Raw genomic sequence first — 50,431 nt, forward strand, 5'->3', positions numbered from 1 at the left:
GGTGTGAAGCTGCTGGTGGAAGGCGGTTCGGCGATCGGCGAGCCGTCGACTTCGATCCAAGCGTGGAACTGGACCGGCGCAGGCGACAACGCCACTGCTGGAGCAGTGCGCGAAGGGAACCGTCGTCGTCCTGATGGGACGGACGACGGCGGTGCTGATCTGAGCCTTCCCGGAGGCTGGCCCTGGAAGATCGTCACGGCTTGACCGTGGGGATCGCGGGCAATCAGACCTTGCGGGCCGACGGGATCGTGCGTGACCTGGACCTGCCGTGCGATGTGCTCGGGACCTCCGATTCCTGGCAGGCGGAGAAGCCCGACGTCGCGTTCTTCGAGCGCTGGTCCTGGAGGCCGACGTCCCGGCGGAGGAGATCCTGTACGTGGGCGACTGGCTCGACAACGACATCCGGCCCGCGCAGACGCTCGGGATCAGGACCGCGGTGCTACGGCGTGGCCCGTGGGGGCACATCCTGCGTGGCGAGACTGCTTTCCGGATCCTCGGCGAGGACCATGAGGCCCGTTGCCTGTTCCGCCCGGACTCGCGGGCCGAACTGCCGAGCCGTGTCAAGGAGGACAACGCGGCCGGGGTCCACGTCTGAGCGGATTACCGTGGGGTGCCGACAGGACAGCCGCGCTCAGCGATCTGGGCGCTGGAGGAAGCGGGGCCAGTGCGTCGACGACGTCACGATGGCGGTCGAACGCCGTCGCGTAGGGTGCCGACTCCATCACTGACATTGCTTCGCATGCGTGCCCGCTCCAAGTACTGGCCGTCCTGGTCACACCGACAGGAGTCGTGCCCATGCGGCGCGGTGGGAGTCGGTGCGGGTGAGGTGGCGAGCACGTAGGAGGTGGTCGGCGGCGGTGGCCTGGCGGTCGATGTCGAATGCCTGGTCGGGGAAGTGCTTGGTAAACCAGTCCGCCACGGCCGTCCAGGAGTACAGATCCCAGGTGCCAGATGAGACCGGACGGGGGAACCCGCCCGAACCGCTGCCGCCTTCAGCCAGCAGCCGCACCGACTCCGCGGGCCTTCCTGTACGGATGGCGATCTCCTCGATCGCGACGGTGTCGTTCGTCTCCAGCCCGAGGACCAGATAGCCGGCCGCCTCGATCTGCCACACCACGGTGGCCACGGCGTCGGGGAAGTTGTCGGCCTCGATGATGATGTTCGCCAGAGTCGGTGTCCCCGGTCCGCCCTCGAGCGTCGCTAGGTAGGGCACCGCCTCGGCCAGGTGCCCACCAGCCTCAGGGTCTGGGTCGCGATCGAGTACCAGGGAGAACTCGAACTTCGTGGTGGTCACACGTGCTCCTTGTGCTTGTCGATCCATGCCTTGATCAGGCGGGCGCCGCCCTCAGGATTCTTCCCGGTGGAGAACACCTGCGTGTGCTTGCCGCAAGAGCACACGATCCAGCCCCAGGTGTGGCCGTCGAGGCGCTTGATGGTGAACCCGAGTTTCTCGGCTTCCTTGACGACCTTACGGATTTCCTTGTGCATGCCGATCATCTCCCAGGAGTGTCGAATGAGGACCCTTGTCGGTCTCGAGGTGCTGTCGGCCCGGCGGTGGCCGGGTTGTGGCCGCGTGCGGGTTCAGGCGCGGTCGGCCAGTTCGGTGACGGCGCGGCCGCCGAGTTCGGTGACGGGCTTGCCTGCGGCGATGGCCTCCAGCACTGAGGCGGCGCCGTGCTGCTGGAGGGTGCCGGTGGTGATGTCGGCGGCTGCACGCACGACCGCGGGCGCGTCCCCCATGGCGACTCCGATCGCGGCCCACTTGAAGGCCGGGATGTCGTTGATCGAGTCGCCGATCGCGACAGTGCGATCCGGGTGCACGCCCAGGCGTCGTCGGACCCGGTAGAGCGCAGTGCCCTTCGAGAACAGGGACGGGCTGATGTCGATCCACGACTCGCCCGCGGGAGTCGCGGTCACGTCCAGAGCGCGCAGATGAGGCAGCAGGGTGTCGGTGATGCCGGGGGCGTGCAGGACCAGGCGGGGCGTGGCCTCGGGCAGGAGGTCGTGGGCGACGACGGTCTGGCGGCCGTTGAGGAGACCCGGCTCGAACTGCCGGGTGACGTGGTAGCCGACGCCGATCTCTTCGACGGCGATCGCGGTCTCGGCCGTGAACTGGCGCACCAGGTCGACCACGGGTGCCACCTGGAGGGTGGCCTTGTTGGTGATCTCGTACCCGCCGGGCGCTCGTGGGGTCAGGCGGGCAGTGACCGCGCCGTTGGAGGCCACGAGCCAGCCGGTCACTAGGCCCAGCCTCGCAGCCACGGGAAGCAGCCCGACCAGGGACCTGCCGGAGGCAAGCACGATGTGATGTCCTACGGCCAGGACGTCTTGGACCGCGTCGGCCGTCACGGGCGGCACGTCGATGGTGCCGTCGGCCACGATCGTGCCGTCCACGTCGAGCGATATCTGCATCGGCTCCTCGGCAGGCTTCGCGCTGACGCTACTGGCGTTGTCGCTGGCAGCGGTAGTGGCGGTGGAGCTGGTTGTCGTGTCGTTCATGGGTGTCCCTACGAGGGTTGTCCGGTGCTAGCTGCGTGACGGGGTGTGTGCGGGCGGACGTGGCGTCCCAGCGCGTCGGTCAGACGCGATGTGGCGGTCGCGGGTTCGGCCGCGGCTGTGGCGGGCGCATGCGTCGGGTCTGGTCCGTCTCGCGCGGCGGGAGCGTCGTCGATGACCACGCAGACCGCGCCGCAGGGCTCAAGCTCGTGGGCTAGGTGCGCGTGGGCGGTCGCGAGAGTGGCGCCGGCCGGCACGATCACGAGCCGGGCCTTATGCAGGCGTGCCGTCTCGACGACCTGGCTGATGGTGTAGCCGTCGAGCCGGTCGGCGAGGATGTGTGCCAGCGCGTATCCCTCGGCCCGGGCGTGGTCGGTTACGGCGTCGCGTTGGGCGTCGAGAGCAGCAGGGTCGGGCGAGGAGACGTAGCCGATCGCGACCGGGCGAGGGGTGGGGTTGGTCAGCGGGTCCACAGGACCACAGCCCGCCACACCAAGACGACGCATATGGCCGTGTATACGACCGTCCAGACCGTCAGCTCTCTCACGACGTCGTCCATTGGTTTCCTCTCTGCGTTTCCCAAAAATGGACTGATGAACATTCATCAAGTGATGTCTGTAAATCACGGCTACGTTGTGATGTAATAACTGCGCTACGGGGGATGCCGTCGGACGCTCGGACACTCGACTGTGTTCCCGGAGCAGGGCTGAGCGCTCAAGGGTGCTGGAACCCGGTTGAGGCTTTTTCGCATGTGACCAGCGAACTGTGGTTCACGTGGGCGATCTATGACGCCGCGATGCAGTTCCGATGCAGTGCAGGTGCAATCCGACCCAGGGGATGATTGCAGTGACCGTGATCGACGCGTGGACCGGCGAACGAGCGACTCGCCTGCAGGCCGCGCTGCGCATGTCCAACGACGACTTCGCCGCCCATCTCGGGATCGCGCCGCGCACAGTAGCGGGGTGGCATCAGAACCCGACGACCCGCCCCCGGCCCGACGTGCAACGGATCCTGGACACCGCGTTGGAACGTGCCGGCGACGGAGCCCGCGAGCGGTTCAGCATGGCGATGCGTGCCATCGAGCCCGACCGGGACGGCGAGGGCCCGCGACAACTCACCGTCGCCATCGCGATCGTCCAGCAGGACGAAAGCGTGCTGCTCGTGCAGCGGCGTGACGACGGGACGCTTCGCTGGCAGTTCCCGGCAGGGATCGTCAAGCCCGGGGCGGCCCCAGCTGACACCGCGGTGCGCGAGACCTTCGCCGAGACGAACGTTCACTGCTCGGTCAAAGCTCGGATCGGCGCACGGGTACACCCGCACACAGGTGTCTACTGCGAGTATTTCCACTGTGAGTACCTGGCCGGAGAGGCGCACAATCGCGACGTGGTGGAGAACGCCAGCGTCACCTGGGCACCCATCGTGAACCTGACCAAGTTCGTCCCCGAGAGCAGCATCTACGCACCGATCCTCGACGTGCTGGGAGGCACCCATGTCTGAGCCCGCGACCGCCGACAAGCCCGCCATCGCCGCGGCGATCATCGTCCAGGACGGCAGGCTCCTACTGGTCCAGCGCCGAGTGTCCGAGGGCGACCTGTCCTGGCAGTTCCCCGCTGGCGCGGTCGAACCGGGTGAGACCTTCGAAGACGCCGCGGTCCGCGAGACAGCCGAGGAGACCGGCCTCACCGTCGAAGCGGTCAAGCTCCTGGGCGAACGCATCCACCCCAAGACCGGACGACTCATGGGCTACGTCGCCTGCGACGTCACCAACGGCACCGCCCACGTGGCCGACACCGAGGAACTCGCCGACCTCGCCTGGGCCACACCCGACCAGTTCGAAGACTACGTGCCCTACGGCTTCGCCCCGATGGTCCAGGAATACCTCAAGGAACAACTCGACTGATCGAGTCGCACAGGAGGGCACATCATGAGCAGCTATACGCGTTGGCAGGACATCCGGGCCGATCTGGTTGCCAGGGCCGGGGGTGAGGACGCCGTCGAGCGCGGCAAGCAGAGGCTTCTCGCCGAGGCGGTCGGCTACCGCCTGGCCCGCCTACGGAAGCGCCGCGGCATGACCCAGCAGCAGGTCGCCGACCATATGGGCGTCACCAAGGGCCGTGTGTCCGAGATCGAGCACGGCAAGATCTCCGGCCAGGACGTCCTCGCCCGCTACGCCGTCGCCCTCGGCGGGCGCCTCCAGCAGGCGATCACCTTTGAGGACGGAGACGTGGCCGCGCTCGGCTGAGCGAAACACAGGATCAACAGCTGTCCCCGCCGTCTTCCGTCCGCTGGTCCGTTGGAAGAGTTGAAACGTGCCCATCGGACGAGTAGGGGCTCGTCCAGAGGGCCGAACGACACCACCTCACCGCCCGTCCCGCGCCCCGAACGCCCCTAGCGCCTGCACGTCGCTCGCGGGTTCACGCAGGTTCTCCTCGACCCACTCCGCGACCCCCGGCAGCCCGGACCCCGCAACGACCTCCCGCACGAGCTCGTCCGGGTCGACGACGGTACGCCCCATCGAGACGACCCCTCCGGACAGCACCGCCCAGTGCGCCCCGGCGCGGCCGTACGGCAGCCCGACGCTGCCGGGGTTCACGACGAGCCGGCCGTCGACCAGGCGGAGGAACGGCATGTGGGTGTGCCCGCACACGACGGTGCGCACCTCGTCGGGCAGCCCGGCGAACACCTCGTCCCATCGTTCGAGCCGGCTGTCGACCAGGACGACCTCCTCGTCGTCGCGCGGCGTCGCGTGGCAGAAGCGGACCGGTCCGAACCCGTCGATCTCGATCGTGGCCTGCTCGGGCATGGCGTCGAGCAGCCGCTGGTGATCGTCACGCAGTTGTTCGGCGCCCCAGACCGACAGCGGGTCGTCGGCCAGCCCGACGTCGAGGCCGCGCGACATCTGCAGGAGCTCCCGGTCGGCATTGCCGCGCAGCAGGAGCGCCCGGTCGCCGAGCGCCGCGAGCCGGTCGAGGACCTCCGCCGGCTGTGGGCCCCAGGTGTGGTCGCCGGTGACGACGATCAGCTCGGCGTCGGCGACCCGAGGCCCGAGTAGCACCCTCTCCAGAGCGGGCAGCACTCCGTGGACGTCGGAGAGCAACGCGACCGTGGCGACCATGACGCCACGATGCCATGGACCGGTGCTCGCGCAGCGGGCGGCACGGCCGCGTACGCCGTCGGCGACATCGCGCCCGGCGCCGCGACCGCGCTGCTAGCATCAGCGACCGTGACTCCGACTCGCTCCATCCTGCCGCCTCCGGTCCGCTGACCGGAGCGGCACCATGACCGGCCCCGCACGGGGCCGGCGGTCGGGTGTGCTCCACGACGTTTCCCCGTCCCCTCGGACCAGGCCGGATCCCGGCCAGGAGCACACATGTCATCCTCTCGAATCGGGCTGCTCTGCGTCTGCCTCGCCGGAGTTCTCTGGGGCACCGGCGGCCTCGCCCTCGAAGTCGTCCGCGACCACTCGCCGATGTCCGTCCTCACGGTCAGCGCGTACCGCATGCTGATCGCCGCCCTCGCGCTGGTCGCGGTGGCGCTCCTGCTGCGCCGCGGGCCGCAGCTCGCCGCCCTGGTGCGCGCTCACCCCGTGCGGTCCGTCGTCGTCGGGCTGGGGACGGGCGCCTACCAGGCGCTCTACTTCGGCTCGGTGGCGACGGCGGGCGTGACCGTCGCCACCGTGGTCAGCCTGGGCCTCGCGCCCGTCCTCCTCGCCGCCGTCGACCTCGTCCGTGCCCGACGGCGGACGACCGCCCGGCCCCGGAACACCGTCCGCCTCGTGCTGGTGGTGGCCGCCGCGCTGTCCGGCCTGGTGCTGGTCAGCGCGGCGCCGGGCGCGGAGGCCGGAGGTCAGCGGCCGGTGCTCGGCCTGCTGCTGGCCGTCGGGGCCGGCGTCGTCTACGCGGCGACCACGGCACTGGGCGCCACCCTGATCGGCACGGCAGGAGCGGACCCGCTCGCCCTGACCACCGTGGCGACGACGGCGGGTGCCGTCGGGCTCGTGCCGGCGGCCCTGGCGGGTGGCGGGCCGTTCGTCACCGGCGACGCCGTGACGGTCGGGACGCTGGTCTATCTGGGCCTGTTCACGATGGCCCTCGCGTACGGGCTGTTCTATGCGGGCCTGCGGACCACACGGAGCGGCGCGGCCGTGATCGCGACCCTGCTGGAACCGGTGACGGCAGCGGTCGCCGCGGCCGTCGTGCTGGGGGAGCGACTCGGACCGGCGGGCGTCGTCGGCTCCGTCCTCATCCTGGCCGCGGTCGCGGGCGTGGACGAGAGGTAGCGGGTCTCAGACCAGCTGCGCCGCCACCGCCCGTCCCGTCGTCCTCCCCGTGAACAGGCACCCGCCCAGGAACGTCCCCTCCAGGGCGCGGTGCCCGTGCACGCCGCCGCCGCCGAAGCCCGCCGCCTCGCCGACCGCCCACAGCCCCTCGACCACGTCGCCCGACGGGTCCAGCACGCGCCCGGCCGGATCGCACCACAGCCCGCCCAGCGTCTTGCGGGTCAGCACGCTCAGCCGCACGGCGAGCATCGGCCCGTCGGCGGGGTCGGTGAGCGCCCGCGGCGGCGCGACGCGGATGCGCCGGTCCACCCAGAACGACCGCGCCGCCCGCGTCGCCACGACCTGCGGGTCCTTGCCCAGCCCGGACAGCACCTGCGCGTCGCGGGCGGCGACGATCCGCGCGAGCGCGTCGGCGTCGATGCGCCCCTTCGACCCCGGCGTGCCTTCGACCAGGGCGTTCATCCCCGCGGCGAGCTCGGCCGGCGTCGCCCCCCACACGAACTCGGGAGACTTCTCCGCGAACGTCCGCACGGGCACCGCCTTGCCGCGCACGCGCTCGATGAGCTGCGGCACCGACTTCCCCGTCAGGTCCGGGTTCTGCTCGGAGCCCGACAGGGCGAACTCCTTCTCCATGATCGTCTTGTTCAGCACGAACCAGGAGTGGTCGTCGCCGCGGCTCGTGAGGTGCCGCAGCGCGCCCAGCGCGTCGAAGCCCGGGTAGAGCGGGGCGGGGAGGCGCCCGCCGTCGGCGTCGAGCCAGAGCGACGACGGGCCGGGCAGGATGCGGATGCCGTGGTCGGTCCAGACGGGGGAGTGGTTCGCGATGCCCTCCGGGTAGTGCCACATACGGTCCTCGTGGACCAGCGCCGCCCCGGCCTCGCGCGCGACGCCCAGCATGAGCCCGTCCGTCGAGTCGGGCACCCCGGACAGCATGCGCGCGGGCAGGCTGCCCGCCTCCCGGGGCCAGCGGGCGCGCGCCAGCTCGTGGTTCGCGCCGATGCCGCCCGACGCGATCACGACGGCCTGCGCGTGCAGCTCCACCTCGCCCGTGACCTCGCGGGACGACGGCGTGCCGCGTCCCGAGAACGGCGCTCCGGCCGGGGCGTCGTCGTCGGCCAGGACCTCCGCGCGCACGCCCGTCACGGCGCCCCCGGAACGCAGCACCTCGACGACGCGGTGGCGGAACCGCAGATCGAGCAGGCCGCCGCGGACCGCCTCGCGAGCCGCGCGGACGAACGGCTCCAGGAGGCCGGGGCCCGTGCCCCAGGTGACGTGGAAGCGGGGCACCGAGTTGCCGTGCTCGACGTTCCCGGCGCCCCCGCCGGCCCCGCCCGTCACGGGATAGCCGCCGCGCTCGGCCCACTGCACCAGCGGGAACCAGCGCACGCCCTTGCCGTGCAGCCAGGGGCGCATCTCACCCGCCGCGAACTCGACGAAACCCTTCGCCCAGGCGTAGCCGTGCCGGTCCGGGCCCTCGCCGCGGTCGGCGCCGGCGGCGAACTGCGCCGCGCCGAGCCAGTCCGCGAACGCGAGCTCGGCGCCGTCGCGCACGCCGACACGCCGCTGCTCCGGGGAACCGACGAGGAACAGCCCGCCGAACGACCACCACGCCTGCCCGCCGAGCGAGCGAGCCGGCTCCTGGTCGACGACGACCACCCGTTTCCCGGCCGCGGCCAGCTCCGTTGCTGTGACCAGGCCGGACAGGCCCCCACCCACGACGATGACGTCCGCGGCGACCGCATCGTCGCTGATGGCGGGACCGCTGTTGAAGACGGCGTCAGACATGCCGGAAGCGTAGCGGTATACGTGCCACGATGGGGCCATGACCGTGACACCGCAGCGCGTCCCCGGGGACCCCGAGCCGCGGCCCGTCGTCCGGCCGCTGAAGCAGCCCACCCGGCACCGCAGCCACGTGCCGCCCCTCGGCGTGCACGTCACCCCGGACGGCGGGATCGACGTCGCCGTCCTCGCCTCGCACGCCACGGCCATGGACCTCTGCCTCATCGACGTCGACGACGCCGGTGGATTCCGCGAGCGCCGCGTCGAGCTCGAGGGCCCGGTCTACGGCGTGTGGCACGCCCACGTGCCCGACGTCGCCCCCGGCCAGCGCTACGGATTCCGCGCCTACGGGCCGTGGGACCCGAAGGCCGGCCTGCGGTACAACCCGGCCAAGCTCCTCGTCGACCCCTACGCCCGGGGACTCGTCGGCGAGGTCGTCTACGCGCCCGAGGTGCTCGGATCGCCGGCCGACCCGGACGACGACGCCTTGCGCGCCGACCCCTACGGCCCCCCGGACGACCGCGACTCGATCGCGCACGTCCCGCACGGCGTCGTCGTCGGCCCGCTCGCGCGGCCCCAGCCGCTCACCCGGCCCCGCGTCCCGTGGGCGGACACCGTCATCTACGAGGCCCACGTGCGTGGCCTCACCCTGCTCAACGAGAAGGTTCCCGAGGAGCTCCGCGGCACCTACGCCGGCGTCGCCCACCCCGCCACGATCGAGCACCTCACGTCGCTCGGCGTCACCACCCTCGAGCTCCTCCCCATCCACGCCAGCGCCACCGAGGCCCGGCTCGCCACCCAGGGACTGACGAACTACTGGGGCTACAACACCCTCGGCTTCTTCGCGCCCAACAGCGCCTACGCCACCCGCGCGGCGCGCGAGCGGGGCGCCGAGGCCGTGCTCGACGAGGTGCGCGGCATGGTCCACCTCCTGCACACCGCCGGCATCGAGGTGCTGCTCGACGTCGTCCACAACCACACCTGCGAAGGCGGTGACGACGGGCTCCACCTCTCCTGGCGCGGCCTCGACAACCCCGTCTACTACCTGCACGACGGCGCCTCCCCGGCGGCGCTCGCGGACGTCACCGGAACCGGGAACTCGCTGGACTACCGGCGCCCGCGCGTCATCCAGCTGGCCCTCGACTCCCTGCGCTACTGGGCGGAGACCGTCGGCGTGGACGGCTTCCGGTTCGACCTCGCCGTGACCCTCGCCCGCGGATCCTTCGGCTTCGACCCCGATCACCCGTTCCTGGTCGCGCTGCAGACGGACCCCGTGCTGTCCGGGCTCAAACTCGTGGCCGAACCGTGGGACGTCGGACCGGGCGGCTGGCAGACCGGCCAGTTCCCGCCGCCGCTGGCCGAATGGAACGACCGGTTCCGCGACGCCGTCCGGGGATTCTGGCTGGAGGCGCCCAAGCAGGGCTCGCACGGAGGGCCGATGCGCGGGGTGCGGGAGCTGGCGACCCGGCTCGCCGGATCGGCCGACCTCTTCGGGCCCGGCGACCCGCCCCTGGTGCGCGGGCCGGTGGCGTCCGTCAACTACGTGACCGCCCACGACGGTTTCACTCTCGCCGACCTGGTCGCCTACGAGCACAAGCGCAACCACGCCAACGGCGAGGACAACCGTGACGGCAGCGACAACAACCTGTCCTGGAACCACGGTCTGGAGGGGCACACGCCGCAGGGCGACGACGCCACCACCGAGCACTGGGAGGCCATCGTGCCCCTGCGGCGGCGCTCGCAGCGGAACCTGCTGGCCATGCTGCTGCTCGGCGCCGGCACCCCGATGATCACCGCCGGCGACGAGTCGGGGCGCTCGCAGGGTGGCAACAACAACGCGTACGTGCAGGACAACGAGGTGTCCTGGGTGCCCTGGAAGCTCGACGCCGCGGGGGAGGACCTGCTGGCCACCTGTCGTTTCCTGGCGAGGCTGCGGCACGAGCATCCGGCGCTGCGCGCCGACTCCTTCTTCCTCGGCACGCCCCGGCCGCACGAGCCCGACCCCGATCTGCTGTGGTTCGCGGAGGGCGGCGAGCCCATGGACGTCGCGGCGTGGGACACGCCGGGCCGGCGCGTGCTGCAGATGCTGCGCTCGGGCCCGGGTGACGACGACGCGGACGTCCTGCTCGTGATCAACGGCGGGCTGTCCGACGTCGTCGCGACGCTCCCGGCGGTGCCGGGCCCGGCCGGGGGCACCGGCGACCCGGCCCCCGCGAAGCGCTGGGACCGGGTCTGGGACTCCGCCTGGGACCGCCCGGAGCCCCCGGACGAGGAAGAACGCCACTGCGACGCCACGACGACGCTGGACGCGCTGAGCGTGCAGGTCTTCCTGACCCGTCCGGCCGGCTGACCGCTCGCGCCGTCAGCGCACCCGGTCTCCCCGGGCGCCCCTCGTCGTGTAGTCGAGGCGCGGGGCCGGGGGCTCCTCCATGCCCTCACCGAGGTGGTAGCTCACGTGCGGCGGCTGGTTGTACGCCGTGTTCTGCCAGGCCACCGCCGTGCGGTACATCGGGTCGGACATGAGCGTGCGGAGCCGGTGACCGGTCGGATCCACCGTGGTGGCGATCCGCAGCGCCGTCGAGTCCTCCGTGCGGGTGACGATCTCCTCGCGCCAGTCACCGAACAGGTCGGCCTGGAGCGCCACGTTGCCCTTCGTGGTGTTGCTGGAGAGCGTCCCGGTGGCCCGGTAGAGCTCCACCTCCTCGCCGGCCTCCCAGTCCCACTTGGCGATGGTCGGCACGCCCGCTGCGATGTCCTCCGAGTAGTCGTGGTCGCCGATCTCCCGCAAGAGGTCGCCGTCCCACCAGGTGAGGAAGTTGGCGGCCGGGATGTCCGTGCCGATCAGCTCGCCCGACACGGAGCGCAGCTCGCCGACCCGTGAGTTCCACGCGTAGTCGCCGCCGATCGCCCACGCCTCGGCACCGTCGTACCGCGGGTCGATGTCGCCCGCCGCGGCGCGGCCGGTGTCCCGGTCGGCCGGGACGGACCACAGCACCTCGCCCGTGGCCGCGTCCCGGAAGGTCGCGCCGAGGTTGCCCGAGTCCCGCATGGACTCGTGCGCGGCGAACACCTCGAGGCCGTCACGCGACGGGTCGAGGTCGCTCACGTGGATCGCGTCGCCGTGGCCCAGCCGGGTGGTGTACAACCCGGTGCCGTCGTCGTCCACGGTCATCGACCCGAAGACGATCTCGTCGAGCTGGTCGCCGTCGACGTCGGCCACGTGCATGTCGTGGTTGCCCTGGCCGGCCCACTCCGCGCCGGCCTCGTTCGAGTCGAAGACCCAGCGCTCGCTGAGCTCCTCCCCGTCCCAGTCGAAGGCGGCGATGACGGTCCGGGTGTAGTACCCCCGGGAGAACACCGCCGACGGGCGCTCGCCGTCGAGGTACGCCGTTGCCGCGAGGAACCGGTCCACGCGGTTGCCGTACCCGTCGCCCCAGTCCGCGACGTCGCCGCGCGGCGGGACGTAGTCGATCGTGTCGAGCGCGACGCCGGTGGCGCCGTCGAACACCGTGAGGAACTCCGGGCCGGCCAGCACGCGACCCTCGGAGTTGCGGTGGTCGGCGCGCGGGTCGCCGATCACGGTGCCGGCGGCGTCCGTGGTGCCGTCCGCGGTCTTGGTGATCAGCTCGGCGCGGCCGTCGCCGTCGTAGTCGAACACCTGGAACTGCGTGTAGTGGGCGCCGGCCCGGATGTTCCGGCCCAGGTCGATCCGCCACAACCGCGTGCCGTCGAACTCGTACGCGTCGAGGTAGACGTTCCCGGTGTAGCCCGAGTGCGAGTTGTCGTGCGCGTTGGACGGGTTCCACTTGACGACGATCTCGTACTGCCCGTCGCCGTCGACGTCGCCCACCGACGCGTCGTTCGCGCTGTAGGTGTACTCCTCTCCGGCCGGGGTGACGCCGCCGGACGGCTTGTCCAGCGGGATGTCGCGCGTCTGGCCGTGCCACGGGGTGAACTCGGGCGTGGCCCAGCGCTCCCCGCCCTTCCGGTGGCCGTGACCGTGGCCCCTGCCCCGCACCTCGCTGATCCGGTACGTCGAGTCGGCGGTCCCGCGCGCGTCGGTCAGGTTCGTGGAGCCGCTGATCGGCCTGCGTGTGATCCGCTCGCCGTCGCGGTAGACGTGGAACCGGATCGCCTCGGGGTCGTCGCCGAGCATGCGCCAGCCCACGTAGACGCCGCCGTCCGGCAGCGCGACCGCGACCGGCGACCGGTCGATCCGCTCGGCCTGCCGCGCCAGCAGGGTGTCGGCCGGCGAGATCACCGTGTCCGACGACGCCGAGGCGCCGCCCGCGTTCATGGCGACCACCGTGTAGTGGTACGGCACGGTCGTGAGCACGCCGGTGTCCTCGAACGAGGTCCCGGTGGTCGCGCCGACGACGACGGGCTCCTCGCCCGACGACTCGGCGCGCAGCACCCGGTAGTAGCCCGCGTCGTCCGTCGCGTCCCAGCTCAGCGACACCAGGTTCTTCCCGACCTCGCCGACCGCGAGCCCCGACGGCGCCGCCGGCACCGCCACGCCGGGGTCGACCGTGGAGACCTCGAGCGGCGCGCTCGGGATGCCCTCCGCGCCCGAGCCGTCCAGCGTCACCACCGTGTACTCGTAGCGGAGCCCCGCGTACGCCGTCGTGTCGGTGTACGCCCCGGCGGTGACGTCCGCGACGGCCTCGCGCTCCGTCGCGCCGTCGGCCCGGCGGTACACCCGGTAGCCCGCGGCGTCGTCGGTCTCGTCCCAGGTGAGCGGGACGGACGCGGTCACGCCGTCGAACGTCACCTCGCCCGCCGCCAGGTTCGAGACCGCGGTCTCGAGCGGCGTGATCGTCAGGCCGTTCAGCCAGCCGGTGGCAACGACGTCGAGCCTGCCGTCGGTGACCTCGACCGGCTGGATCACCTTGCTCGCCACGGACCCGCGGCCCGCGTTCGACGAGCCGAGGTCGCGGCCCTCGACGGTCAGCCCGAGCCGGGCCGTGCCGAGCATGTCGCCCCAGTAGGCGGTCACGGCGTAGCTGCCGGGCGCCAGGTCGACGGCGAACGGCGTGTCCGCGGACGGCAGGAGGAAGTCGCGTTCCATCGCGTTCGGGTCGTAGTCCCAGTCGGTGCCGCGGTCGCGTCCGCCCGGCCCGGCGTCGCTGGTGAAGCCGTACCCGAGACCCTGGCTGTACAGGGTGGTCGGGTCGACGGCGGTCCAGCCGTCGAGCGTCTCGTTCCCCGCGAGCTGGAGGTCGAACCTGTACAGCGCCGCCTTCGTGCCGACGGTGACGCTGTCCGACGGCGCGGAGTCGCCCCGGCCGTTCGCGGCCACGACGTGCAGGTCGTAGGTCGTGCCCTCGGCCAGGCCGGTGATGTCGGCGAGCGGGACGGTGGAGGTCGTGGCGAGCGTCCAGTCCGCCGTGCCGCTCTCGCGACGGAACACCCGGTAGATGTCCGTGTTCGCGGTCTCGTCCCAGGTCAGCCGGATGCTGGAGTTCGACACGGAGCCGGTGGCCAGTCCGGTCGGCGCGGTCGGGACCTCGGCGGGCGGCTCGACGTCGACCACCTCGCCGGACAGCGGGATGCCCAGGCCCGCGGTGCCCTGCGCCACGAGGCGCGCCATCTGGATCGCGCCGTACTCCTGGAAGTGGGTGTCGTCCGTCGTGCCGTTCGGCCGGTTCGGGTAGACCCCGGCGGGGACGTGCAGGAACACGGACTTCGCCGCCTCCGGACCGATCTCGTTCAGGTACGCGCGGCTGCTCGCGGACAGGTCGACCAGCGGCACGTTTAGCTCGGCGGCGAGGCTGCTCGCCGCTTCCACGTACTGCGGGAACGAGACGTTGAACTCGCCGGTGTCCGGGTCGAAGGAGCGCCGGGAAACGGGCGTGACGAGGACGGGTTCGGCGCCGCGCTGCCGGGCGCCGTTCACGTAGGTGCGCAGGTAGTTGCGGTAGTCGGCGGGGGCGGCGTACCGGTCGTCGACGCCGTAGCTGTTGTCGTTGTGCCCGAACTGGACGAACAGCGTGTCGCCCGGGCGGATCCGGGTCAGGACCTCGTCCAGGCGGCCCTGGCTGATGAAGTTCTTCGAGGAGCGCCCGCCGATCGCCTTGTTCGTGACGACGACGTCGTCCGACAGGAACCGCTCGATCATCTGGCCCCAGCCCGCCTGCGGTGCCCAGTACGGGTCGTACGTCTGGACGGTGGAGTCGCCCGTGACCCAGACGGTGGGCAGCGCGCCCGGGTCGCGCCCGGCGTCGCGTGTGATCGTGAGGCCGGCGAGGTTCGCGGCGCCGCCGGCGAACTCGAGGTTGAGCTGGCCGTCCACGAGGGCGATACGGAACGACTCGGTGACGAACTCGCCGGCTCCCGCCTGGGCGGGCGCCGTCTTCGCCATCTGCTCGGCGGTGATCGCGATGTCCGTGGGGCCGGCGGGGTCGCCCGCGACGACGTCGATCGTGTAGTCGCCGTTCGGCAGGTCGGCCACGAGCTCCGTGTCGCCGACCGTGACGAAGTCGGTGCGCAGGGCGTCGTCCGTGCCGCGGTCCGTGCCGGTGACCGCCGACGGGTCGACCCAGCCGAGGCGGTTCCCCGCGGTGTAGGCGGTGGTGGCGTCCAGGCCGGTCGCGCCGTCGTCGACCGCGCCGGGGCCGAGGTCGAGGACGAGACCGCCGTCGGGCAGCTCGACGTCGGGCAGCCCGACCAGGGAGCCGACGCCGACGGCGCTGGGCTCGCTCTCGCCGTCCGCGCCGAGTGCCGTGGCACGGTAGTAGTGGACCGCGGTGGTGTCGATGCCGGAGTCGGTGGCGAAGACGGTGCGCTCGTCGGTGCGCGCGACCTCGGTCCACGGGCCGTCGAGGCTGGTCGCGCGGCTCAGCACGTAGCCGGTCGCGTCGTCCACCTCGTTCCAGCGTATGGTCAGGGAGTCCTCGGTCGCGTGCGCGACGCGGACGGAGTCGGGGGCGGCCGGTGCGGCAGCCGCGGGGGCTGCGGTGACGGCGGCCAGGGGGAGGGACAGCGCGGCAGCGAGCGCTGCGGCGCGCAGGACTGGCGATCTGCGCGGGATTGCTGGAGGCACGGTGGGTTCACCTCGCGGTCTCGTCGTTGAGCTTGCGGGAGTACATCGATGGAGCGGACTAGAACCCTCCAGCTTTGAAAGGTTTCATTCGGCTCGCCACACATCATGCACGGGGTGCGGGGGAGAAGTCCAGCATTTCGGGAAAAGGCTTACCGCGACGTTGGACGGCGGATGCGGTCGGTCGTTCGTCGAGCGGTCGGCCGCCTGTCGCATGATCGGTTGCTCGGGGGACCGACCTCGCGACATCGGGCCGACCACAGCGCGGCGCCCGACCGCGCGTCCGAGTGGCGACCACCGGCGCGTGCCGCCCACGCCGCCCGGATAGGGTTCTGCCATGCGCATCGTCGTCACGGTCAAGTACGTCCCCGACATCAACACGGACCGGGGCTTCGAGGACTGTCGCGTCCGCCGCACGCCCGACGAGGGCACCCTCAACGAGCTCGACGAGAACGCCATCGAGGCCGCCCTGCAGCTCGTCGAGGCGGCCGGCGAGGGCGAGGTCGTCGCCCTGACGGTCGCGCCGCCCGACGGCGACCCCGCGCTGCGCAAGGCGTTCCAGCTCGGCGTCGACCGCGGTGTCCGGGTGTCCGACGACATCCTCGCCGGCGCCGACTACTTCGCGACCGCCGCGGCCCTGGCCGCCGCAGTCCGGAAGCTCGAGTCCGAGGGCCCCGTCGACCTGGTGATCACCGGCATGGCCGCACTCGATGGCCTCGGCTCCGTGGTCCCGACGCTCCTCGCGACCGAACTCGGCCGCCCCGCGCTCACGCTGGCGAAGAAGCTCGGCGTGTCCGACGGCGTCCTGTCCGTGACCCGCGAGCACGACGACGTCACCGAGGAGCTCTCCGCGCCGCTGCCCGCCGTGCTGTCGGTCACGGACACCGCGAACCAGCCGCGGCTGCCCAACTTCAAGCGCATCATGGCCGCGCGCGGCAAGCAGGTCGAGGCGTGGACGGCGTCGGACCTCGGGCTCGACGCCGCACCCGCCGCCCGCACGCGCACGCTGAGCGCGGGCCCGCGGCCCGAGCGGCCCGAGGCGGAGCTCGTCACCGACAAGGGCGAGGGCGGCAAGGCCCTGGCCCAGTACCTGATCAAGAACGACCTGGTCTGAGAGGGGACCCGAGATGACGAACCGCACGGTCCTGGTCCTGCTCGACCCGGCCACCGAGATCCGCACCAGCGCCCTGGAGCTCTTCACGATCGCCCGCGGCCTCGGCACCGTCGAGGCCGTCGCCCTGGCAGGCGTCGGCGTCGAGGTGCTGGCACAGCTCGAGGCGTACGGCGTCGAGAGCGTGCACCAGGCCGAGTTCTCCGACGCCGCCGGCCGCGTCGTGACGGGCGACGAGCGGCACCTGCCCGCCGTCGTCGCCGCCGCGCTGGCCGCGGCGGTGCGCCGCGCGGACGCCGACGTCGTCCTGCTGCCGAGCAGCTTCGCGGCGAAGGAGGCGGCCGCCCTCACCGCCCACGCGCTGGGCGCCGGTCTGATCATCGACGCCGCGGGCGTGTCCGAGGGCGACGACGGACGCATCGTCGGGTCGAAGCGCGTCTTCGCCGGCTCGTGGGACACGTCGTGCGAGGTGACCACTGACGTCGCGGTGCTGACCGTCCGCGCGAACGCCGTCGTCCCCGCCCCGGCCGCGGCGCGCGTGAACACGCAGACCGAGCCGCTGCCCGTCGAGGTGCCGGAGCTGGGCGTGACGCTCGCGTCGCGCGAGGTGAAGGCCCGCTCGGGCGACCGGCCCCCGCTGGAGGAGGCGGCGATCGTCGTCGCCGGCGGGCGCGGGACCGACGGCGACTTCGGCCCCGTGACCGAGCTGGCCGACGCGCTCGGCGCCGCCGTCGGCGCGTCCCGCGACGCGGTGTTCGAGGGCTGGTGGGACACCTACGTCGGGCAGACCGGCGTCACCGTCGCGCCGCGCGTGTACATCGGCGCGGGCATCTCGGGCGCGCCGCACCACCGGGGCGGCATGCAGGCGTCGCAGCACATCGTCGCCGTGAACAGCGACCCGGAGGCCCCGATCTTCGAGATCTGCGACTTCGCGGTCATCGGCGAACTGGCGGACGTGCTCCCCCAGGCAGCGGAGGAGATCCGCAGGCACAAGGGCTGAGCGTCACGCCGGCGATCACGGTCGCCGGCGTGGAGCACGCAGAATGGAGCCATGACGTCCCTGCCCCCGCTGGTGCCCGTCCGGGAGCCGCTGCCGCCCGGCGAGCGCCGCCGTGCCGCCCGGCACCTGCTGCTGGACGGGTTCGGACCCGAGGCGCAGGCGCGGCTCGCCGGGGCGCGGGTCGTCGTGATCGGCGCCGGCGGACTCGGATCGCCCGTGCTGCAGTACCTGGCCGCCGCCGGCGTGGGCACGCTCGGGATCGTGGACGACGACGTCGTCGCGCCGTCGAACCTGCAGCGGCAGGTCCTGCACGGGGTGGACGACGCCGGCCGGCCCAAGACCACCTCCGCCACCGACACCCTGCGCGCCCTGCGCGGCCCGGGCCTGAAGCTCGCCGAGCACCGGCTCCGCCTCGACGCCGCGAACGCCCGCGAGCTGCTGGCCGGCTACGACCTGGTCGTGGACGGCTCCGACACGTTCGCCACCCGGTACACCGTGTCCGCCGCCGCCGCCGCGCTCGGCATGCCCGTCGTGTGGGGGACCGTGCTGGGCTGGGACGGCCAGGTCGCGGTGTGGTGGTCCGCCGCCCCGGACGGGCGCGCCCTCACCTACCCGGACGTGTTCGGGCCGCAGCCGCCCGAGGGCGAGTCCTGCGAGACCGTCGGCGTGCTCGGCCCGGCGTGCGGCGCCGTCGGCTCGGCCATGGCGGTCGAGGCGGTCAAGCTCCTCACCGGCACGGGCGACGTCGCCCTCGGGCGCATCCTCGTCTACGACGCGCGCACCTCGGCCTGGGACACCATCCCGCTCACCAGTCCGGGGCCACCCCCGGCGTCCGGCGACGGTCACGGGACTCGCGCGGCCCGGCCCGTCGGCGTCGATGATTCCGGCCGCCCGGGCTCCGACATCCCGCGACGCGACCCGCGGACCGTCGTCGTCCCCCGGAGTGACGCCACCGATGGCGGTGCCGGTACCGACGGGGACCTTGCCGTGCGCCTGCCCGACGGCGCGCTCGTGGTCGACGTCGGGCGCCTGCCCGCGCGCCTTCCCGCCGGAACCCCTGCCGTCCGCGCCGAGCTGGAAGCCCTCGCGGCCGGCGACCTGCCCCCGGCGCTCGCGGACCACCCGCCCGACGCGCCGGTCGTCGTCGTGTGCGAACGAGGCCTGCGATCCCGCGGCGCGGCCGCGCTGCTCGCCGACCTGGGCTGGAGCGATGTCACGCCCGCAGGTCACCTCCTGTTCACCTGACCGTTCACACCCGGACGAAGTGAGGTCACGGCCCGCTCCTAGCGTCGGCGACGACCGACCCCCCTCCCCGGTAGACCGGAGTCACCACGATGACGATCGCCCCCGAGTCGCGCCCGCTGCTGCCCGTCGCGACCACTCCCCACTACGCGCGCGGCAAGCGCGCCGCCGCCACCTGCTACTGGAAGTGCGCCGACCAGTGCGCGCACCCGGCGCCCAACCCGAGTGCCAACGAGTACTTCCGCGACGTCGCCTCCAAGGCCCTGTCGCGCCGCGTCATGCTCGGCGGCATGGCCGTCGCGGCGGGCGCGGTCGTGATCGGCGCCGAGGCCATCGGCGCCGAGCCGGCCGCGGCGAGCACGCTCGCCGGCAAGGGCCACGGGTACGGACGCGGCAAGGGCCTGTCGTTCGGCCCCATCGAGACCCAGGACTGGACCGTCGACGACGTCGTCGTGCCGGAGGGCTACGAGTGGTCGACCATCATCCGCTGGGGCGACCCGATCCTGCCCGGCGGCCACGCCTTCGACGTGACCCGGCAGTCGCCCGCGCAGCAGGCCCGCCAGTTCGGCTACAACTGCGACTACCTCGACATCCTGCCCTCGAACCCGCGCCACCTGCGCTCCATGGTCGAGACGCGCCGCGGCCGCCGCGGCCTCCTCGTGGCGAACCACGAGTACACCAACCGCGACATCATGTTCGACGACTCGTACGACGACGCCACCAAGCGTGCGATCGAGCGGGCTGCGCACGGCATGTCCGTGGTCGAGGTCGTGCGCCGGCGCGAGGGCGGGCCGTGGGACTACCTGCGGGTCGCCCCGAAGAACCGCCGCATCCACATGGACACCGAGTTCACGATCGACGGCCCGGCGGCCGGGACCGACGCGATGAGGACCGTCGAGGACCCGACCGGGACGAAGGTGCGCGGCACGCTGAACAACTGCGCCGGCGGCACGACGCCGTGGGGCACCGTGCTCTCCGGCGAGGAGAACTGGCACGGGTACCTCATCACGAGCGGCGAGGACGAGCGCGACGCCCGCTACGGCATCGAGACGGGCTCCACCCGGTACGGCTGGGAGCTCGACGACCCGCGCTTCGACACGAGGAACGCCGGCTACGAGAACGAGAAGAACCGCTTCGGCTGGGTCGTGGAGCTCGACCCCTACGACCCGACCGCGGCGCCCGTCAAGCACACCGCCCTGGGCCGGTTCAAGCACGAGGGCGCGAACGTCATCATCGCCCCGGACAAGCGGGTCGTGGTCTACATGGGCGACGACGAGCGGTTCGAGTACGTGTACAAGTTCGTCTCGAAGAACCGCATGCGCGACGGCGACGACCGCCGGACGCGCGCCTACAACAAGACGCTCCTGAGCGAGGGCGACCTCTACGTCGCGAAGTTCCAGGGCGACTCCCCGGCCGGCGAGATCGACGGCTCCGGCAGCGTGCCGTCCGACGGAGCGTTCGACGGCACCGGCGAGTGGCTGCCCCTCGTGGTCGACGGCGAGTCGGCCGTGGACGGCATGTCCGTCGAGGAGGTCCTCATCTGGACGCGCATCGCCGCCGACCGCGTCGGTGCCACCAAGATGGACCGCCCCGAGGACGTCGAGCCGAACCCGTTCACCGGCAACGTGTACGTGGCCTGCACGAACAACTCGCAGCGCGGCTCGGCGGGCCGCGAGGCCGCGACGGAGATGAACCCGCGCAACGCGAACCGCGACGGCCACATCGTCGAGATCGTCGAGGGCGACCAGACCTCGACCTGGTTCGCGTGGAACCTGCTGATCGTCGCGGGCGACCCGAGCGTGAACGACTCCACGTACTTCTCGGGCTTCCCGGCCGACAAGGTCTCGCCGATCTCGTGCCCCGACAACGTGGCGTTCGACACCGACGGCAACCTCTGGATCTCCACGGACGGCCAGCCCTCCGCGATCCAGAAGTGCGACGGGATCTTCCGGGTCACGCTCACCGGCCGCGAGCGCGGCAACGTGGAACAGTTCCTCTCGGTGCCGCGCTCGGGCGAGGCGTGCGGCCCGCTCGTCGACGTGCGCGACAAGATGGTCTACGTCAACGTCCAGCACCCGGGCGACGACGGCTCGTTCGCGGAGCCGACGTCCTACTTCCCGGACTACCTGGACGAGGGCGAGCGCGGGCCCGTGGGCTCGTGGCGCGGTCCGCGCCCGTCGACGGTCCAGGTGTACAAGAAGCACGGCGGCCGCCGCTGGTGGTGACGCCGCCGGTCGTGCCGTGACACCGTGCGGGGAGCGGGCCGCCCGGCCCGCTCCCCGCACGGGTGGGAAGTAAAAGCACCCTCCGTCGGTTCGTAGACTTGATGGACGTGACCGCCTCCCTGACCGAGCCCGCCGCCGGGCCCGGCGCCGAGTTCGCGATCGACGGCTCCGAGCCGCCGCCGGACACCGGCGCCTACCTCGACCACGCCGCCACCACGCCGATGACCTCGGCCGCGCTGGCGGCGTTCGTCGAGCACGCGCGCCACACCGGCAACGCCTCGTCCCTGCACTCGGCAGGCCGCGCCGCCCGGCGCACCGTCGAGGAGTCCCGCGAGACCGTCGCGGCCGCGCTCGGGGCGCGCCCCAGCGAGGTGATCTTCACCGCGAGCGGCACCGAGGCCGACAACCTCGCGATCAAGGGCATGTTCTGGGGCCGCCGCGCCGAGGACAAGCGCCGCACCCGCATCCTCGTGTCCGCCGTCGAGCACCACGCCGTGCTCGACCCCGCCTTCTGGCTGGCCGGGCATGCCGGCGCCCAGGTGATCCTCCTCCCCGTCGACGCCGAGGGCCGCCTCGACCTCGACGCCCTGCGCGCCGAACTCGCCGAGCACCACGCCGAGACCGCGCTCGTCTCCGTCATGTGGGCCAACAACGAGGTCGGCACCGTCCAGCCCGTCCAGGACGTCGTCCGGATCGCCCGGCACCACGACATCCCCGTCCACGCCGACGCCGTCCAGGCCGTCGGCCAGCTGCCCGTCGACTTCGCCGCGTCCGGGGCCGACGCCATGACCGTCAGCGGCCACAAGCTCGGCGGTCCCGCCGGCGTCGGCGCCCTGCTGGCACGCCGGGACCTCCCGCTCGACGCCGTCCTGCACGGCGGCGGCCAGGAGCGCGGCGTCCGTTCCGGCACCCTCGACGTCCCCGCCGTCGCGGCGTTCGCCGTCGCCGTGCGCGACGCCGTCGCCGGCCGCGAGGCCCACGCCGCGCGCATCGCCGCCCTCCGCGACGAACTCGTCGCCCACGTGCGCGACGCCGTCCCCGACGCCATCCTCTGCGGCCCCGACCCGCAGGCCGACCCCGGCGGTCGCCTGCCCGGCAACGCCCACTTCGCCTTCCCCGGCGCCGAGGGCGACTCGCTCCTCTACCTGCTCGACTCCGCCGGCGTCCAGGCCTCCACCGGATCCGCCTGCCAGGCCGGCGTCCCCCAGCCCTCGCACGTCCTGCTCGCCATGGGTGTCCCCGAGACCGCCGCGCGCGGAGCCCTGCGATTCTCCCTCGGCACCACCTCCACCCGGGACGACGTCGCACGCCTCGTCGCCGCCCTGCCGCAGGTCGTCGAACGCGCACGCGCCGCCGGACTCGTCGGAGGTGGCCGATCGTGAAGGTACTGGCAGCGATGTCCGGCGGGGTCGACTCCGCCGTCGCCGCGGCGCTCGCGGTGGAGGCGGGGCACGACGTCGTCGGCGTGCACATGGCCCTGTCGCGCAACCGCGACCGGTTCCGCACCGGCTCGCGCGGATGCTGCTCCATCGAGGACGCCGGGGACGCCCGCCGCGCCGCCGACGTGCTCGGCATCCCGTACTACGTGTGGGACCTGTCCGAGACGTTCGAGGAGACGGTGGTGGCCGACTTCCTGTCGGAGTACGAGGCGGGCCGCACGCCCAACCCGTGCGTGCGCTGCAACGAGCACATCAAGTTCGAGGCGCTGCTCGACAAGGCGACCGCCCTCGGCTTCGACGCCGTCGCGACGGGACACTACGCCCGGATCGAGGTGTCCGACGACGGCGCGGGCGAGGTCGCCCGCGAGCTGCACCGCTCTCCGAACACGGCGAAGGACCAGTCCTACGTGCTGGCGGTGATGGGTCCGCAGCGCCTGGCGCGCGCGATGTTCCCGCTCGGCGGCTTCGCGACCAAGGACGAGGTCCGTGCCGAGGCCGCGAAGCGCGGCCTGTCGGTCTCCGCGAAGCCGGACTCCTACGACATCTGCTTCGTGGCCGACGGCGACACCCGCGGTTTCCTGCGCGAGCGCCTGGGCTCGAAGCCTGGAGAGATCGTCGACACCTCGGGCACGGTGGTCGGCGAGCACGACGGCGCCTACGCGTACACGGTGGGCCAGCGCAAGGGGCTCGGACTGGGCCGCCCGGCCGCGGACGGGAAGGCGCGCTACGTGGTCGACGTGCAGACCTCGACCAACACCGTGGTGGTGGGCCCGGCCGAGCTGCTGAGCGTGAACCGGATCGCGGGGGAGAAGGCGATCTGGTTCGACGGCGTGCTCGACGCCCTCTCCTCCGACGACGGCTGGTTCGCCGCCGAGGTCCAGGTCCGCGCCCACGGCGCTCCGGTCCCGGCGCGTGTCCGGGCCGCGGGACCGGCGTCGGACACGATGGAGATCGAGCTGACCGGCGAGCCGCTCCGCGGCGTGGCGGCCGGCCAGTCCGTCGTCGCCTACGCGGGAACCCGCGTCCTGGGCCAGGCCACGGTCACGGCCGCCCGGCGGGCGTGAGGCGGTTCCACAGGAACGTCCAGTGGGTGGCCGCCATGTAGGCCGCCTGGCCGTTGTCCGCGGCGCCGCCGTGGCCGCCCTCGATGTTCTCGTAGTAGGTCACGTCCTTGCCGTGCGCGAGCATGAGCGCCGCCAGCTTGCGGGCGTGGCCCGGGTGCACGCGGTCGTCCTTGGTCGACGTGGTGAACAGCACCGGCGGGTACTCCCGCTCCCCGGAGAACAGGTGGTAGGGCGAGAACCCGCGCAGGAACTCCCAGTCGTCCGTGTCCGGGTCGCCGTACTCCGCCCTCCAGGAGGCGCCCGCCAGCAGGTGGGAGTACCGCTTCATGTCCAGCAGCGGCACGCCCACGATCACGGCGCCGAACAGCTCCGGGTACTGCGTGAGCATGTTCCCGGCGAGCAGGCCGCCGTTGGACCGGCCCTCCATCCCGAGGCGCCCGGGCTCGGTGACCCCGGTGGCGACGAGGTCGCGGGCGACGGCCACGAAGTCCTCGTAGGCCCGGTGCCGCTTCTCCCGCAGGGCCGCCTGGTGCCAGGCCGGGCCGTACTCGCCCCCGCCCCGGATGTTCGCGACCGCGTACACGCCGCCCCGCTCGAGCCACGCCCGGCCGATCGTCCCCGAGTAGGCGGGTTGCAGTGCGATCTCGAAACCGCCGTAGCCCCACAGGAGCGTCGGGGCGGCGGCGTCGCCGTCGAGCACGCCGGCGTGGCCCACGAGGAAGTAGGGCACCCGGGTGCCGTCGTCGGACGTCGTGAACCGCTGCCGCGCGACGAGGCCGCCGGCCTCGAACCGCTCCGGGGCCGACTTGAGCGGCGCCGGCGAGGCCGGTCCGCCGTCGGGGCCCGCGTCCGGGGCGGCGGAGCCGCGCGCCAGCGTCGGCGGGGTGAGGAAGCCCGTGGTCGTGACCCAGACGTCGTCCGAGTCGACGGCGTCGACCGAGCTCACGCTCACCGACAGCAGCTCGCCCGACACCGGCAGCTCCGAGCGTGCCCACGGCCGGCCCAGCACCGCGGAGGGCCCGTCCGGGCCCTCCGGCACCTCGGGCGGCGTCAGCACGAACGGCTGGTTCGTGACGTCCTCGAGGACGTTGACCACGAGATGGTGGCGCGTCCAGGCCGTCCCGGCCAGGGACGTCGTCGCGGTCGGCGCGAACAGCACCGTGAGCTGCCGCGCCCCGGCCAGGAACGCGTCGAGCGGCGCCGCGAGCAGCGACCCGGCGCGGTACGTCCCGCCGTCGGTCTCCCAGTCGTCGCGCAGTCGCACGAGCAGCCACTCCCGGTGCAGCCCGACGTTCGCCGAGTCGGGCACGTCGATCCGCACGAGCTCCTGCTCGGGCGTCCCGACCGCCGTCACCAGCCAGGTCTCGCTCGTGAAGAAGGACGGCGCCCGCACCACGAGATCGCGCTCGAACCCCGGCGTGCGCGACCGCCGCGCCGACACCACGACGTCCGTCTCCTCCCCCTCGAACACGGTCACCGCCTCCGCCATCGGCGTGCCGCGCCGCCACAGCCTCGCGATCCGGGGGTAGCCCGACGTCGTCGTCGTGCCCTCGCCGAAGTCCGTGGACAGGTACACGGTGTCCGCGTCGATCCAGCCGAGGCTCCCCTTGGCGGCCGGCCGGACGAACCCGCCCTCCTCGGCCGGCACGAACCTCTTGTCGACGAGGTCGAACTCCCGCGTGACGTCCGTGTCCGACCCGCCCGGGGACAGGTCCACCAGCGCCCGCCGCCACGGCTCACCCGCCGCGAGCTGCTCGGGGGTGGGGCGCAGCACGGACGCGCCGTGCCACACCCAGCTCTCGCCCTCCTCCTCGGCCAGCGCGTCCAGGTCGAGGACCGTCTCCCACTCGGGGTGGTCGTTCGCGTACGACGACGGCGTCGTGCGCCGCCACACCCCCTTCACGTGCCGCGCGTCACGCCAGAAGTTGTAGTAGTGCTCGCCGACCTGGGACACGTGCGGGATCTTGTCCTCCGCGTCGAGCACCTCCCTGACCTGCTTCTCGATCTCGTCGAACAGCTCGCCCCCGAGCCGGTTGGACATGTCCGCGTTGCGTTCGCGGACCCAGGCCAGGGCCTCGTCGCCGGACACGTTCTCGAGCCAGGTGTAGGGGTCGTCGGACGGATCGAGCGGGGTGGTGGGTGCGGCAGCCATGAGGGAACACTAACTTTTCACCATCGACCGCCGGGCTTCCGGGCGGCAGAAGGTGGCCGTTCCGGGGGAAAATTCCTGTTCACACCACGATTGAGGGGTACCGCCGGATTTCGTCCTGTGGTAGAACTCGAACCCTGATGAGGGCGGCCTCGCCCTCATCACGCTGCGTCAGCGGAGAGGCCCGCACACGCCCTTCCGTTCCGCGTGGCTCTGACGATGAAATCCAACATGGGGGGACCGGCTCTGTGAGCTCGACGTCTTCTACTCCGCCGAGCAGGCTGCGCCAGGTCGCGCCCTGGGTCAGCGTCGTCGGCGTCGCCGCCTTCGTCCTGGTGGCACCCGCTCTCTACACGTCGCAGTGGGGCGGCAAGACCCTCGGCTGGATCGTCGGCGTCGCGGCGATCATCCTCGCGGTGATCGCCGCGATCGTCGCACAGCGCAGCGCCAGTACCGACGTCGCCGAGGGACGGATGTACGTGCACCGGGCGCACGTGTTCGAGAAGATCGCCGAGGAACGCCGCGCGGCCCTCGACGCACTCGTGACGCAGCAGCTGCCCGCCTTCCTCGCCAACGACCCGGTGCCGCCGCTGCCCCGGATCGACGACGACCAGTCGCTCAAGCGCCTCGAGGAGGCCGGGATCGCGCTGACCCAGGTCCAGGAGGAGCGCGTGGCCCGGCGTGACGCCGTCCAGGTCGCCGTCGTCTCCCTGGGGCGCAAGGTGCAGGCCTCCGCGCATCGCATCCAGGAGGAGGCGTCGCGCATGGTGCAGCGCCACCCCACCGACCCGGACATCCTGCAGACGTCGATGCGCGTCGACCACGCCGCGGCGCAGCAGGCGCGGCAGGCCCAGAGCCTCGCCGCGCTCTGCGGCGAGTGGCCGGGCCAGCAGTGGAACGAGCCCCTCGCGCTGCCGGACGTCGTGCAGGGCGCGGCCGGGCGCATCACGGCCTTCCATCGCGTCGAGGTCTCGGGCGACCCCGGTGTCGCCGTCTCCGCGCGGATCGTCGAGCCGCTCATCCACCTCGTGGCCGAGCTCCTGGCGAACGCCACGCAGTCCTCCCCGCCCACCACGCAGGTGCTCGTCGCCCTGCGCCAGGTCCAGCGGGGCGCGGTCATCGAGATCGACGACTGCGGCGTCGGGCTGGACGCCAAGCAGCTCGACCAGGCGCGCGACATCGCCTCGGGCAAGAAGCAGGTCAGCATCACCGACCTGGGCGAGATCCCGCAGACCGGCCTCGCCGTCGTCGGCACCTACGCGCGGCGGCACGGGTTCCGCGTCGACATCACCGAGTCCGTCTACGGCGGCCTGCGCGCGATCGTGATGATCCCGGGCGAGCTGACGGAGCCCGTGGCTCCCTCCAGCCTCGGCAACACCGGTGGCGGGGAGGCCGTGCGCGTCCCGTCGGTGCCGACCGGACCGAGCCTGCCCACCCGCGGGACGGCGTCGGCGGCGACCGCGATCGCCGACGTCTCGGCCCCGGCGGACCTGCCCACGCCGCGCACGGAGGCGCCCGCGGCGGGCGGGCGCACCGAGCCCGCCACGCCCTTCTCCGGGGCCGTTCCGGCCGTCACCGCCACGCCCGAGGCGGCGCCCGCCGCGGACGACGAGGCCGACGAGAAGGAGCCCACGCTGAGCGACGAACCATGGTCCACTCGGTCGACCTTCTCGTCGACGACCGTCACCGACCGGCCGCGGCGCGGCCCCGAGCCTCAGGAGGGGCCCGACACGACGACCACGACATCGCCGGACGCACCGGCAGAGACCCGTCCGGCCCGTACCGGCGCGGACGACGACGAGTTCCCAGAGCCGATTGCCTTGCCGCAGCGGCGCTCACGTCGCGAGGAGGCCGAAGCCATCGATCCCGCAGGATCCGGGGAGTCCAACGGCAGGCAGAGCAAGCCCGCCCGGCAGCAGACGGCGGAGGAGGCCGGCCAGTGGATGGGCGCCTTCTTCAGCGTGGAGCAGACCCCTGGGAACGCAACTGACAGCAGCGATCCGTCGGCGGACGCCGGCGCGACTTCGGAGGACCGATGACCACGCAGGCCGAAGGCATGACACAGGCCGACGAGAACAGCTGGATGCTCGAGCTCATCAGTGGCGTGCGCGGGGTACGCCACGTCGTGGTGCTCACGTCGGACGGCCTGATGAAGGTGCGGACCGACCACACTCCGCTGGACGTCGCGGACAAGGTCTCGGCCGCATGCGCCGGATTGGCGGCGCTCGGAATCGGTATGAGCAGGGAGTTCGGTACCAGCGACTCCATCCGCCAGATCGTGGTGGAGTTCGAGGGCGGCTTCCTGTTCGTCCGCGGTGCCGGTGACGGCTCGCGGCTCGCGGTGGTCACCGAGTCGAACATCGACCCGGCCCTCGTCGCGCAGCAGATGCAGGCGCAGGTGCTCATGATCGGGGAACGCACCCTGGGTACCGAGGCCAGGGAGAACTGACCTCGTCGAGGAGAGGCGGTAGCTCTATATGTCACAGGGGGACGAGTATCGGGACCATCCGGTCCGTTCGTATGTCCTGACGTCCGGGCGCGCGCACCCGACCCGCAACACCCTGCGCCCGGAGACGCTGCTGGTCGCGGTCGACGGCCGGCCGGCACCGACGACCGCGACCCGCCAGCAGCGCGACCTGGTGCGCCTCTGCCGGGGGACGCTCGCGCTCGCCGAGGTCGCCGCCTATCTGGCCCTCCCGGTCAGCCTGGTCGCGGTGCTGGTCTCCGACCTGGTCGACTCCGGCCACCTCACGATCCGTTCCAACCACCAGGCGCACGTCCTGCCCGGGAGGGACATCCTGGAGAAGGTGCTCGATGGACTCCGCAACATCTGAATCGGCATCCGGATCGGCGATGCCAGGTCAGCATCTCGCGCCGTCGGTGGCGCGTTCGGTGAAGGTGCTCGTGGTGGGCGCGTTCGGGGTGGGCAAGACGACCCTGATCGGCTCCGTGAGCGAGATCGAGCCCCTCCGCACCGAGGAGCAGATCACGACGGCGGCCGTCGGCGTCGACCCCGGCCTGCCCGAGAAGCAGACGACGACGGTCGCCCTGGACTTCGGGCGGCTCACGATCTCGCAGGAGATCGCGCTGTACATGTTCGGCACGCCCGGGCAGCGGCGCTTCTGGGACCTGTGGGCAGGGCTGGCCGACGGCGCCGTGGGCGCGCTGGTCATGGTGGACACCCGGAGCATCGAGGCCTCGTTCGAGGTCCTGGACCAGCTCGAGCTGCGCACCAAGATGCCGTTCGCCGTGGTGATCAACCAGTTCCCCGACTCGCCGCAGTATCCGGTGGAGCGCATCCGCGCCGCGCTCGACCTGCTGCCGACGACACCGATCGTGCGGTGCGACGCGCGCAACCGGACGTCGTCGGCGCAGGCGCTGATCCAGCTGGTCGAGCATGCCCTGACCTTCCCAGCCTTCCAGAAGGCGCCCGCGTGACGCGGGCGGCCGGGAGCCGCACATGCAACCCAGGAGGCTGAACGTGGGCCCCGACCGGACCAGGCTGGAGAACGTGCCCTACCGGCCGGTACTGCTCGGCGAGCGCGACGTGCTGGACCCGTACACCGACTACGAGCGCCTGCGCGAGAAGTGGGGTCCCCTCGCGCCCGTGGACATCGTCCCCGGCGTGCCGGCCTGGCTCGTGCTGGGCTACGAGGAAGCGGCCTCGATGCTGCGCAGCGAGATCATGTTCTCGCGCGACCCGCGCAACTGGACCTACGTGCGGCGGCGCGCGCTCCCGGCCGGCCTGCTCGCCGTCATGGCGCCGCGGGAGAACGCCTACTACGTGGACGGGCCACGGCACCGCCGGCTGCGGGCGCCGATCGACGACGCCTTCACGACGATCGACGAGACGCGCCTGCGCGTGTCCGTGGAGGTGGCGTGCGACGCGATCCTGGACGGCCTGGCCGGGCGGGGCGAGGCCGACCTGATCCAGGACTTCACCGTGCCGCTGTGCGTGCACGTGCTCGCCGAGCTGCTGGGCCTGAGCCACTCCGACGCGCAGCGGATGAGCGTGCTGACCCGCGACATCTACGCGGCCTCGGACGCGGCGGTGGCCGCGTCCGAGGAGATCATGCAGATCATGATGGAGCACGTGGCCGCCCACCGGCTCGAGCCCGGCGAGGACCTGACCACGGCGATGTTCGAGCACTCCGCGATGGACAACGACGTCGAGGTCATGACCACGCTCGCCGAGATGTTCGTCATCGCCCACGACGCCGAGACCGCCTGGGTGGCCGGCGCGCTGCACATGCTGCTGACCGACGACCGCTTCGCCGCGCGGCTGTACGGCGGGCGGCTCGACGTGACGGGTGCCGTGGACGAGGCGTCGCGGATCCGCCCGCCGGTGGTCAACGTCCTGCCCCGCTTCGCGCGTCAGGACTGCGAGCTCGGGGGGCGCCTGGTGGCGGCCGGGGACGCCCTGATCCCCGCGATCGCCTCCGCGAACGCGGACCCGGCCCTGGCGATCGACGACCCGCTGTCCGACGCCGGCGGCCGGTACCACCTGACCTGGGGCGTGGGGCCGCACAGCTGCCCGGCGCAGCGGGTGGCCTCCATCATCGGGCGCACGGCGATCTCGGCGGTGGTGCACCGGATCCCGCAGATGCGCCTCGACGTGGCCCCGGAGGACATCCGGATGGTGCGCTCCCTCTGGACGCGGTACCCGACCGCCCTGCCCGTCCGGTTCATCGAGCCGCTCCAGGCCAGCCGCTGGTGAGCGGCGCGGTCCGGCTCGAGATTTTTCACCCGCGCGAGGTGAACATTTCTCGCAAACCCCCTGTTCCTCTGCGGGGTCATGGCGCTACCATTCGACCGGATTGTCGCAAGGAAGATAATTTCCGGCCGAAGGAGCAGGGGAAACAGTGAGGATTGCCGTCGTCGGAGCCGGTTTCGCGGGGCTCGCCACCGCGAAGGTGCTCAAGGAGCTCGGGCACGAGGTCACGATCTACGAGAAGGCGCCCGACGTCGGCGGCGTGTGGAGCGTGACGCGCCGCTACACGGGTCTGCGCACGCAGAACAACCGTGACTCCTACGCGTTCTCCGATCTGCCGATGCCCAAGGAGTACCCGGAGTGGCCGACGGGGACGCAGGTCCAGGCCTACCTCGAGCAGTACGTGCGCACGTTCGGCCTCAAGCCCACGCTGCGTCTGTCCACCGAGGTGGTGCGCGCCGAGCCGACCCCTGAGCAGGACGGCTGGCTGGTGACCGCACGCCCGTCCGGGGCGCCGCTGCGCGCCCCCGAGCGCTTCGACCACCTCGTCGTCGCCAACGGCATCTTCTCCGACCCGGTCCTGCCCCGCTACGAGGGCTACCCCGACCTGGTGCGCGCGGGCGGGCGGCTCATCGCGTCCAGCCAGCTGAACGACGTCGGGTCGGTGCGCGGCAAGCACGTCGTCGTCGTCGGCTACGGCAAGTCCGCGTGCGACGTCGCCGCCGAGATCGGCGAGGTCGCCGCCAGCACCACCGTCGTCGCCCGGCACCTGCTGTGGAAGATGCCGAAGAAGATCGGCAACGTCCTGAACATGAAGTACCTCCTGCTCAACCGGCTGGGCGAGAACCTGTTCCGCTACCAGACGCAGGAGACCGGCATGGAGCGGTTCCTGCACGGCGCCGGCAACCCGGTCCGGCAGGGGATGATCGACTCGCTGGGTGCGTTCGTGACGGCCCAGCTGGGGCTGAAGAAGCTCGGCCTGGTGCCGCACGGCGAGTTCTCCGACATCGCCAGCAGCACCATCTCCCTGTCGACCGACGGGTTCTACGAGCAGATCGCCGCCGGGACGATCACGGTCCACCGCGACGCCGAGATCGCGCGGTTCGTGGTCGGCGACGACGGGCAGCCGGTCGCCGAGCTCACCGACGGCGCGACCGTGCGGGCCGACGTCGTCGTCTGCGGCACCGGCTTCCACCAGCGGATCCCGTTCCTGGACGACTCCATCTCGAAGCGCCTCCAGGACGAGGACGGCAACTTCGAGTTCTGGCACCAGATCCTCCCGCACGACGTGCCCAACCTGACCTTCGCCGGGTACAACTCGTCGCTCTTCAGCCCGCTGTCGGCGGAGGTGGGCGCGCTGTGGATCGGCGCGTACCTGGCCGGGGTCATCGAGCTGCCGCCGCTCGAGGAGCGGCGCGCGGCGGTCGCCGAGCGCGTGCGGTGGATGAAGGAGCGCACCAAGGGCAAGCACGCGCGCGGCACCAACGTCATCCCGTTCTCCATGCACAACATCGACGAGACGCTCTCGGACATCGGCATCGACGTCTCGCGCGGCACGAAGATCAAGCAGTGGCTGCTGCCCCTGGACCCCGGTGACTACGCGCCTCTCCTCCCGCGGCTCAAGGAGAAGATCGCGAACCACGTGGTGGTCGTCGACGCCTGAGTGGTCGGCGAGGGCAGCGGGGGGGGCGGCGCCGCTCGCGTCGTCGATGTCAGACAGGCGGGCCATGATGGACCCGTGACCGAGCGCAACATCAAACCCCAGTCAGTCGTCCTCGAGGACGCGCCGACCGACACCGCCGACGCGGCCGACGACCAGATCGCCGCCCGGCGACGGTGGGCGGAGCTCGCCCAGCGCATCGAGGCGGCCCGCGAGGCGTACTTCGCCCGTGACGCCCCGGAGGTGTCGGACGCCGAGTACGACGGCTGGATGCGCGAGCTGACGGAACTGGAGGCGCGGTTCCCCTCGCTGGTCACTCCCGAGTCGCCCACGCAGACCGTCGGGGGTGCGGCCGCCGCGGGCTTCGCCACCGTCCGGCACATCGAGCGGATGCTGTCGCTGGACAACGTGTTCAGCACCGACGAGCTGGCGGAATGGGCGGCCAGGGTGCATCGCGACCTCGGCATGGCCGAGGACGAGGCGCCGGGCTACCTGTGCGAGGTCAAGATCGACGGGCTCGCCATCTCCCTCGTCTACGAGAAGGGCCGGCTCGTCCGCGGCGTGACGCGCGGGGACGGCCGCGAGGGCGAGGACGTCACGCGCAACGTCCTGCGCGTCGCCGGCATACCGCGACGGCTCGAGGGCGACGGGCACCCCGATCTCGTCGAGGTGCGCGGCGAGGTCTTCATCCCCGTGGCCACGTTCGCCCGGCTCAACGAGCTGCAGGAGCAGTTCCGCGAACGGGTCGTGGAGGAGAGCCGGGAACGCGCGGCGGGCCACGGCGGGGGCAGGCCGTTCGACGAGGAACGGGCCCGCCTCGCCGCGCTGCGCCGGTTCCCGCAGTTCGCGAACCCGCGCAACGCCGCGGCCGGCGGGCTGCGGCAGCTCCTGGACCAGAAGGACGGGCTCAACCTGGAGGCAGGACTCGCCCGCCTGGAGGGGCTGCGCATGTACGCCCACGGCGTCGGCGCGTTGCAGTGGACCTCGGGGGAGCACGCGGAGCTCGCCAGGCAGTCGGACGCCTACGGGCTCTTCGAGCGGTGGGGCATCCCGGTGTCCCCGCACAACCGGGTGGTGGACGGGCTGGCCGGTGCGCTCGAGATGATCGAGTACTTCGCCGAGCACCGGCACGACATCGAGCACGAACTGGACGGCATCGTCGTCAAGGTGGACAGCCGCGAGCAGCAGCGCAGCCTCGGCGCCACCAGCCGCGCGCCGCGCTGGGCGATCGCCTACAAGTACCCCCCCGAGGAGGTCAACACCCGCCTGCTCGCGATCCAGATCGGCGTCGGGCGCACCGGCCGCGCCACGCCGTACGCGGTGATGGAACCGGTCACGGTCGCGGGCTCCACCGTCCGCCAGGCCACCCTGCACAACCAGGACGTGGTGCGCGCCAAGGGAGTCCGCATCGGTGACGTGGTCGTGCTGCGCAAGGCGGGCGACGTCATCCCCGAGATCCTCGGCCCCGTCGCGGCCCTCGCCGACGACGGCTACCCCCGCGAGGACTTCGTCATGCCCGCCGAGTGTCCCGAGTGCGGCACGGCGCTGCGCCCGATGAAGGAGGGCGACGTCGACCTGCGCTGCCCCAACGCCGAGTCCTGCCCCGCGCAGGTGCGGGGGCGCGTCGAGCACATCGGCTCCCGCGGCGGCCTCGACATCGAGGCGCTGGGCGAGGTGACGGCCGCGGCGCTCACCCAGCCGCGGGTCCCCGCCACGCCGCCGCTGCGCACCGAGGCCGGGCTGTTCTCCCTCACGCTGGAGGATCTCGTCCCGATCGAGGTCGTCGTCCGTGACGCCGAGACCGGCGAGCCCAAGGTGGACGACGACGGCGTGGCCCGGGTGCGCAAGCCGTTCCAGAAGACGTCGAAGGTCTACCCGCCGGGGACGGAGGACATGGACCCGGCCGAGCGACGCCGCGCGGGCATCCGCAAGGACCACGAGCTCGTGGAGCCGTCCGTGCAGGCCACCAAGCTGCTCGACGAGCTGGAGCGGGCCAGGACCAAGGAGCTGTGGCGGCAGCTCGTCTCGCTCAACATCCGGCACGTCGGGCCGGTCGCCGCCCGCGCGCTGGCCGACTGGTTCGGCTCGCTGGACCACATCCGAGCGGCCTCGCGGGAGGATCTCGCCGCCGTCGACGGCGTCGGCCCGGTCATCGCCGACGAGGTGCTCGCCTGGTTCGAGGTCCCGTGGCACGTACAGATCGTCGAGGCGTGGCAGGCGGCCGGGGTGCGGTTCGCCACGCCGGATCACCCGGGGCCGGAGGCGATGGCCGCGAAGGCGGCCGAGGGCGCCGAGCCGGAAGGCCCGCTGGCCGGCCTGACCGTCGTGGTGACCGGGTCCCTGGTCGACTTCACGCGCGACGGCGCGAAGGAGGCGGTCATCGCCGCCGGCGGCAAGTCTGCCGGATCGGTCTCGAAGAAGACCGACTACGTCGTCGTGGGGGAAAAGGCCGGATCGAAGGCGGCGAAGGCCGAGGAACTCGGTTTGCCCATCCTCGACGAGGACGGCTTCAAGGCGCTCCTGGAGGGAGGCCCGGCGGCGCTGTCCTCCGAGTAATGTCGATGATCTGCAATCTTCTGCTTGACGGTCGGCAGAAGTCCCCCTAGATTCGGGTCCGAAAGGTCAAAGCCGACCGAGGAGGGCGCATGCGCTCGCGAGGACCCACGACCCGTACGAGACAGGTAGTCGCGCTGGCGGCTGCCGCAGCCACCACAGGCGCCGTGCTGACGGGGGCCGTCCCCGTCGCCGCGGCGGCGGCAGACGATCTGCCGCCGCAGGAACCGGGCGTCACCCTGAGGACCTACGACATGGCACGGGACATCAGCGAGCTGTGCACGCTGCGCTCCGGCCAGACGCCGAACGTCGACCAGCTCAAGCCGACCATCGACTACTCGACGGACGCGGACTTCGGCATGGGCGACCGCTTCATCGCGCACGCCCTGGCCAACCTGTCGGTGCCGTCCGACGGCACCTACGACTTCCGGCTCACCAGCGACGACGGCTCGCGCCTCGTGATCGACGACAGCGTTGTCGTCGACAACGACGGCCTGCACGGGGCCGAGTCCGTGGAGGGCTCGGCCGCCCTCACCGCCGGTTACCACGACCTGCGGGTGGAGTACTTCGAGAACACGGGGGACAACGTCCTCCGGTTGGAGTGGCGCCCGTCTGGGGCCGCGGAGTACGAGGTCGTGCCGTCGTCGGCCCTCAGCACCGAGGCGGGCGTGGTGCGGGTGACAGCGCCGGGCACCAAGTACTGCGAGGGCCAGGACGACACGGCGGGCGACGGCATGCGCCTGGACTCGGTCCACCCGGGCTACACGCTCACCGACCTGCGCCCGGAGGGCTTCGAGCCCATGGTCTCGGCCCTCGACTGGACCGACGACGACCGCCTCGTCGTGGTCACGTCCGGCTCGGTCAGCCCGGCCGGCTGGGTCGAGGACCCGGAGCCGGGCGAGATCTTCCTGCTGGACAACGTGACCGGGGAGACCTCGCGGGAGCAGGTGGAGGTCGAGAAGGTCGCCACGGACCTGTTCAACCCGATGGGTGTCGCGGTGATCGGGGACTCGATCTACGTCTCCGAGCGCGACGCCCTGACGGAGCTGACCGACCCGGACGGCGACGGCTTCTTCGACGAGCACCGCACGGTGGCGGAGTGGCCGTTCGGCGGCAACTTCCACGAGTTCGCCTTCGGCCTGCTGCACGACGAGGAGTACTTCTACGTCAACCTGTCCGTCGCGATCAACAACGGCGGCGCGACCACCGACCCGCAGCCCGCGGAGAACCGCGGCACCGCGATCCGGGTCGACCGGGAGACCGGCGAGGTCGAGTACGTGGCCGGCGGCCTGCGCACGCCCAACGGCATGGTCGAGGGCCCGGACGGCGAGCTGTTCGTGATGGACAACCAGGGCGGGTGGCTGCCCAGCTCCAAGCTCGTGCACGTCGAGGAGGGCAAGTTCTTCAACCACTTCACCAACCCGGCGGGTCCGTTCGACGACGAGCCGGTGAGCGCCCCGGCCCTGTGGGTGCCGCAGAACGAGATCGGCAACTCCCCGAGTTCGCCGGTGCTGCTCGAGGACGGGCCGTACGCGGGCCAGCTCGTGTTCGGCGACGTCACCTACGGCGGCCTGCAGCGCGGCTTCCTCGAAGAGGTCGACGGCGAGTACCAGGGCGCGGTGTTCCGGCACTCCGCCGGACTGGAGGCCGGCGTCAACCGGACCGTCGTCGGGCCCGACGGGGCGCTGTACGTCGGCGGCATCGGTGAGGCCGGCAACTGGAGCGAGGAGGGCAAGCTGCGGTACGGCCTGCAGAAGCTCACGCCGAACGGCGAGCACGCCTTCGACATGACGGAGATGCGGGTCACGAGGAAGGGCTTCCGGATCGAGTACACGCAGCCGCTGTCGGAGGAGACGGTCGCCGCGATCGCCGAGGACCCGAACGCCGCCTACCGCATGGACCACTGGCGGTACGTGCCCACCCCTGCCTACGGCGGGCCGAAGATCGACGAGCGTCCGCTGTTCGTCGACCGCGCCCGGGTGTCCCGGGACCGCACGACGGTGATGCTCACCGTCGACGGGCTCGAGCCGGGTCGCGTGGTGCACCTGCGCAGCCCGCGCCCGTTCACGGACGTCGAGGGCCGGGAGCTGTGGAACACCGAGGCGTGGTACACGCTCAACGCGATCCCCGGGTACCGGTCACCCGCCGAGCGCGGCTACCACGAGGCGGAGGAGGCGACGCTGCGGGGTTCGGCGAACGTCGACACCGAGCACTCCGGCTACTCGGGCTCCGGGTTCGTGGACGGGTTCGGGCAGGTGGGCGCATCGGCGACCTTCACCACGAGCGTCCGGCACCGGGGCACGTGGCCGGTGAACCTGCGGTACTCGAACGGGCCCAACCCCTTCGAAGGCACCAAGACGGTCTCGGTGCTGGTCAACGGCGAAGAGGTCGAGCCCTGGGCGCTGGAGTCGACCGGTGACTGGAAGACGTGGGCGACGGCGACGCGGGATCTGCGGCTGAAGAAGGGCGTCAACACCATCACACTGCGCTACGACGAGGAGGACGACGGCAACGTCAACCTGGACGCCCTCACCATCGGCCGTCACACGGACCTCTGTCGTCCGGAACGGTACGAGCGGGGGTACGAGGCCCTGTTCGACGGCACCCTCGCGTCGTTCGACGAGTGGCGCCTGGCGGGCGCCGGGTCGTTCGGCCGGCAGAGCGACTGCTCGATCCGCAGCACGGGTGGCATGGGCCTGCTCTGGCACACCGGCGAGGAGCTGGGGCAGTACAGCCTCAAGCTCGACTGGAAGCTGCTCAAGGACGACAACGGCGGCGTCTTCGTCGGCTTCCCCGACCCGGGGAACGATCCGTGGGTCGCGGTGAACGAGGGCTACGAGATCCAGATCGACGCCAGTGACGAGCCCGACCGCACGACCGGGTCGATCTACACCTTCCAGGGCGCCGACCCGGCTGCCGTCGAGCGGGCGCTGAACCCGCCGGGGTCGTGGAACTCCTACGAGATCCGCGTGGTGGGCGACACCATCAAGGTGTTCCTCAACGGGGTGCTGGTGAACGACTTCGTCAGCACCGACCCGGCGCGCGACCTCTCCCGGGGATACATCGGCCTCCAGAACCACGGGGGCGGGGAGACGATCTACTACCGGGACGTGCGGGTGAAGGATCTGTCGGACGCCGGCTGACACCCGGCGCCCGACGCGGTGGTGGCGACGCCCGGGACGGTCACGTCCCGGGCGTCGTCGCGTCCTGCGGGCGCGCGGCTACGGTGCCGGGCGCGCCGCCCAGAGGAGTCCCCGCGTGATGATCCGGCGGATCGCCGGGTGCTCGAGCTCCGCGACCGAGTGGCCGACCGTGCAGGCGAAGACCCGTCCGTTCCCCCAGTGCCGGGTCCAGGTGACCGGCACGGTCACGGGCTCGCGCCACGGCGCGCCCGGCCGCGGCTGGTGAGTGGTCGTCATCAGGACGTCGCAGGCCGGGTCGTGCTGGACCCAGTACTGCTCGGTGTGCAGCCGGATCGGCGACTCGAGGCCCTCGACGACCGGGTGGTCGGCATGCTCGGGCCGGACCACGATCTCGTGGTCGATGAAGTCGTCGGGGTGGGCGACGAACTGGCCGCCGACGATGTGCTGGAAGTCGGTGGCGTTGCGGAAGGCGTCCAGGAGCCCGCCGTGCCAGCCCGCGAGGCCGGTGCCGTTCTCGACCGCGACGCGCAGGCCGTGCATCTCCTCGACCAGGATGTCGCCCATCGTCCACGACTGGACGACGAGGTCGACGCGGTCCATCGTCTCCTCGTCGGCGTAGATCTCCAGTGATTCCTCGACGATGACATCGAAGTCGGCGTCCCGGAGGAAGGGGACGAACAGGTCGGTGGTGCGTTTCGGGTCGTGTCCGTCCCAACCTCCTCGGACGACGAGTACGGTACGCGTGGTCACGAGACCTCCTTGGCAGCGATGAGAGTGTCGACCGACGATGGCGCGAGGTATTGCTCGATGACAAGGGTCGCGGCTCCGACGACGCCGGCCTGGGCCCCCGCCTCCGACGGCGTGATCCGCAGGTCGCGCGTGGCCAGCGGGAGCGAGCGCTGGTAGACGACCTCGCGGATGCCCGCCATGAGATGCTCGCCGGCGCCCGCGAGGATTCCGCCGACGACGATCCGCGCGGGGTTCAGCAGGCTGACGGACGCCGCCAGGACGCTGCCGATGTCGCGGCCGGCCTGGCGGACGGCCTGCCCGGCGGCGACGTCGCCGGACCGGACGAGGTCGACGATGTCCTGGGTGGTGGCGACCGCGGAGCCGGAGTCACGCAGGCGGGTCACGATGGCGGCGCCGCCGGCGACGGCCTCGAGACAGCCGCTGTTCCCGCAGCGGCACGGGATGTCGCCCGCGCCCGGCACGGTGACGTGCCCGAGGTCGCCCGCGGCGCCCTGAGCTCCCCGCCGCAGGTGGCCGTCCATGATGACGCCCGCGCCGATGCCGGTCGCCACCTTGACGAACAGCAGGTCGTCGACGTCGGGGGTCATCGTGCGGTGCTCGCCGAGCGCCATGATGTTGACGTCGTTGTCCACCATCACGGGCGCGCCGAGTCGCGTGTACAGCTCGGCCGGCACGTCGACGCCGCCCCAGCCCGGCATGATCGGCGGGTTGACGGGCCTCCCCGTGCCGTGGTCGACCGGGCCCGGAAGCCCGATGCCGATGCCGGCGAGCTCCTCCATGCGGCGTCCCGCCTGGGTGACGAGCTTCCTGGCGGTCTCGGCGACCCAGTCCAGCACGGGCTCCGGGCCGTCGGCGATGGCGAGCGGCTCGTCGATCTGCGCGAGGGGTTCGGCCGCGAGGTCCGTGACGGCGATGCGCGCGTGGGTGGCCCCCAGGTCGACGCCCAGCGTGATGCGTGACTGGGGATCGAAGGCAAAGGTCGACGGCGGCCGGCCACCGGTGCTGGTGGCCTCTCCGGCGGGGGCCAGCAGGCCCACCGAACGCAACGCGTCGATCCGTGCGGCGACGGTCGACCGTGACTGCCCGGTCTCGGCAACGAGTGAGGCCCGCGTCCGCGGCGCGCCGTTCCTGAACAGTTGGAACATCTCACCCGCCCCCGTCGGCCGCGGCGGGAATTTCGCCAGCCCTTCCATGAGCACAGTGAACCATGCCACCTTTCGTTGCGACTTTGTCGTCTGCGGATCCCCGTCACGGGAAGGTAACAGTCCTAAAGTACCGGAACTTATGATTGACAGTGTGCAGAAGTCGCCCCTAGGGTCGGCGTATGGTCACCGGAGACCCCACAGCACCGCTGCTGCAGATGCATGGCATCGTCAAGCACTTCCCGGGCGCCAAGGCGCTCGACGGCGTCGACCTCGACGTCGTCGCCGGCGAGGTGCACTGCCTCCTGGGACAGAACGGGGCCGGCAAGTCGACCCTCATCAAGGTTCTCGCCGGGGCCCACCAGCCCACCGCCGGCACGATCCGGCTGGACGGCGAGCAGATCCGGATCCCGCACCCGGTCGCGGCCCTCGAGCACGGCATCGCGACGATGTACCAGGAGCTCGACGTCGTCGACGGGCTCACCGTGGCCGAGAACATCTATCTCGGCCACGAGCTGGCATCGGCGGGCTTCACGCAGCGGCGCGAGGCCGCCGGTCACACCCGTCGCCTCATGGAGCGACTGGGGCATCCGGAGATCGGACCCCACCGTGAGGTCGGCACGCTGTCGGCCGCCGGCAAGCAGATCGTCTCGATGGCGCGTGCCCTGTCGCGGGACGCGCGGGTGATCGTCATGGACGAGCCGTCTGCGGTCCTGGACTCCGGTGAGGTCGACAACCTCTTCCGCGTGGTGGAGGAGCTCACCGGCCAGGGCATCGCGATCATCTACATCTCCCACCGCCTCGAGGAGATCCGCCGCATCGGCGACCGCATCACCGTCCTCAAGGACGGCATGACCGTCGGCCGGAACCTCCCGGTCGCCTCGACGTCCACGGACGAACTCATCAAGCTCATGACCGGCAAGAACGTGGAGTACGCGTTCCCCGAACGACCCGGCGTCCCGCGGGACGCCCCGGTCCGGCTCGAGGTCGAGGGGCTCGGCCTGGCGAACACCTTCCGCGACGTCTCCTTCACGGTGCGCGCGGGTGAGATCGTCGGCCTGGCCGGCCTCGTCGGATCGGGCCGCTCGGAGATCCTCGAGACGGTCTACGGCGCGCGCCGTGCGACGGCGGGGAGGATCACCCTCGACGGGCGCTCGCTGCGGCGTGGTTCCGTCGCCGCGGCGGTCTCCGCCGGGATCGGCCTCGCCCCGGAGGAGCGCAAGAGCCAGGGCCTGGTCCTCGACGAACCCGTCTACCGCAACGTCACCCTCGCCAGCTTCGCCCGCATGGCCCCGGCCGGGTGGCTCGACGAGCGCGCGGAGAAGAAGGCAGCCCGGGAGCAGGCCACCGCTCTCGATCTGCGTCCCCGCGACGTCGAGCGCGCGATCCGGACGCTGTCGGGAGGCAACCAGCAGAAGGCGATGCTCGCCCGCTGGCTCGTGCACGGGTGCGACGTGCTGCTGCTCGACGAGCCGACCCGCGGCGTCGACGTCGGGGCGCGGTCCGAGATCTACGCCCTCATCCGCCGCCTGGCCGACGCGGGCACCGCCGTCGTCGTGGTCTCGAGCGAGATCCCCGAGGTGCTGGGACTGGCGGACCAGGTGCTGGTCGTGTCCGACGGGCGGGTCGTGCGCAGCGGACCCGCGCAGGAGATCGACGAGCACCAGGTGCTCGACCTCGTCATGGAAGGAACAAGCGCGTGACCGAACCCACGGCCGCCCCGCCGGCCGACAAGGAGATCAAGAACGAGAGCAGGACCCGACTCCCCTCGATGTTCTCCGGCGCCGCCGGCCGCAACGTCGGGCTCGTGCTGGCGCTGGTGCTGATCTGCGTGGTGGGGGTCATCACCGGTGGCGGACGGTTCGCCAGCATCGACAACCTCATGGTCGTCCTGCGGCTGGCCTCCGTCATCGGCGTCCTCGCGATCGGGATGACGTTCGTCATCACCTCGGGAGGCATCGACCTCTCGGTCGGTTCCGTCATGGGCCTGACGACCGTCTGGGCCACCACGTGGGCGACGCAGGCCATGGCCGAGGACCTCCACTGGGGGGTGATGGTCTTCACCGCCATGGTCGTCGGCACCGTCGCCGGCCTCGTCAACGGCGTGATCATCGCCTACGGGCGCGTCGTCCCGTTCATCACCACCCTGGCGATGCTGGCCGCCGCACGTGGCCTGGCGGAGATGATCTCGAACCGGCAGACCCAGCGGGTCCAGAGCGATGCCTTCATCGAGTTCTTCCGGCTGGAGCCGCTCGGTGTACCGATCCTCGTGTGGGTCTTCGCCGCCGTGGCGGTGGCGGGCTGGTTCCTGCTCAACCGGACGACGTTCGGGCGGCGGACCGTCGCGATCGGCGGCAACGCGGAGGCGTCGCGCCTCGCCGGCATCAAGGTGCAGCGCCACACCCTCTACATCTACGGCCTGGCCGGCCTGACCGCGGGGATCGCCGGTGCGATGATGCTCGGCCGCACCACCGCCGGTACCTCCACCCACGGCATGCTCTGGGAGCTCGAGGCCATCGCCGCCGTCGTCGTCGGCGGCACGCTGCTCATCGGTGGTCGCGGCACGATCGTCGGCACCGTGGTGGGCGTCCTCATCTTCACCGTGCTGACCAACGTGTTCACCATCAACAACATGTCGACCTCGGCGCAGCTGGTCGCCAAGGGCGCCATCATCGTGGCCGCCGTCCTCCTGCAGCAGCGTTTCGCGAACCGGTCGAAGTCGACCTGACCGGCCCCCGGGGCCCACCCCCACAGCAACCCGACCGAACCCCCGCAAGTACCGGACCGAATCGAGGAAGATCTCATGTCCGCTAGGAAGAACCTCCGCCGGATGCTGGGCATCCCCGCAGCGCTGGCCGCCTCCGCCCTCCTGGTCGCCGGCTGCGTCAGCAACGAACCGCCCGAGGACGAGAACGATTCCGTGAGCCAGGACGACGGCTCCGGCGGCACCGCCAACGACGAGCCCGGCGAGACCGTCGTGATCGGCTTCTCCGCACCCGCCGCCGACCACGGCTGGATGGGCGCCATCACCCAGGCGGCGCTCGACACCGCCGAGCAGTACGAGGACATCGAACTCCGCCAGGCCGAGGCCACCAACGACGTCAACATGCAGATCAGCCACATCGAGCAGTTCATCAACGAGGGCGTGGACGCCATCGTGCTGCTCCCGTTCGACGGCGACGCCCTGACCGAGGTCGCCCTCGACGCGATGGAGGCCGGGATCCCGGTGATCAACGTCGACCGCGAGCTGTCGAGCCCGTTCGCGTCCCGCGCCACCATCCTCGGCGACAACTACGGGATGGGCGTCTCGGCCGGCACCTACATCTGCGAGCAGCTCGGCGACCAGCCCGACGCCGTCGTCGCGGAGATCCAGGGCATCGCCAACCTGCCGCTGACGCAGGACCGGTCGCAGGGCTTCGCGGATGCCCTGAGCGACTGCGGCCTGGAGGTCTCCACCCAGGTGGCCGCGGACTTCACCATCCAGGGCGGGGAGACGGCGACGTCGAACCTGCTCCAGGCGGAGCCCGAGATCGACGCCATCTGGAACCACGACGACGACCAGGGCGTCGGCGTCCTGGCGGCCATCGAGAACGCCGGTCGCGACGAGTTCTTCATGGTCGGCGGCGCCGGCTCCCTCGACGTGATGGAGCACATCCAGGCCGGCGACTCCGTCCTGCAGGCGACCGTCGTCTACCCGTCCACCCAGGCGGCCGACGGCATCAAGCTGGCCCGCCTGGTCGCCCAGGACAAGAGCATGTCCGACCTGGTCTCCGCCGGCGTGCCGCGCACCATCCAGCTCCACGCGCCGGTGGTCACGGCCGACAACGTCGACCAGTACCTGGAGATCGGCTTCCGTTCCTGAGGACGGAGGTCACCGACGGTGGCGAGGCGGCCGCGGCCTCGCCACCGCCCTCCCGGTCGCCGGTGACGGCGGCCGGACCCGACGACGGAAGGACCACACTCATGGGTGACGCGCCCCGCGATCAGCTAGGCGTCGGCATGGTCGGCTACTCCTTCATGGGTGCCGCTCACTCCCAGGCCTGGCGGACCGCCCCTCGCTTCTTCGACCTCCCGCTGCGGATCGACATGCGCGTCGTCGCCGGGCGCTCCGCGGACGGCGTGCGCGCCGCGGCCGAGCGGCTCGGCTGGCAGGACTCGACGACCGACTGGCGCACGCTGCTGGAGCGCGACGACGTCGAGCTGGTCGACGTCTGCACGCCCGGGAACACGCACGCCGAGATCGCCGTCGCCGCCCTGGACGCCGGCAAGCACGTGCTGTGCGAGAAGCCGCTGGCCAACACGGTCGCCGAGGCCGAGCAGATGGCCGCGGCGGCCGAGCGGGCGGCGGAACGAGGGGTCCTGGCGATGGTGGGCTTCACCTATCGGCGGGTGCCGGCGATCCGGCTCGCCCGGGAGCTGGTGGCCGACGGCCGCATCGGCGAGGTGCGCCACGTGCGGGCGCAGTACCTGCAGGACTGGCTGACCGACCCGGCGGCGCCGCTGTCGTGGCGGCTGGACAAGGACAAGGCCGGCTCCGGCGCCCTGGGTGACATCGGGGCGCACGTGGTCGACCTGGCCCAGTTCGTCACCGGCGAGTCCCTCGTGGGGGTCAGCGGGCTGCTCGAGACGTTCGTCCGCGAGCGTCCCGTGGCGGCGTCGTCGTCCGGGCTGTCCGGCCAGGCGGGCGAGGGCACCGGCGAGGTCACCGTGGACGACGCCGCGCTGTTCTTCGGGAGGCTGTCCGGCGGCGGCCTCGCCAGCTTCGAGGCGACGCGGTTCGCCGCGGGCCGCAAGAACGCCATACGGCTCGAGATCAACGGCTCGCGCGGCTCGCTGGCGTTCGACTTCGAGGACATGAACGTCCTGCACTTCTTCGACGACGGCGAGGACGCACGCACGGCGGGCTTCCGCCGCATCGTGGTGACCGAGCCGGACCACCCCTACATCGCGGCCTGGTGGCCGCCCGGCCACGGGCTCGGCTACGAGCACGGGTTCACCCACCAGGTGGTGGACCTGGTCGAGGATCTGGCGGCCGCCCGCCAGCCGCGGCCGTCGTTCGCCGACGGCCTCGCCGTCCAGCGCGTGCTCGACGCCGTCGAGCGCAGCTGGCAGCAGGGCAGCGGCTGGGTGGAGCTGTCCTGACGGCCCGGACCGATCCGACGAGAGGAGGCGCGGGCCCGCCCGACGCCCGAGAGACACGACCAGACCGGTGACGATGCCGTCAGGGCCGACGGCTTCGGGACCCCGGAGCGCGACAAGACCGTTCGACGACGAAGGAGTTCTTGGTGAGTAACTTGCTCTGGGGAGCACCACGTGCGGGCCGGTGGCTGATCGCCGCCGCTGCCTCACTCGCGGTCGCCGCTCCCATGACGCTGGCCGGCGCGACGCCGGCACAGGCAGCCGTACCGGCTGCGCCATCGACCGGGCAGCTTGCCGCGGCCCCGGCGGAGGCCGATCCGTTCAGCGTGCTCGTCTTCTCCAAGACGGCGGGCTTCCGGCACGGATCCATCCCCGCCGGGATCGCCGCCATCGAGCAGCTCGGCGTCGATCACGGGTTCACCGTGGACGCCACCGAGGACGCGGCGGCGTTCACCGACGAGAACCTTGCGAACTACGACGTCGTCGCGTGGCTCTCCACGACCGGCGACGTGCTGGACGACGAGCAGCAGGCCGCGTTCGAGCGGTACATCCAGAACGGCGGCGGTTACGCCGGCATCCACGCGGCGTCCGACACGGAGTACGACTGGCCGTGGTACGGGGAGCTGGTGGGCGCCTACTTCAACTCCCACCCGCAGAACCAGGACGCCACGATCAAGGTCGAGGACCACGAGCACGCCTCGACCGAGCACCTGCCGGAGCGGTGGGAGCGCCACGACGAGTGGTACAACTTCCGCTCCAACCCGCGCGACGAGGTCCACGTCCTGGCCTCCCTGGACGAGTCCAGCTACGACGCCGGGACCGGCGCGATGGGGGCGGAGCACCCGATCGCCTGGTGCCACGCCTACGACGGGGGCCGTGCCTGGTACACGGGCGGCGGCCACACCGACGCCTCGTTCAGCGAGCCGGAGTTCCTCGAGCACCTGCTGGGCGGCCTGCAGACCGCGGCCGGCGTCGTCGACTCCGACTGCGCCGCGACGCAGAGCGACAGCTACGAGATGGTGCCCCTCGACGAGGAGACCTCGAACCCGATGATGCTGGACGTGGCCGACGACGGCACCGTCTTCTACGTCGAGCGGGACGGGCGCGTGCAGCGGATCGACCCGGAGTCGGACACCACGAGCACCGCGATGACGCTGTCCGTCACGCAGTCCAACGAGGACGGGCTGACCGGCGTCGTGCTCGACCCGGACTTCGCGACCAACGGATGGGTGTACCTGTTCTGGTCCCCGCAGGACGTCGGCGACGACGGCCCGCACAACCGCGTCTCGCGCTTCGACTACGACCCGGCTTCCGGCACGATCGACCCGGCCACCGAGGAGACCGTGCTGGTCATCCCGACCCAGCGTCAGACGTGCTGTCACGCGGGCGGTGACATGGTCTTCGACGCCGACGGCAACCTGTACGTCGCCACCGGCGACAACACGAACCCGTTCGAGTCGCAGGGCTACGCGCCGCTGGACGAGCGGACCGGGCGCCAGAACTACGACTCGCAGCGCACGGCGGCCAACAGCAACGACCTGCGCGGCAAGATCCTGCGGATCACGCCGCAGGACGACGGCTCGTACACGATTCCCGAGGGCAACATGTTCGCCCCCGGCACGGCCGACACCCTGCCCGAGATCTACGCGATGGGCTTCCGCAACCCGTTCCGGATCGGTGTCGATCCCGCCAACGGAAACGTTCTCGTCGCGGACTACGGCCCGGACGCCGGTTCGGCCAGCCCGAGTCGCGGACCCGAGGGCCTGGTCGAGTGGAACGTCGTCAGCGAGCCCGGCTTCTACGGCTGGCCGTACTGCACCGGCGCGAACAGCGCCTACCACGAGTACGACTTCGCCACCGGCCAGTCCGGCGCGGCGTACGACTGCGCCGGCGGCCCCGTGAACGACTCGCCGAACAACACCGGCATCACCCAGCTCCCGCCCGCCGTGGAGTCCGAGGTCTGGTACGGGTACGCGAGCAACCCGCTGTTCCCGGAGATCGGCGGCGGCGGCGCGCCCATGGGCGGCCCGGTCTACTCGTACGACCCGGCGCTGGAGTCCGACGTCAAGTGGCCGGCCTACTGGGACGGCAAGGCGCTGTTCGGCGAGTGGAACCAGGGGCGGATGTACTCCTTCCAGCTCACCGGCGAGCAGCGCGACGACCTGGTGGACATCAACCGCGTCCTGCCCGGGATCTTCGACCCCGACGCCGGGTTCGACCGGCCGATGGACTTCGACTTCGGTCCCGACGGCGCGCTGTACGTCGTGGACTGGGGCTCCGGGTTCGGCGGCAACAACGACAACTCGGGGGTGTACAAGGTCAACTACGTCGAGGGCGACCCGGCGCCGATCGCCCGGGCCTCCGCCGACGTGACCGACGGCCACGCCCCGCTGACCGTGCAGTTCTCGTCTGAGGGCACCCGGCACCCGTCCGGCGAGCCGATCTCGCTCCAGTGGACGTTCGGCGACGGTTCCGAGCCGACCACCGAGGCGAACCCGACCCACACCTACACCGAGAACGGCCGCTACACCGCCCAGCTCGTCGCGACCGACGCCGCCGGGCAGACCGGTGTCGCCAACGTGACGATCGTGGTCGGCAACCTCGCCCCGGAGGTGTCGATCACGTTCCCGGAGAACGGCGGCTTCTTCGAATGGGGCGACCAGGTGCGCTACGAGATCGACGTCAACGATCCCGACGGTGAGGTGACCTGCGAGAACGTCACGCTGTTCACCCGGCTCGGACACGCGGGGCATTCCCACCCGTTCGACGAGCTGACCGGCTGCTCGGGCGTCTTCCAGACCGCCCGGGACGAGGGCCACGGCATCGAGGCGAACATCTTCTGGGTCATCGAGGCGTTCTACACCGACGACGGCGGCGCGGCCGGCGTCCCGCTGACCACGACCGATCTGCAGGTGCTGCAGCCCAAGCTGGTCCAGTCCGAATTCTTCACCGGCACGGGCCGGGTCGACGGCATCGGCGACGGCGCGGGTGACCCGGGCGTCCAGATCGAGGAGACGGGCGACACCGCCGGTGGCGGCCAGAACATCGGCTTCATCGAGCCGGGCGACTACTGGGCCCACGAGCCGGTGAGCCTGGCGTCCGTCGACGGGATCTCGCTGCGCGCCGCCTCCGCCGGCGACGGCGGGGAGGTGTCGCTGCGCTGGGACGCGCCCGACGGCCCGGAGATCGGCCGCATCACGGTGCCCGGAACCGGCGGCTGGCAGCAGTACGTCGACGTGGGGACCGCGCTGAGCAACGTCCCGTCCGGCTCGGGGTCCCTGCACTTCGTGCTGCTCTCCGGCGGGATCAACGTCAACTGGATGGAGATCGACGGCCGCGGGGTCACCGACAACCAGCGGCCGGAGGTCGCGCTGACGGTCGACCCGGTCTCGGGCGACGCCCCGCTCACCGTGACCGCCACCGCCGAGGCCACCGACCCGGACGGCTCCGGCGACCTCACCTACGCGTGGGACGCCGGTCTCGGTGACGGGTTCGTCGACGGCACGCCGTCGTTCGAGCACACCTACGACGAACGGGGCACCTACCGCCTCCAGGTGCGCGTCACCGACGAGGGCGGCGCCTACGCCGTCGAGTACGCGACGATCGAGGTCACCGGCACCGTGCCGGAGCCGACGCCCTGCCTGTCGGGCAGGTCGGACGACTTCCTCGGCGACGACCTCGACCCGAACCGATGGACCGTGCTCGATCGCAACCAGGACCTGCGGGTCGCCGACGGCGTCCTCACGATCCCGGCGACCGCCACGGACTTCTACGGGACGAACAACACAGAAGTGCCCAACCTCGTCCTGCAGGACCTGCCCGACGGCCCCTTCACCGCGACGGCCAAGGTCACGATCCCGGCCCACGCCCAGTACCAGCAGGCCGGCCTGCTGATCTACGGCGACGCGGACAACTACGCGAAGATGGTGATCGAGGGCCGCTCGTCGCCCGCCGACCCGGCCACGCGCATCTTCCAGTACATCCGGGAGGAGGGCGGCGCGCCCAACGAGGTCGGGGAGTCCAACACCGCGGCCCTCGGAGCGGCGTACCCGGACACGGTGTACGTGCGCCTGGCCAGCAGCGACGGCCAGGACCTCACGGCGTCGTACTCGCCCGACGGCGCGACCTTCACGGCCATGCCGCAGACCAAGTCGCTCGCCGGCATCACCGATCCGCGGATCGGACTCTTCGCGCTCGCCGGCAGCGGCTCGGCCGCGCAGGTGGTGGACGCGCAGTTCGACTGGTTCCACCTCACCCCTGACGACACGGCGGAGGCTCCCGGGCCCGACGACGAGTTCGACGGGGACGGGCTCGACGGCTGCCGCTGGGACGTCGTCCGCGACGATCCGACGGGGTACCGGGTGACCGGTGGCGCGCTGGAGATCGACACGACCGCCACCGACATCTACACCGGCAGCAACACCGACACGCCGAACATCGTCGTGCAGGACCTGCCGGAGGACGACTGGACGGTCGAAACCCGGGTGGACGGCTCGGACTTCGACCAGCAGTACCAGCAGGGCGGTCTGATCGTGTACGGCGACGACGACAACTACGTCAAACTCGACCTCGTGACGGACAACGCGCCGGGGAGCGCCGTCACGCAGCGCATCGAGCTGCGTAGCGAGGTCGATGCCGTGATCCAGGACCCGCAGCCGGGCGCGAACGACCTCACGTCGCGCGTGTGGCACCTGCGGCTGTCGAAGGCAGGGTCCACCTTCACCGGTGAGTACAGCGCGGACGGCGAGGACTGGACCGCCCTCGCCGAGCCGGTGACGCACGAGGGACTGCAGGACGCCCGGGTGGGTCTGTTCGCGCTCGGCGGTCCTCAGCAGTCGGTCGCCACGGCGTCGTTCGACCACTTCCGGGTGGCCGGGACCACGGAGCCCGAGCTCATCGCGGCGACGCCGGCGGTCGAGGTCGTCCAGCCCACGTGCTCGTACGACGCGTCCGGGGCGGAGGTCGTCACCGGAGGGTCGCTGGTCACGGCCGAGGTGACCGGGGTGCGGTCCTACGTCGTGCGGGAATGGGCCGACGGTTCCGCCGGTGACCGCCTGACCGACCTGGACGGGCTCGCTCCGGGGACGTACCGGATCGCCGTCCGGCCCGCCGACGGCTACTACCTGGTCGCCGACGGCGACTGGAGGGTCCGGGACGACGGGCTCGCCGTGCTCTTCGTGACGCTGGAGGAGCCCGAGTGCCCGGACCCGAACACGCCGGACGTCGTCGTCACCCCGGCGACGTGCGACGCCGGGGGGTCGATCGATCCGGTCGAGCTCCCCGGGGTGCGTAGCTACACGGTGCACCGCTGGGTGGACGGCCACCCGCGCGGCAAGCCGCGTGACCTCGAGAACCTCGCGCCGGGCGACTACCGGGTGATCGCCTCGCCGACCCGCCGCACCGAGCTGACGGTCACCGGCGACTGGCGGCTCAGCCCGTCCGGCAAGGCGCGCGTCGTCGTGACCGTCGGGGAGGTGTGCGACCGATGAACCGGGGGCGTGCGCCGGTAT

The 50,431-nt window shown here is 71.8% G+C and carries 36 protein-coding genes; 26 read left to right on the forward strand and 10 right to left on the reverse strand.

Annotated elements, in window-relative coordinates; all coding sequences use genetic code 11:
- Together IIE03_RS25765 and IIE03_RS25770 are read left to right on the forward strand one after the other, a co-directional pair.
- Positions 1–204, forward strand: a 204-nt coding sequence (locus tag IIE03_RS25765) for a hypothetical protein (RefSeq protein ID WP_225997540.1), incomplete at its 5' end; no start/stop codon positions are given.
- A 64-nt stretch (positions 205–268) separates the two neighbouring features.
- Complete coding sequence (locus IIE03_RS25770) at positions 269–595, forward strand: HAD hydrolase-like protein (protein ID WP_318842901.1); 327 nt, start codon at positions 269–271, stop codon at positions 593–595.
- Positions 596–772: 177 nt separating this feature from the next.
- Here the strand turns inward: IIE03_RS25770 and IIE03_RS09765 are convergent, their stop codons facing one another.
- The 4 genes from IIE03_RS09765 to IIE03_RS09780 all read right to left on the reverse strand — a co-directional run bounded on the left by IIE03_RS09765 (position 773) and on the right by IIE03_RS09780 (position 2,969).
- A complete protein-coding gene (locus IIE03_RS09765; protein WP_192862566.1) occupies positions 773–1,294 on the reverse strand; it encodes a hypothetical protein in 522 nt (173 codons plus the stop codon).
- Positions 1,291–1,488 (reverse strand): hypothetical protein, encoded by a 198-nt coding sequence (locus tag IIE03_RS09770; protein WP_192862567.1) that lies wholly within the window; start codon positions 1,486–1,488, stop codon positions 1,291–1,293. The genes IIE03_RS09765 and IIE03_RS09770 overlap by 4 nt, the downstream gene beginning before the upstream one ends.
- A gap of 93 nt (positions 1,489–1,581) precedes the next feature.
- On the reverse strand, positions 1,582–2,499 hold the full coding sequence (locus IIE03_RS09775; RefSeq protein WP_192862568.1) for an HAD family hydrolase: 918 nt from the start codon (positions 2,497–2,499) through the stop codon (positions 1,582–1,584).
- 8 nt (positions 2,500–2,507) lie between these two features.
- Positions 2,508–2,969 carry a hypothetical protein gene (locus IIE03_RS09780; protein WP_192862569.1) on the reverse strand — a complete coding sequence of 154 codons (462 nt, stop codon included), beginning with the start codon at positions 2,967–2,969 and terminating at the stop codon, positions 2,508–2,510.
- 373 nt (positions 2,970–3,342) lie between these two features.
- On the opposite strand from IIE03_RS09780, the gene IIE03_RS09785 reads away from it, so the two are divergent.
- Genes IIE03_RS09785 through IIE03_RS09795 form a run of 3 tightly spaced genes read left to right on the forward strand, consistent with a single transcriptional unit; the run spans position 3,343 to position 4,738 of the window.
- The gene (locus tag IIE03_RS09785; RefSeq protein WP_192862570.1) at positions 3,343–3,993 is read left to right on the forward strand and encodes an NUDIX domain-containing protein; all 651 of its coding nucleotides are present in this window, start codon (positions 3,343–3,345) and stop codon (positions 3,991–3,993) included.
- On the forward strand, positions 3,986–4,396 hold the full coding sequence (locus IIE03_RS09790; RefSeq protein WP_192862571.1) for an NUDIX hydrolase: 411 nt from the start codon (positions 3,986–3,988) through the stop codon (positions 4,394–4,396). Before IIE03_RS09785 ends, IIE03_RS09790 begins: the two co-directional genes overlap by 8 nt.
- A 24-nt stretch (positions 4,397–4,420) precedes the next feature.
- The gene (locus IIE03_RS09795; protein WP_192862572.1) at positions 4,421–4,738 is read left to right on the forward strand and encodes a helix-turn-helix domain-containing protein; all 318 of its coding nucleotides are present in this window, start codon (positions 4,421–4,423) and stop codon (positions 4,736–4,738) included.
- Positions 4,739–4,855: 117 nt separating this feature from the next.
- On the opposite strand, the gene IIE03_RS09800 is transcribed toward IIE03_RS09795, so the two are convergent.
- Positions 4,856–5,611 (reverse strand): metallophosphoesterase family protein, encoded by a 756-nt coding sequence (locus IIE03_RS09800; protein ID WP_192862573.1) that lies wholly within the window; start codon positions 5,609–5,611, stop codon positions 4,856–4,858.
- A gap of 255 nt (positions 5,612–5,866) precedes the next feature.
- Between IIE03_RS09800 and IIE03_RS09805 the strand changes: the two genes are divergently transcribed.
- Positions 5,867–6,775: a DMT family transporter gene (locus tag IIE03_RS09805; protein ID WP_192862574.1), complete on the forward strand. Its 909-nt coding sequence runs from the start codon at positions 5,867–5,869 to the stop codon at positions 6,773–6,775.
- Positions 6,776–6,781: 6 nt separating this feature from the next.
- On the opposite strand, the gene IIE03_RS09810 is transcribed toward IIE03_RS09805, so the two are convergent.
- Positions 6,782–8,560 carry an FAD-binding dehydrogenase gene (locus tag IIE03_RS09810; protein ID WP_192862575.1) on the reverse strand — a complete coding sequence of 593 codons (1,779 nt, stop codon included), beginning with the start codon at positions 8,558–8,560 and terminating at the stop codon, positions 6,782–6,784.
- A 37-nt stretch (positions 8,561–8,597) separates the two neighbouring features.
- On the opposite strand from IIE03_RS09810, the gene glgX reads away from it, so the two are divergent.
- Positions 8,598–10,904, forward strand: a complete 2,307-nt coding sequence (gene glgX / locus IIE03_RS09815; RefSeq protein ID WP_192862576.1) for a glycogen debranching protein GlgX — start codon at positions 8,598–8,600, stop codon at positions 10,902–10,904.
- Positions 10,905–10,916: 12 nt separating this feature from the next.
- Here the strand turns inward: glgX and IIE03_RS26700 are convergent, their stop codons facing one another.
- Positions 10,917–15,596 (reverse strand): rhamnogalacturonan lyase family protein, encoded by a 4,680-nt coding sequence (locus IIE03_RS26700; protein WP_318842902.1) that lies wholly within the window; start codon positions 15,594–15,596, stop codon positions 10,917–10,919.
- A gap of 334 nt (positions 15,597–15,930) precedes the next feature.
- On the opposite strand from IIE03_RS26700, the gene IIE03_RS09825 reads away from it, so the two are divergent.
- The 6 genes from IIE03_RS09825 (at position 15,931) to mnmA (ending at position 23,674) form a co-directional block, all read left to right on the forward strand.
- Positions 15,931–16,707: an electron transfer flavoprotein subunit beta/FixA family protein gene (locus IIE03_RS09825; RefSeq protein WP_192862577.1), complete on the forward strand. Its 777-nt coding sequence runs from the start codon at positions 15,931–15,933 to the stop codon at positions 16,705–16,707.
- A gap of 13 nt (positions 16,708–16,720) precedes the next feature.
- Positions 16,721–17,704 (forward strand): electron transfer flavoprotein subunit alpha/FixB family protein, encoded by a 984-nt coding sequence (locus IIE03_RS09830; protein ID WP_192862578.1) that lies wholly within the window; start codon positions 16,721–16,723, stop codon positions 17,702–17,704.
- A gap of 51 nt (positions 17,705–17,755) precedes the next feature.
- A complete protein-coding gene (locus IIE03_RS09835; RefSeq protein ID WP_192862579.1) occupies positions 17,756–18,949 on the forward strand; it encodes a HesA/MoeB/ThiF family protein in 1,194 nt (397 codons plus the stop codon).
- A gap of 89 nt (positions 18,950–19,038) precedes the next feature.
- Positions 19,039–21,171 carry a PhoX family protein gene (locus IIE03_RS09840; RefSeq protein ID WP_192862580.1) on the forward strand — a complete coding sequence of 711 codons (2,133 nt, stop codon included), beginning with the start codon at positions 19,039–19,041 and terminating at the stop codon, positions 21,169–21,171.
- A gap of 101 nt (positions 21,172–21,272) precedes the next feature.
- Positions 21,273–22,553: a cysteine desulfurase family protein gene (locus tag IIE03_RS09845; protein WP_192862581.1), complete on the forward strand. Its 1,281-nt coding sequence runs from the start codon at positions 21,273–21,275 to the stop codon at positions 22,551–22,553.
- Complete coding sequence (gene mnmA, locus IIE03_RS09850) at positions 22,550–23,674, forward strand: tRNA 2-thiouridine(34) synthase MnmA (RefSeq protein WP_192862582.1); 1,125 nt, start codon at positions 22,550–22,552, stop codon at positions 23,672–23,674. Before IIE03_RS09845 ends, mnmA begins: the two co-directional genes overlap by 4 nt.
- Here mnmA and IIE03_RS09855 read toward each other — a convergent pair.
- Positions 23,652–25,826, reverse strand: a complete 2,175-nt coding sequence (locus IIE03_RS09855) for a prolyl oligopeptidase family serine peptidase (RefSeq protein ID WP_192862583.1) — start codon at positions 25,824–25,826, stop codon at positions 23,652–23,654. The two genes, mnmA and IIE03_RS09855, sit on opposite strands and share 23 nt — an antisense overlap.
- Positions 25,827–26,071: 245 nt before the next feature.
- Here IIE03_RS09855 and IIE03_RS09860 point away from each other — a divergent pair, with 245 nt between their 5' ends.
- The 8 genes from IIE03_RS09860 (at position 26,072) to IIE03_RS09895 (ending at position 37,890) form a co-directional block, all read left to right on the forward strand.
- Positions 26,072–27,862: an ATP-binding protein gene (locus IIE03_RS09860; RefSeq protein ID WP_192862584.1), complete on the forward strand. Its 1,791-nt coding sequence runs from the start codon at positions 26,072–26,074 to the stop codon at positions 27,860–27,862.
- Complete coding sequence (locus IIE03_RS09865) at positions 27,859–28,272, forward strand: roadblock/LC7 domain-containing protein (protein ID WP_225997541.1); 414 nt, start codon at positions 27,859–27,861, stop codon at positions 28,270–28,272. Before IIE03_RS09860 ends, IIE03_RS09865 begins: the two co-directional genes overlap by 4 nt.
- 28 nt (positions 28,273–28,300) lie before the next feature.
- Positions 28,301–28,657 carry a DUF742 domain-containing protein gene (locus IIE03_RS09870; protein ID WP_192862585.1) on the forward strand — a complete coding sequence of 119 codons (357 nt, stop codon included), beginning with the start codon at positions 28,301–28,303 and terminating at the stop codon, positions 28,655–28,657.
- A gap of 19 nt (positions 28,658–28,676) precedes the next feature.
- Positions 28,677–29,261, forward strand: a complete 585-nt coding sequence (locus IIE03_RS09875) for a GTP-binding protein (protein ID WP_192862586.1) — start codon at positions 28,677–28,679, stop codon at positions 29,259–29,261.
- A gap of 22 nt (positions 29,262–29,283) precedes the next feature.
- Positions 29,284–30,540, forward strand: coding sequence for a cytochrome P450 (locus IIE03_RS09880; protein WP_192862587.1), 1,257 nt, complete (start codon positions 29,284–29,286; stop codon positions 30,538–30,540).
- Between the two features lie 145 nt (positions 30,541–30,685).
- Entirely contained in the window at positions 30,686–32,197 is a 1,512-nt protein-coding gene (locus IIE03_RS26705) for a flavin-containing monooxygenase (protein WP_192862588.1), read from the forward strand.
- 75 nt (positions 32,198–32,272) lie between these two features.
- On the forward strand, positions 32,273–34,750 hold the full coding sequence (gene ligA / locus IIE03_RS09890; RefSeq protein ID WP_192862589.1) for an NAD-dependent DNA ligase LigA: 2,478 nt from the start codon (positions 32,273–32,275) through the stop codon (positions 34,748–34,750).
- An 89-nt stretch (positions 34,751–34,839) separates the two neighbouring features.
- On the forward strand, positions 34,840–37,890 hold the full coding sequence (locus tag IIE03_RS09895; protein WP_192862590.1) for a 3-keto-alpha-glucoside-1,2-lyase-like domain-containing protein: 3,051 nt from the start codon (positions 34,840–34,842) through the stop codon (positions 37,888–37,890).
- A 78-nt stretch (positions 37,891–37,968) separates the two neighbouring features.
- On the opposite strand, the gene IIE03_RS09900 is transcribed toward IIE03_RS09895, so the two are convergent.
- Both IIE03_RS09900 and IIE03_RS09905 read right to left on the reverse strand, forming a co-directional pair.
- Positions 37,969–38,640, reverse strand: coding sequence for a ThuA domain-containing protein (locus IIE03_RS09900; RefSeq protein WP_192862591.1), 672 nt, complete (start codon positions 38,638–38,640; stop codon positions 37,969–37,971).
- A complete protein-coding gene (locus tag IIE03_RS09905) occupies positions 38,637–39,785 on the reverse strand; it encodes an ROK family protein (RefSeq protein ID WP_225997542.1) in 1,149 nt (382 codons plus the stop codon). The genes IIE03_RS09900 and IIE03_RS09905 overlap by 4 nt, the downstream gene beginning before the upstream one ends.
- A 179-nt stretch (positions 39,786–39,964) precedes the next feature.
- On the opposite strand from IIE03_RS09905, the gene IIE03_RS09910 reads away from it, so the two are divergent.
- The 5 genes from IIE03_RS09910 to IIE03_RS09930 all read left to right on the forward strand — a co-directional run bounded on the left by IIE03_RS09910 (position 39,965) and on the right by IIE03_RS09930 (position 50,410).
- Entirely contained in the window at positions 39,965–41,485 is a 1,521-nt protein-coding gene (locus IIE03_RS09910; RefSeq protein WP_192862592.1) for a sugar ABC transporter ATP-binding protein, read from the forward strand.
- On the forward strand, positions 41,482–42,510 hold the full coding sequence (locus IIE03_RS09915; protein WP_408632842.1) for an ABC transporter permease: 1,029 nt from the start codon (positions 41,482–41,484) through the stop codon (positions 42,508–42,510). Before IIE03_RS09910 ends, IIE03_RS09915 begins: the two co-directional genes overlap by 4 nt.
- Before the next feature lie 75 nt (positions 42,511–42,585).
- Positions 42,586–43,644, forward strand: coding sequence for a substrate-binding domain-containing protein (locus IIE03_RS09920; protein WP_192862593.1), 1,059 nt, complete (start codon positions 42,586–42,588; stop codon positions 43,642–43,644).
- A gap of 101 nt (positions 43,645–43,745) precedes the next feature.
- Positions 43,746–44,924 carry a Gfo/Idh/MocA family protein gene (locus IIE03_RS09925; protein WP_192862594.1) on the forward strand — a complete coding sequence of 393 codons (1,179 nt, stop codon included), beginning with the start codon at positions 43,746–43,748 and terminating at the stop codon, positions 44,922–44,924.
- A 143-nt stretch (positions 44,925–45,067) separates the two neighbouring features.
- Positions 45,068–50,410, forward strand: coding sequence for a ThuA domain-containing protein (locus tag IIE03_RS09930; protein ID WP_318842903.1), 5,343 nt, complete (start codon positions 45,068–45,070; stop codon positions 50,408–50,410).
- Positions 50,411–50,431 lie beyond the last annotated feature (21 nt).

The organism is Myceligenerans pegani (genome assembly GCF_014892515.1).
In the GTDB taxonomy this organism is placed as follows: Bacteria; Actinomycetota; Actinomycetes; order Actinomycetales; family Cellulomonadaceae; genus Myceligenerans; species Myceligenerans pegani.

Bases quoted from the DNA above. Each gene is read 5' to 3' on its own strand.
- IIE03_RS09770 (WP_192862567.1), bottom strand. From the start codon at position 1,488: ATGCACAAGGAAATCCGTAAGGTCGTCAAGGAAGCCGAGAAACTCGGG.
- IIE03_RS09775 (WP_192862568.1), bottom strand. From the start codon at position 2,499: ATGAACGACACGACAACCAGCTCCACCGCCACTACCGCTGCCAGCGAC.
- IIE03_RS09790 (WP_192862571.1), top strand. From the start codon at position 3,986: ATGTCTGAGCCCGCGACCGCCGACAAGCCCGCCATCGCCGCGGCGATC.
- IIE03_RS09795 (WP_192862572.1), top strand. From the start codon at position 4,421: ATGAGCAGCTATACGCGTTGGCAGGACATCCGGGCCGATCTGGTTGCC.
- IIE03_RS09800 (WP_192862573.1), bottom strand. From the start codon at position 5,611: ATGGTCGCCACGGTCGCGTTGCTCTCCGACGTCCACGGAGTGCTGCCC.
- IIE03_RS09805 (WP_192862574.1), top strand. From the start codon at position 5,867: ATGTCATCCTCTCGAATCGGGCTGCTCTGCGTCTGCCTCGCCGGAGTT.
- IIE03_RS09810 (WP_192862575.1), bottom strand. From the start codon at position 8,560: ATGTCTGACGCCGTCTTCAACAGCGGTCCCGCCATCAGCGACGATGCG.
- glgX (WP_192862576.1), top strand. From the start codon at position 8,598: ATGACCGTGACACCGCAGCGCGTCCCCGGGGACCCCGAGCCGCGGCCC.
- IIE03_RS09825 (WP_192862577.1), top strand. From the start codon at position 15,931: ATGCGCATCGTCGTCACGGTCAAGTACGTCCCCGACATCAACACGGAC.
- IIE03_RS09830 (WP_192862578.1), top strand. From the start codon at position 16,721: ATGACGAACCGCACGGTCCTGGTCCTGCTCGACCCGGCCACCGAGATC.
- IIE03_RS09835 (WP_192862579.1), top strand. From the start codon at position 17,756: ATGACGTCCCTGCCCCCGCTGGTGCCCGTCCGGGAGCCGCTGCCGCCC.
- IIE03_RS09840 (WP_192862580.1), top strand. From the start codon at position 19,039: ATGACGATCGCCCCCGAGTCGCGCCCGCTGCTGCCCGTCGCGACCACT.
- IIE03_RS09845 (WP_192862581.1), top strand. From the start codon at position 21,273: ATGGACGTGACCGCCTCCCTGACCGAGCCCGCCGCCGGGCCCGGCGCC.
- IIE03_RS09855 (WP_192862583.1), bottom strand. From the start codon at position 25,826: ATGGCTGCCGCACCCACCACCCCGCTCGATCCGTCCGACGACCCCTAC.
- IIE03_RS09865 (WP_225997541.1), top strand. From the start codon at position 27,859: ATGACCACGCAGGCCGAAGGCATGACACAGGCCGACGAGAACAGCTGG.
- IIE03_RS09870 (WP_192862585.1), top strand. From the start codon at position 28,301: ATGTCACAGGGGGACGAGTATCGGGACCATCCGGTCCGTTCGTATGTC.
- IIE03_RS09875 (WP_192862586.1), top strand. From the start codon at position 28,677: ATGCCAGGTCAGCATCTCGCGCCGTCGGTGGCGCGTTCGGTGAAGGTG.
- IIE03_RS09880 (WP_192862587.1), top strand. From the start codon at position 29,284: ATGCAACCCAGGAGGCTGAACGTGGGCCCCGACCGGACCAGGCTGGAG.
- IIE03_RS09895 (WP_192862590.1), top strand. From the start codon at position 34,840: ATGCGCTCGCGAGGACCCACGACCCGTACGAGACAGGTAGTCGCGCTG.
- IIE03_RS09905 (WP_225997542.1), bottom strand. From the start codon at position 39,785: ATGTTCCAACTGTTCAGGAACGGCGCGCCGCGGACGCGGGCCTCACTC.
- IIE03_RS09910 (WP_192862592.1), top strand. From the start codon at position 39,965: ATGGTCACCGGAGACCCCACAGCACCGCTGCTGCAGATGCATGGCATC.
- IIE03_RS09920 (WP_192862593.1), top strand. From the start codon at position 42,586: ATGTCCGCTAGGAAGAACCTCCGCCGGATGCTGGGCATCCCCGCAGCG.
- IIE03_RS09925 (WP_192862594.1), top strand. From the start codon at position 43,746: ATGGGTGACGCGCCCCGCGATCAGCTAGGCGTCGGCATGGTCGGCTAC.